Source organism: Vibrio sp. 1401 (genome assembly GCF_033340295.1).
Genome location: NZ_JAWOWF010000013.1, coordinates 57,672 through 103,529, shown reverse-complemented (window position 1 = coordinate 103,529; position 45,858 = coordinate 57,672). Strand labels below are relative to the sequence as shown.

Genomic DNA, 45,858 nt, shown 5'->3' with positions numbered 1-45,858 from the left:
GCCTGATATCGACTCACTTCTTCCCTGGAACTTCTCCCACACATAAAAAAGCGCCCGTGTGTTCATGGGGCGCTTACCCTCAAAGCCAGACTCTCTGGCTAGCGCCAGTCTACTGCTCGAGATAGCTGTCCACAACTCTCTTTACCAGATCGGCATTTATTAATTATTTAATAAATAACAAGAAAGACACTAGCACACTTGCTGAAAAGTAAGTGTCAGTTTGGATTGAAACTCATCAGGAATCGAAAATGGTCCGCAGTCGACTTGTTGATCTAGTGAAAGCCGAATTACCTAGCGCCAAATCGTTCGCTAGTATAAAAATGTAGCCTATCGCACTTCTGGTCGAGTGCTAACGAACTTATGATGCATATGTCATTAGCAGTGCAATTTTAAGTTTATCAATTAGCTAAAGTTTCCCACCTTAACTGTCAGTAAGCTTGCTGTGTTTGAGACGATCTCGACATGACTAGTGTATAAATAGTATGGAGGTTCAAAGTGAAGGCAAGGCAAATTTCCTTACTAAAAATATTGTTTCTGTAATTTTATTTCAGGATTATCGAAACCATCATAAGGATAATTCGAACTAATCTTAATCCATGCTCCTTCAGTTACATTTGCTTTCTTTTACTCACTTCTCGCGACTATTAGTGGCATTTTGAGACAATTTCCTACACTCCTTTCTTTGTCTTAGTTGATATAAATCATTGTTAGAAGAAAACAGAATCACCTGTATTTCTCGATACATGAATCCAAACTGCCCGACTTTTCGTAACTAAATTACAGATAGACACGATTTTTAGTATGGCACGTTTTTGAGGAACCAAGATGTTAGATACCCTCATGCTGTCGCGGATCCAGTTCGCGGCCAATATCAGCTTTCACATTCTCTTCCCGACCATCACCATCGCGTTGGCATGGATGTTGGTGTTTTTCAAGTGGCGATATAACCGCACACAAGCCCCCGTATGGCTCGATGTTTATTACTTCTGGGTCAAGATATTCGCTCTCACTTTCGCCTTGGGTGTGGTATCCGGCATTACGATGAGTTTCCAGTTTGGTACCAACTGGCCAGGCTTTATGGAACGAGTCGGAAACGTAGCTGGACCATTGCTCGGATACGAAGTGATGACCGCCTTCTTTATGGAAGCCACCTTCCTGGGTGTAATGCTTTTTGGGCGAGGACGAGTACCGGAATGGGTTCATACTCTCGCCACCGTTCTGGTTGCTGTTGGGACAAGTATGTCCGCATTTTGGATTCTGGTGCTTAACAGCTGGATGCACACACCAAGTGGCTATGAAGTGATTGACGGCATTGTTCATGTGACCAGTTGGAAAGAAGTCATTTTCAATCCTTCTTTACCGTACCGTCTTCTACACACGCTATTAGCATCGGCGCTGACTGCCAGCTTCTTGATTGCAGGTATCTCGGCTTATCAAATAATGAAAAAGTCAGATCACCGCTCAGCCAAACTTGGCCTAAAAGTCGCGCTGTTCGCGGCGGCTGGGTTCATCCCGGTACAAATCTTTGTCGGTGACCTTCACGGGTTAAACACGCTTGAACATCAACCTGCAAAAATTGCAGCAATGGAAGGCGTGTGGGAGACCGAGCAAGGCGCGCCCCTTCTTCTGTTTGCGATGCCAAATGAAGAAACTCGCAGCAATGATTTTGAAGTTGGCATCCCGAAGTTAGCGAGTTTGATTCTTACTCATGACTTAGACGGAGAAATCCGAGGACTTAACGAGTTTGCACCTGATCACCCGCCAGTGAAGCCCTTGTTCTTTGGTTTCCGCGTGATGGTTGGTGTAGGTGTTCTTATGCTGCTGGTTAGCTGGTATGGCGCGGTGAAGCTAGCACGCAAAAAAGCGCTACCTAAACCTTACCTGTACACAGTGTTAGCTATGACGTTCTCTGGTTGGATAGCCACACTGGCGGGTTGGTATGTTACTGAGATTGGTCGACAGCCTTGGTTGGTCAGCGGTGTATTGCGCACATCAGAAGCTGTCACCACGGTTGCGAGCAGCAGTGTGATGACTTCGCTCATTATGTACTTGGCCATTTACGCAGCATTGCTGGTTGCGTACATCCATACCCTGTTCTATTTGGCGCGCAAAGACGTTGCAGCCCATGAAGTCCCACTGACACAACAAGAGGCCTAATCATGCTCGACTATCTACCAGAAATATACCTTCTGCTGCTTGGTTTCTCGGTCTTTATGTATGCCGTGCTCGACGGCTACGACCTTGGCGTCGGCATCCTATTGCCAAGTGATAATGAAGCGCAACGTGACCGAATGATAGCGTCTATCGGCCCTTTCTGGGACGCAAATGAAACGTGGTTGGTGTTAGCCGTCGGTATTCTGCTGATTGCCTTTCCTACTGCCCATAGCTTGATTTTGACGGAGCTTTATATGCCGACCGCTATCATGCTTATCGCACTGATCATGCGTGGCGTAGCGTTCGACTTCCGCGCCAAAGCGAACTCGGATCATAAACCTCATTGGGATTGGTGCTTCAGAATTGGCTCGTTAGTCACCGCGCTAACCCAAGGTTACATGGTTGGTCGTTACATCATGGGATTTGAGCAATCAACAGAAGCATTTGGCTTTGCATGGTTAAGCGCACTTTGTGTAACGGCGGCGTATGTTTACATCGGTGGCGCATGGTTGGTACTGAAAACGGAAGGTGATTTGCAAATACGCTCGGCGCGTTGGTCTCGCCGTGCTGGTTGGTTAGCAGCCTTAGGAATCTTGGTGGTTAGCGTTGTAAACCCAATTGTAAATCAACAAGTTGCCTTGCGTTGGTTCAGCTTCCCAGAAATCTTGTTGCTTGCCCCAGTTCCGCTAATTGTATTGGCAACCATCTTCCTAGTTGATCGCTATTTGCGTCAGGTTCCAATGGTGAATGATCTGGGTGTGCGTTGGCCTTTCTTTGGTGTCACCGTCATTTTCGCGTTGAGCTTTCTCGGTCTTGCGTATAGCTTCTTCCCAGAAGTTGTGCCGGGGTTGATGACCGCACAACAAGCGGCCTCCTCACCTGCGACATTAATAATCGTGGGCTACGGTGTGATGATTGTTATGCCGGTGATATTGCTTTACACCTTTGTGGTATACCGGATCTTCAAAGGCAAAGCGACAGAACTTAGCTACAAGTAGGAAAGGGAATTCCTCAACAAAGCGCCGCTGCTCATGCGGCGTTTTTTTTGCAGTACTCAACGACTAAAGTATCTACCCAAGGCGACTGAGTGGGAACGCTGAGAGAATGTAGCGGCAGCCAGTAGTTTGTTCCTAACTAGAACGAGATAACCGTTTCTCAACTATAGCGATACAGGCACAAAAACAGAAAGAATATTTGATGTTACAAAAGGTAGACCGCCACTTTAAAACGCTTTGAGTATTTTTTGCGCTCAATGAGGTGCAAGTATACTTATGCTTTTTATGACTTGTGAACACTCAATTGCATGTTATGTTGCTGTTGAAATAGTACATGAAATAAGGACAAGAACATGAAGATAAGATGCAAAACGACGCAAAGCATTGAAAAATTTAACCCTGATGACCTCAATCTAAACACAGATCTCTTTGGTATGATTGCTGTTGTATTCGTGTTCATGGCTGTTTTGCTTAGCATCTAGTAGCACTACGTTCATTCTTGTGGCCGTATTCATACCTCATGTGATATGGGTGCTAAATTCTAGATTAAAGCGGATGTGCTAACCCGCACCAATCAGATTATGGCTGCCTCTGTATAGCATCTTCAATTTTGGCGTTGTATAGAGGTGAGATGTGAATAGTTGGCTTGTAGATAGAATGGCGCTTGCACCTTGAGCACTCTTGTGTACTTTCAATGACGCATTACTTTAGTGTAGATACGAAAAAAGGCCTGATAAATCAGACCTTTTAGAATGTGGCGGTGAGTGAGAGATTCGAACTCTCGATTGCAAGCTACCATGTTTAAAACATTAAAAATCAACAAGTTAAATATAAGCTAGTTTCCTATTTTGTACCAGATTTTTGTACTACGCTTCTTTCATGCCTTCCTTAAGACTTATGTTTCATATAGATTAAAACTATGCACCTCACCATGCAGGCAAAACATTAAGCTTAACCTGGTCAATATGAAGGATTCTTTAACATGATTACATTTATTTTTGGGGCGGGAGCAAGCTACGGCTCTGGACGCTGTACCCCCAACAACCCACCTCTTGGAAACTACCTGTTTAATGACCTAGTAAAATTAGACGGAGCTTTCTCTAGATTAGATAAAACAACACAGAAAGTCTTTATAGACGAAGGGTTTGAAGCGGGAATGGCAAAAGTGCCTGACGACAACCGAATAATAAATCCAATTCAAAAAGAGCTAGCTTGCTATCTATCTTCATTTTCAATAACAGATGAAAATGCCTATGTGAGATTATTTAATAAGCTAAAAAGCAACATCAATGATATCAACATAGTAACCCTCAACTATGACTTATTGATTGAACAAGCTCTTTGGTCTAGAGGATTTCAAGTTGACTATAATTGTGAAGGAAATGGGGTAAATCTACTCAAACCACATGGCTCTTCAAACTTCTTACCCCAACTAGATGGATTGCAGATGAGTGGTAATATTATGACAGGAGTAGGGGCATACGTTGAAGGGCTAAAGACTGAGGCAGTTCAAACGCACAATGAAATAAAAAACTGGTGCAACAATCCAAAGCATGGAGACGTTAGTCCTGTACTCTCGATGTACAACAAAGACAAAAGAATTGTGGTCAATCAAGGACTAATCAAGAGTATCCAAAACAAGTACGCTGATTTGGTAGACTCATCCAGACTTATAGTTCTTGTTGGAATCAAATATATCCCTCATGACGAGCATATCTGAGGTTCACTAACTAAAAGTAACTCCCCTATTTTAGTCGTTGATCCGTATCCTGAAGATACAATTAAATGGGCTGAGACCAATAGTAAAGATCAGGTATCAATTCTACAGAAAGGCTTTGATGCTTCGGTATGGGATATTACAAAAGTTGTTCGTTCTCATCTACAAAATGGTTCGTAGACTCAAATAGATGACTTGCTCTCAACGATGTAGGTTATATCTCTTTGACCCAAAATCATGAAATATGTACCCATTAGGTATACCCAAACGACTACGGTCAAACCTTGATCAAACAGTACCCAATAGGGTTGAATTTGAATTGTGACCACAATAAAATTTCTAACATCTTAGAGTTAAACGGGTACACCTAATGGCACACATAGCTTATCTACGTGTTTCGACCACAAACCAAAATACAGACCGTCAACTTACAGATTCTGGTATCACCTTTGATAAGAGCTTTACAGATAAATGCAGTGGTGGCTCAACTAAACGACCAGCATTAGAAGCTCTTAAAGACTACGTTCGAGAAGGAGATACAATCCACGTTCATAGCATCGACCGCCTAGCGCGTAATTTGGTTGATTTAAAGCAGCTAATAAACGACTGGACTAACCAAGGTGTTAGCGTGAGATTCCACAAGGAAAACCTAAGCTTTAATGCTGGTGGAAGCGATCATATGTCTGAGCTCATGCTGAACATGCTAGGAGCTGTAGCTCAATTCGAGTTAGCAATGATTCAGGAAAGACGTCAGGAAGGCATTGAGAAAGCTAAAGCAGCAGGGAAATATAAAGGTAGACCAACTAACACAACTAACCACCAGCGTATCGCTGAGCTACGTTCACAAGGAATGTCTTTAAGGAAAATAGCAGCTCAAGTAGGAGTCTCTCTTTCAACAGTACAAAGAGCTCTATCAACAAACCTCAAGTAAGTAAAAATCAAAAAACCAAGCGCACATATTGTGTAAAAATAGCTGGGCAGTGCAATCGTGATGGATTCGCATTACCCCGAACCCTCCCCCCTCCTAGGGTTCCAATCAAACCAAAAAGAGAAACATTAATAATCAGTCATAGACCTACAGGTACATAACACACTATGAATCAATTCATGGCAGATAGCAGATTTGCGTATTTAGACCCTCGAACTCTCATACTCGATCCCGCGATGCAAGCCCGTGACGTTGAACTCATAAAAGACAAACGAGTACGTTCAGCGCAAGAGATTAAGCAAGAGAGTCAAAGCAAGGAGATTCTTGAAGACCTTCGTAATGGACAGCCTATAAGGCAGCCTATCACTGTTTTTGTGGTTGATGATAAGTATTACGTAGTGGATGGTTTCCACCGCACTGGAGCTTGTTTGAAGTACCTTGAAGAAAACCCCGATGCTGAATTGATGATTAACTCGTTGATCATAGAAAACCGTACTTACGCTGAGGCATTCTCAGCAGCCCAAGATGTCAATCAAGCGCATGGGGTTGGAGTTACTAAAGATGAAGTAATGCAAGCTCAGTTTCGCAAGCTAATTGTTAACCGAGAGTTTGACCTAAGCGTCTCTCAAGTATGTGAGCTTGTTGGATGTAGTCGTGGTCAGGCTGCACACATTGCTAACGGCTTAAAAGCTTGTAAAGAAGCATTAGGGACTGACATCGAGATGAACGACTTAGAGAGCTTTGTTGAAGGCCTCCAGTTTGGCTTGGAGTCACGTTATTACCTACCCCAAAGCTGCTGGGACTCTAAGGGGTTTCCGAAGATTAGACGCCTCTCAGATGCTTTTAAGGGCAAAGATAATATATCTGACAAAGATGATGAGCAGTGGGAGCAAAAGCAAATTAAAGACGTCTCAAATAGCATCAGCCGCCTCATTGAGTTCTTTGGAGAGGATATCTTCAGGGAAGGTTTAAGAAAGGTCACTAGGGGATCTCAATTAGGTATCTCGATATCTCAACGGAGTAAGTGGCTGGAACAAGCTGGGACTATCGAAGGGAGTATTCAAGATAAAAATAGTGGAAATAAAGCCCCTAACGTAACCGAAAACTACGACTTTTAGAAATAACATTGCGAGCTCGTAAGCCTTATACCACAAGGCCTACGGGCTATTTAAGACCAAAGTGTACACGTGTGAACAGTGGTGAGACTTTAGGTGTACACAACAGTGTAAATACATTAACTAAAAGCTACCAAAGACGTGGGACAGCCAACCTAGGCAAACAGTCTATTGCTTTCTTCTTAGCCTTCATATCAACCGTACCGTATGCTGCACCGATATTAGCCGGAGCGTGACCAGTGATAGCATCACTAACAGAATCAACCACTCCTAGACCACGCAAAACTGTTCTCAAAGAGTGCCTAAACGAGTGTGATGGCTGCTTGGTTATGCCTACCGTCTTGACCTGTTTACTCCACCACTTACCAATAGCACCAGACCTTTTACCGTGTTTGTTTGGCTTGTGCTCAGGGAATAGAAACTCTCCACAGGACGCCACATAATCCAAAAAGCCTAAATCAATGAGGTGCTCATGAATCGGTACTTGTCGAACAGACTTAACGTTTTTTACGTTCTGCTCTTCACCCTCACGAACATAAATAAAGTGAATATCTTCGTCTGATCGTTGTATATCTGAACTTCTGAGTTGAACCATTTCTTCAATCCGAGAACCCGTATACCTGCATAGAAGAGGCACCCAATAACAAGCCATGCCATAAGGCTTACTAGCAGTGACATCAGTGAATATATCTAGCTTAAATAACTGATTGATCTCACTAGGAGTAAAACCTTTAGCTTCCGCTACCGCAGACTTATTCTGTACTTTAGGAAGTGTTACGCCTTTGTACGGGTTGACGTCTATCAGACCAAGCTCAACAGCATAGCCAAATACAGGAGAAGTCTTTCTGAGAATAGTCTTAACGGTTGAAGGAGATATTGTCTCAAGCCCTTTTGTTTTAACAAGCTCAAGCTGCTCAGGTACTGATTTGTTTCTAATCTCTTTAGCTTTAGACTTAGGCAATTGTAACAGGGTATCTTTGTATTTTGAGATATGACCTCTCGTTACATCAGCAACATCTAGATCCCCTATTATCTCTATAAGACGCTCTATCTGAGACTCAACCTCTGCCAAGGATTGAGAAGCTTTGCCATTAATAGATGCAGACTCAAGGTAACGCTTCAATAGGCTCGAAATGGAGTTCTGAGATGGTTTCAAAGCCCTAGACGGTATCTTATCAGGCTTAGACACTGAAAGGGACTCACTAGCGATTGGAGTGGTCACTGGCTCATACCCAAAGTCTCGCTTGTGACGAGCCAAACAGAGAGACTCAACTCGACGGGCGTAATCGTAAAAAGCGTAAACCAAACGTCTATATGAAGCGCTTGTCTCACATACAACTAAACCTTCTATGTTTAGCTGTTCTTCAATGAAATCTTTCAAGCCTTCCAAAAGCTCTTGATATTCCTCTTCAGTAGCTTTTGACGCATCTAGACCACTAAACTCAAATGTGTCAGATAAGCCGAATACGTGGAGACGCTTATCGCCCTCAACGCCATACCATTCATATCGAAGATAGCAATCATAGTTACCATTACCATCAACCTCATCTTTGACACGCAGATACCAACGCTCGGCAATGATCGCGCAATCACGGACATTAAGCTCAATATCAGATGAATTAGATAGCTTTAAATTAGCGAAGTCGATTTGCTTGAGCGCATCATCAAGATGCTGAGGAAATCGCTGCTTTGCTTCAGAAAGGTTTTTCGTTTGAAGAGATTTCTTGAAGACTGTCTTACCGATTATAGGAACCAGCTTTTTTGGGACAGCCATTCTAAAGTAGTAAACACCAGTCTGAGGATGCTTATAAGGACTTGCCATGATGTTCGACATTGTACCTACTCTTTGTACCAGTAGGCAGCTTACATTAAAACACCAAACCCCTGTATTATAAGAAGTTCTTACACTACAAGGGCTTATAGAATGTGGCGGTGAGTGAGAGATTCGAACTCTCGATACGTTGCCGTATACACACTTTCCAGGCGTGCTCCTTCAGCCACTCGGACAACTCACCGAATCAAATTTTGGTTAGCATCATTGGCTAACGAGGCGCTAATTTAATGATTATGTGCCTGATGGTCAAGGCTAAACATAAAAAAAAGCGCCCTTTTCGAATCGATTGCTCACTAAGTAACTAAATTGAGCAAAACTGGGGCATTTAGATGCTTTGAGAATAACCGGGAACACGGAACCAACGGCGGCACATGTCCAAGAAGTACCCATACAACACACCCATGCCACAAGAAATAACAGCGTTACTTGCTACTGCGGTCACAATTTGATCTGTAGACGCGCCAACTGCGAATAAGATACCCGCATAAACTGGAGATTGAAATAGTACATAAGCGACCAGATCAGAGATGTTTTTTATAAAGGAAGACGGTGACACCTTACTACCTTGATGCAGCACCCAATCACGAAAAACCCCATACGGCCAAGCAATGGCGATATTCACTGGAATCGATAGCGTACGCGATGCTAGAGATTGCTCAAATGTCATCCCTGAAATCAAAATCTCGACAATCATCCCTGTGATAAAGCAAAAAACAACCATAGCAAAGGTATCCGCTGCGGCGTGACGAATACAAAATGGTCCACGAGACTTCATTTACAAAACCCTTAAAATCAAACACTGCAATTAATAAAAATAATAAAACTATTAACCACTAAAAAGACACCAAGCCAGTTAATGATGCAATTAGAACACACAAAAACTAGCTTATGGCTCTGTATTTAAAATTAAGTTGTAAATTTATAACCAACTTTTAAAGTAAAAGTAGTTTTTTTCACCAATGACGAGTAAAAACGCCTAAAATCACGTAAAAATGGTACAAAAACACGAATTTCACTTACATAAAAAGGGGCTACGATAATTATTTTGACGTAAAGTTAGAACAAAACTCGGACTGTAAACAGTCACTCCTATAGCTTATGCTACCAAGCTGCGAAAATTCAGAGTATTACCGATATAATCACAGTAGAAGGTCTTGCTGCTTTACTCGTAAAAGTAAAACTGCAAGCCTGTTCATTGCGGGTTAGAAGAGTTTGTCACGAAGCTGGATGACGTATGAATAGTAAGAACAATTCACAGTTGCGCCATATTGATTAAATTATGGTGAGGCCAGCAAAATCGTTAATGTATCGATATCATCTTGGTCTGGGGATTGCTGACGCTTTAAGTTACTTCTTATCCGTTCGGCGACTGAAGAAACGTCGTCACTGAGTTCAAGGGGAGCCTCCGCAATGATCGCTGAAATAGCCTCAAGTGCTTCATTAAGATGTCCATTATCTAGAGCGACATAGAAGTTGAGTAACCACTTTTCAGCATTAAAGCTATCTGCTGCATTTCCATCAAAGTCCGATTGGTACTGATATAACTGTGTCGCATGAAGATACAGTGCATCATTTAATTCAGACTCCACTATTGGTTTCGCTATTATGTGGTCTGCTCCTACATTAATCATACGCTCTTGTGTTTCTTTGAACACATCCGCTGTACAGCCAAAAATCAGTACCGACTTAGCAGGTGAACTCATTGCTCGAATGGCTGATATGGCCCCAACGCCATCTAGAACAGGCATATGATTATCCATCAGTATCAAATCAAATGGTTTGCTCGCAACCTCATCGACTGCAAGCTGACCATTTTCGACACTTGTGCACTCAAAGCCCTTGGCTCGGAGGAAAGTTTCCATAATGATCGCATTTGTTCGGTTGTCTTCAACAATGAGTGCTTTCAACCCTTTACAGTTCAATTTATGTGTATTGATTGACTCTACTTTACCTGGCTTGCAAGGTGTAAGGGCAATTTCGACAGTAAAAGTCGTTCCAGCGTCCTCCTGACTCTCTACAACCACTTGCCCCCCCATATGTTCCGCGATTTCTTTGACTATTGCTAAACCAAGCCCTGTACCACCAAACCGTCTAGTCGTTGATGACTCTGCTTGCTCAAAAGGACGAAAAATGCGTTTTTGTGCCTCTTTTGAAATACCAATTCCTGTATCTTTTACCTTTAGTATCAGCTTGGTGCCTGCCTTACTCGATTTCTCGGCTAGCTCTACCTCTACGATGCCACGATCGGTGAACTTAACAGCGTTATTGAGTAGATTGAACAATACTTGACGCAAACGGGCTTTGTCATTGTTGTACCAACGACCCGTTGGTAAATGCGAGACGACTCTAAAGCGAAGACCTTTTTCTGCACATAGCGTTTGATAAACACTCTTGATACTGCCGATAATCGACTCAATTGGGAAAGGCTTATTTTCAAACTCAACATGCCCTTGTTCAATTTTTGAGTAATCTAAAATCTCATTGAGTAATGTCATCATGTGATCACCTGAATCATAAAGTGTTCTCAGGTGCTTACGCTGCTCATCGGTAAGTGGTGTTTTTAACAGTATCTGGGCAGTTCCTAGTACACCGTTCATTGGTGTGCGAATCTCGTGGGATAATGTGGCTAAGAATGCCGTTTTAGCGTTTGTCGAAGCCTGAGCTTTTATTCTCTCCTGCTCTAAATAGATCGTCTTTTCATTGAACTTCTCGATAAGCTGTCCGATTTCGTCATCGCTATCGTAGTCAATATCTATGATCCCACCAGTTTTCGAGTCATCAATCTTAGCGGCAATGCGAACAATTGGTTCAACAATATAGCGATTCAGTAAGTAGTAACCGACCAAGACACACAAAAGCAAAAATGGAATGATCCTCCCCTCAACGCTCATCACTTGTTCAAACACTTGATCGGCGACTTTAGCTTTTGCGTTGACAACTTCCATGCGCCAATCGAACTCTCCGAAATCAAGCTCGCTGACATAAATTTCGTCCGTCAGTTGAAAGTTGTGTTCAATAATCACGTTTGAGTCAGCATCGCGAACCACTACCCCCAAAGAATGCTGGTTCGTGTGCTCTCGAATAAACTGAAAAAGTGCATCAAGTGATAGGTCTACCGTTACAACTCCAGCGAATCGACCGTTTTGGTAGTACGGAGAAGACGCGGTAATCATCTGGACCTGAGTAAAGGTATCGATGTAAACCGTAGACCAACTAACAGAACCTACCGGAGCATCGGCGGCAGCGACATACCAGGGTTCATTATCATAACCGCCAGATTCGGGGTTATTGTAGGAGTGAATTTGGTCAATACCACTATCACTGTTTTTATTGAAGAATAGACTTTTATATCTCCATTGTTCTGCTTTGAGTTCGGGTTTAGGCCATACGCCACCACTAACAAGCATCTTGTCACTCAATTGAAGTATATGTGGAATTATTGTGTTGAGAGATTGAATATTTTCATTCCCTTGGGCTAGCCCTACTAAGCTGCTCAATACACCTGTAGAACTGAGGAGGGGCTCTTTGATCTCAAGAGCCAGGAGTTGGGTACGTAACTCTAGGTTTTGCTCTAGCTTTTGTCTAACCGGTGGCTCAACAACCAAATAGGCGACAGAACCGATAGTGGCGATAAAGAAGCACAGGTAAAGTGTTAGGGCGAGAATGCTTTTTTTTCTAAGTGATGAGCGAATTTCCATAGATGTGTGAATCATTCCCTAATATCGATTTATCACTAATTGATTGGTAAGATGAGCGCAATCAACCAGCCCATTAACAAATGGTATTCTATTTTGAAACTACAAGACATCCTTTCTCTCCCAGAACTTGACGGTAAACTACTAAACCTAGCAAAAACTCAAGGCTTTGTAACAGCGATGGCTGCAGCGCCAAACGTATTAATGCCTCAAGAGTGGTTGCCATTCTTATGGGGTGGAGAAGAAACAGCGCCATTTACTGACGGTGAACAACTAGAGCAGTACATTGACGAGATTGTACAAATGTGGAACCAAACTCGTCCCGCTCTCCTAGAAGGCACTTGGCAGTGGCCTGCAGGGTGCGCGCTAGATGAGCAAGACATTGTAACAAGTCAGGCTCGCGATTTCAGTGAAGGTGTATTACAAGGCTGGCAACTTGCGCGTGATGACTGGGAAACGTTGATGCCTGAGGATAGCGAAGATAATGCCCTACTCGGTGGTGTTTTACTTTCTCTTACTATGCTTTACGACCCAGAAACAACCATTGAAACATTGGCCGAACAAGGTATGGAAGGCTTAGAGCAGTTTGAGGAAATCTTCAACGCAATGCCAGTGATGTTATGTGGTCTTACTCAGCGCGGTGTTGCATTAGCTGAAGAACAATAAGACACAACGCTGTCGACCATCAAGATTGAACGACTGAATAGACAAAAAGCTCTCCGAATGGAGAGCTTTTTTGATCATGTTAAAATTACATGTGGAATATACCGCGCCATATCTTGAGTCACTAAGCTACTGTCTTCCCTAATCGAAATACCGGCAGCTCTATCATTGACCAACCAACTGCCAATTAACGTATGGTTTTGCCCAAACTTAGGTAGTGGATGGTATTGCTGGACGATATTAAATTTAGATTCATAAGGCCCTGACGTTTTAACAAAACGTTTTCCATCGATGACGATCTCGATGTTCGCGCCCTCTCGAGAAAATAGTGGCTTGATGACATAATCTCTCATAGTGTTCGCTTTTGAATCGTTAGCAAAATAAGCGGGCAAAAGGTTCGGGTGGTTAGGAAAGCGCTCCCACAATAACGGTAAAAGTGCTTTATTGGATAGAATCGACTTCCACATCGGTTCTAACCAGTTTACGTTCGCAGTCGCTAAGTACTTCGCATATTCCTCTTCAAACATAAACTCCCAAGGGTAAAGCTTAAACATCCAACGAATCGCTCTGTCATCAGCATCCACAAACAGACCATCTTCCGTCACTCCAATATCTTCGACATGCACGAATGCCGTTGCTAACCCTGCCTCTCGCGCGCAATCCTCTAAATACTGGACAGTCCCTTTATCTTCTTCAGTGTACTTGCAGCAGCTAAAGTGAAGTGTTTGTCCTGGTTGGTATTTTGCTATTTCGGCGAAGCGCTCGATCAAAAAGTCTTGAAGAATATTGAATTGATCCGCGCTCTGGTGAACTCGACCTTTATTTACAACATCTTCTAGCCACACCCACTGCCAAAAGCCAGTTTCAAACAAGCTGGTTGGCGTATCCGCATTGTTTTCCAGTAATTTTGCTGGAGAGGTCCCGTTGTACGCGAAATCCAGCCGCGAATAAAGCGAAGGTTCGCTTCGTCTCCACGAAGAAGCGACCTGCTCCCACATAGATTCAGGGATCGCACATTGCGTCAGCAACCGCTCACTCCGAACGACTTCATCCACAATAGCCAGGCACATCTGATGCAGCTCTTCAGTGGGCGCTTCTATATCGCGCTCAATTTGCTCCAGCGTGAATTGATAGTAAGCACTCTCATCCCAATACGGTTGGTCATACATGGTATGGAAACCAAAACCAAACTGGCGTGCTAATTCACGCCAGTTTTCGCGCTCTTGTATTTCTCGTCGAAACATAGTGCTTTTTAACCGCCTCGACTGACCGACACCGCTTTACCAAACCCGCCTCGAGACATCGCCCTGCCAATGGTGCCGCCACCACGTTTATTAAGGCTATTAGTCGCAACTTTGGTCGGCTGATTTCGGTAGGAGCCAAAGAATTGTCCTGCTCCATTATAGAATTTGGATTTATAACGGTACATCGGCTCTGAGTAATAGCTCTTGTTATAACCTTTCAACCCGCTTAATGAGCGACTGTAAAAAAAACCGCCAAAGTTAGGTACATAAGCTCGAGAACTGGAACTGTAGTAACAATCATCCTCGTAGAAATCATTCTCGCATTCGAACTCGCTGCGGTAGCGAGGGGCATTTTGTTCGGCACGAGCTAAAGCTTCTTGGTATGCAGTGTCACACTGTTCACTAAACTCAGGCGAGTTAGATTTACACTCATCAGCATCAGAAAAAATGTACCCTTCTGTTTTTGACTCGTACGTAGCAAAGAAGAAAATACCACCAAAGGCAGCAAAGGGAAGAATTTTCCCAAGCTTTAAGCTTTTGTCCATGGAAGAACGTTTAACGTTAGAACTCCGCTTCATCGTTCCTCCTAGTAGGTCATGCACGCGGCATTCAATACGCCGACCGAAACAGAAACTGCTGCTAATACAATACCGGCTGGCAGTTCATCTTTTTCGATACGCTCTGCCACTTTCGGAAGTAAAATAAAGCGTACAATTGCAAATGCGATAATTTGAGCAAGCATTGCGACAACGCCCCATACCATAAAATCGACGATATTGACTGAGTTTTTTGCCGCCCCCGAAATCGCGAGACAGTAACCAAGGAAAGCCCCACTTAGCGCAATCGCTGCTGCTGTATTTTGCTTTTCTTTAATCAGATGCCACTCATCGTATGGCGTCAACTTGACGTAGATGAACTTAAACGCCAATACAAAAATAATAGAAACAGAGAAATAGAGTAAAAAGTTTGGGAAGCCTGCTAACAGGCCGGCAATCATGTGCATTATTGTTCCTTGTTCATTTCTTTCCAGGCAAAATCTTCAATACGTTCATCTGCAATGTAAAACAGCTTGGTACTCGCGGGTACTTCAGCATCTAAATCTGGGTTGAGTTGAATACCATCGCCAATATCAAAAGCAATCAGCGTGGCATGATGGCGTCTTTTGATAAAAACGAAGAGATTCTCAATAGTGGTGGCAGACTGACCCTCAGGATAAATAACTGAGTATTGAGTCATACCTCGTGTTGAAGCCAAAAGCTCCTGATGAAGCGCACTTGAGCCTGGGTCAACCGCCGCTTTTGCCAACATTTCTGCGCCAACAGCAGGTATGCATTCCGCTTTCGGGCAATGCTGACTTAGAAGTCGGCCGAGCGCTTCATCTTTAAAGTAAGCGACCAAATGAGCGGAAGGGTTTACAGATGCGCAGTACAGAGCGGCTGACAAGGTAATGTCGTCCGAGAGATTATCCACAATAATGCAAGCGGCTTCGGCAATATTGGCGTTTTTCATCTCTTGCGAATCGGTATAACTGGTCACTTTGATAAAACTGATTTCGCCAGGTAACGGGTTCTCTATTTCTGAACGGCTGCATAAAACAATCGGGCGCTTTCCCTCTTCTTCATGTTGTAACATGCGAATAAGGTGCATCGTTCTCGATCCATTCCAGCCCAACAATACAATATGGTTTTCCACTCTTACTCTCCGTTTTCCTAAAATACCCGCTCGCCAATAGTCCATCGCTACTCCAGCGACACGCCCCAATAATGCGGCGAATAAGCTCAAACCGCCGGGGATTACAAATAGTACGACAACCCATTTACCCAAATCTGTTACAGGAGAATGGTCGCCATAACCCACCGTACTCGCCGTAACCATGAGGTAATAGATAAAGTTAGCGAAACTGTCTGTTAATGCGGTTTCACCAGCGAGAACCAGCAGCCACCATGAAAGGCTCACATATAAGCCACTAAAGATGAGAAGGCTTCGGTTGCTCAATTTAAAAAGGTGGGAACTAAGCCACTTTTTAACTACTAACCACACCGCCATAAATTTATGACCTCGATATTCATTGATTGCATCAATAGTAACTCATTGATAGTAAGACACAAAAAAACCAGCCATATTCGGCTGGTTTTTGAGATTTACTTTCAGTTACGCCTACTTTTTAAGCATTACCTTTCACTTGCATATTTAGCTGCTCAGCAAAATCTAGCATGCGGTTAAGCGGTATAAGGGATTTAACACGCAGTTCTTCGTCAACAAAAATCTCGTGCTCTTCACCACCTTCACTAAGCGCTTTCTCAATTGCTTTCAAACCGTTCATTGCCATCCAAGGACAGTGTGCACAGCTGCGACATGTTGCGCCTGCACCTGCGGTTGGCGCTTCGATAAGTTCTTTCTCTGGCACAAGTTGCTGCATTTTAAAGAAAATGCCTTTGTCTGTCGCAACGATCATTTGTTTGTGAGGAAGCTCTTTCGCTGCTTTGATCAGCTGACTCGTTGATCCAACGGCATCGGCAAGTTCTACGACGCTTGCTGGTGACTCAGGGTGAACCAAAATAGCCGCATCTGGATACACGCTCTTCATTTTTCGTAGCGCATCAGCAGAGAACTCATCATGAACCACACACTCACCCTGCCAAAGCAGCATATCTGCGCCAGTTTTGTTAGCGATGTACGATCCTAGGTGACGGTCTGGTCCCCAAATAATTGGCTTATCTTCAGCGTCTAAGTGTTCCACGATTTCAAGCGCAATGCTCGATGTAACGACCCAGTCGGCACGGGCTTTAACCGCTGCTGAAGTATTTGCGTAAACTACAACCGTATGATCAGGGTGAGCATCACAAAACTCGCTGAACTTATCCGCAGGACAGCCAAGGTCGAGCGAACATTCCGCTTCCAACGTTGGCATTAGAATGCGCTTTTCTGGTGTCAGAATTTTGGCCGACTCGCCCATAAAGCGAACACCACCAATAATCAATGTACTTGCAGGGTGACGATTACCAAACTTCGCCATTTCCAACGAGTCACCAACAAACCCGCCAGTGTCTTCAGCTAGGGCTTGAATCTCAGGGTCGGTATAATAGTGCGCGATAAGTACCGCATCTTTTTCTTTGAGTAACTTTTTAATACGCTCAATGTAAGATGCTTTTTCTTCTTCGCTTAATGGAACTGGTTTCGGTGGGAATGGGTAAACAGTGTCGATTTTATCTAATATATGGCTCATTGCTCTTGCTCTACGCAACTTCCTTTAATCCGAGTATTGTAACCTCGTTAATTTTCAAAAACCAACTTGTCGCGGGGATTTCTAGCGGTCTAGCCGTATATCTTTGTTACAGGTAGCATTTCCGAGTAGCGAAATTCGGTGCAACATAAGGTCAGAGGCTCTGCATCATTGCTATCGACTTAGCCGTTCTGCACCAACAGAAAATGGAAAAGAAAAAGGAAGCCGAAGCTTCCTTTTTAAAACATAACGTCTTACAGCGTAGAGCTGGCAAGTTTTGCAGATGCACTACCTGGGTATTCATCAACCACTTGTTGGTAGTACTTTTTCGCTTGAGCTGCATTGTTATTACGCTCAGCGATTTCGCCTAACTTAAGCAACGCATCGGCTCGCTTATTGGAGTCTTTATAAGACACCACAGCGGCAAAACTTTTCACTGCATCCTCATCCTGCTTTTTAGCGAAGTACAACTGACCTAACCAGTAGTGAGAATTCGCTGAATATGTAGAATCAGGATAATCTTTCTGGAACTGCTGGAACGCTGCAATTGCACCAGTGTAATCACGCTTTTTGAGAATGAGGTCAACTGCATTCTGATATGCCGTTTGCTCATCAACATTTGGAGTGTACTGGCCACCTGTTTTCACAGGTTGTGCTTCTTGTGCAGGTGTGGATTTTATCTCTCCACGAACACGATCCAGCTCGACAAACAACTCACGTTGACGTTGCAACATTTGTTTCATTTCGTAGCTATTTCGCTCTAATTGACCACGCAATTCACTGATCTCTTGCGACATTTGGTCAATTTGCTGTTGCATTTGGAGCTGAACGCGATTGCGGTTTTGGAGCAAACGTTCTAGACGCTCTACTTCCGTTTCAGATGAACGGCTCTTAGAGACGGATGATGTGCTGTTGAGATCGGATACTGGAGCTGGTGCAGCGAACGCAAAGTTCGCTGCACTTGCCAGTAACGTAAGCGCAACAGCGCGCTTAGTGTTACTGAACATGAGGATTACCTCGAATTAGTATACTAGAACCGCGCGACGGTTCTTAGCGTAAACTTCATCTGATTGACCTAGAAGAAGTGGCTTCTCTTCACCGTAGCTAACGATTGAGATTTGGTCAGCTTGAACACCTAGTGCTTGTAGGTAGTTCGCTACTGCTTGTGCACGACGCTCACCTAGAGCAATGTTGTACTCAGGTGTACCGCGCTCATCAGCGTGACCTTCGATAGTTACGTTAAGTGCTGGGTTCTTGCTTAGGTAAGAAGCGTGAGCCGCTAGCATCTCTTCGTAATCTGCTGCAATTGTTGAGTTGTCAAAAGCAAAGTAGATTGTTTGAGTTTCACGTAGCGCTTGCTCTTTTAGCTCTTGCTCTGTCAACTGACCGCTTTGATCAATTGGCGTAGCTACTGTTGTTTCCACTGCGCCATTGTTGTTTGTTGCTGCACCAGTGTTAGAAGCAGCGTCGTCGCTTGAACTACACGCTGTAACAGCCATTACAGGAAGCGCGATTAGTAGCCCTTTTAGAACCTTGTTCAGTTGCATCTTATTTTCCTTTATTAATCAAACTTATTACTACAAAAACGGTGACCATGCAGGCGCTCGAACACGCCCATTTGTTGCCGGTAATCTAGCTTTGAATCGACCATCAATTGACACCATCGATAGTACGTTTTTCTTGTTGTAAATCGAGCTATACACAACCATGCCACCGTTTGGGGCAATACTAGGAGACTCATCAAGCAAGGTCTTAGTTAAGACTTGAAGAGCACCAGTTTCCAAATCTTGTTTCGCCAAATTAAATCCTGCGTTGCTGCGGTTCACCATAACTAGGAATCGCCCATCAGGAGTAATCTGACCACCCAAATTTTGGCTGCCTTGCCAAGTCAAACGGTCAATAGAACCGCTGCCCAAATTTACTTGATAAATCTGTGGTTTACCACCCCTATCCGATGTGAAAATCAACGATTTTCCATCCGGATGCCAGAACGGTTCCGTATTATTTGATCTGCCACGCGTAATTTGCGTCAGCTTACGAGTGTTAAGGTCAAACGTATAAACATGAAGCGAGCCTGTTTTAGAAAGAACAATCGCTAACTTATTGCCATCTGGCGAAAATCTTGGCGCACCATTGTGACGTGGGTATGAAGTAATTTTCTCACGTTCACCGGTGTAGATGTTCATGATGAAGATTTCTGCTTGGCCATTTTGGAAGCTAACATACGCAAGCTTTTTACCATCTGGTGACCACGCTGGTGACATTAATGGTTGCTTAGAACGTAAAACCAGACGCTCATTGTAGCCATCGTAATCAGCGACTCGAAGTTGGTAAGGGAAACGGTCTTTATCGTTCACTACCACATATGCAATACGAGTCATGAAAGCGCCACGGTCGCCAGTTAACTGTTCATACACCAAATCAGAGATACGGTGAGCGTACTCACGCATACGAGGCCCTTGAACAGTGGCTACTTTATTGAACAGCACATGATCTTTTGACAGAACCAATTCACCGTCACTACCAAGCGCCTTACTCTTCCCACCTGTTAACTGACCACGCACAATATCAACAAGTTGATAGTTGATAACGTAGTCACCTTGGTCGTTTTGCTTGATTGAACCAGTCAATAGCGCATCCACACCTAAATTGGTCCAAGCATCAAAATTAACTTCTGATTCACTGAACGGTGTTTGTGGCATTTTGCTCGTTGGAACTGGGCTGAATTTACCACTACGTTGTAAATCCGAGGCGATAACAGCAGAAACATCCGTTGGAAGCGCTTGTGTGCCCTCCCACTTAAACGGAACAACAGCAATTGGTCGTGCTGAATCAATACCATCGGTAATGACCAACTCTAATGCGGCATTCGCCACATTTGTCATACTGCTAAACAGTACAAACATTCCTAGTAAAAGGCGTCTAATCACGTCTTATTCCTTTTAGTCCAAAGCAACAGTTATGTTGATGTCTTTTAGTCTTTCATTGACCGCTGATTCTGAAGATTTAGGGAACGTCCCTACCTGAGCTATTGCTCGCTTCGCCGCAGCACATACTCGAGTATCGCCACTCAAAACGGTAACACCAGAGACCATCATATCAGTTCCTGTCGGAATCAATTTGATGTTTACCCTACACTCCTTTCCCAGCAAGTAGTCATCCTTAATCAGCTTTTGCTGAATATTTTGAGTATAGATGGATGACATACGAGAAAGTTCGTCGTCAATAAATTGATTGCGCGCAGCACTGTTTTTACTGACCTCATCCTCGAGACCCGCAAAAATATCATCTAACGCGGCTTCTTGAGCTTTACGCTCACGCTCGGCACGCTCAGCTGCTTCTCTCGCTTTACGCTCTCGCTCAGCTGCCTCTTTTGCCGCTTTCTCTTTTGCAATGCGCTCTTGTTCAGCTTTTTCAGCAGCTTCACGCTCACGACGTGCTTTTTCTTCCGCTTCTTTTGCTGCTTTTTCACGAGCCAAACGTTCTTGCTCAGCTTTTGCTATAGCCGCTTCTTTTGCTAAACGCTCCTGCTCAGCTTTACGCACGGCTTCTTCTTTTTCCTTGCGCTCTTTTTCTAGCTTAGCAGCTCGCTCTTTTTCTTTGCGAACACGTTCTTCTTCCTGCTTGCGCTCTTGCTCTTTTTTCTTACGTGCAGCTTCTGCTTCTCGCGCCGCTTGAGCATCTTTCGCTTGCTGCTCTTTCAACTTGCGAATTTGCTCTTCTTCAGCTTTGCGGTTTTTTTCTAGCTGCTCTGCTTCGCGTCTCAGTTTATCAAGACGCTCTTGTTCTTTTTTCGCTGCCTTTTCGCGTTGCTGGCGAATTTCTTTCGCTTGTTGCTGCACAAGTTTTGGATCGATGACAACAGCTTGAACCATTTGCCCTGTAGGCTCTGGTTTAGACATGTTGAAGTCCGTCCCCCAAAGCAGGGCTGCAACTAGAATTGCATGCAAACCAACCGATATTGCTATCGGTTTGGCGTATTGGTTGGGTTTCTTCTTGTGATCTTTCATAGATAATTGATGTCTATTCCCTGATATCGGTCATTAGACCTACCTTAGGGATACCAGCTCGACTTAGTTCATCTAGCAATAGAACAACATCGGCATATGGTGTTGCCGCGTCGCCACCTACCGCAACTGGTGAATCCGGCTTAACCTCTCGCTCCGCTTTCACTCGCACAATAACATCTTGCAACGACAAACCTCGCTGAACTTCTTCATCATTTACGCTTAGGCCTAAATTACCCTCGCTATCAATTTCGATGATAATAAAGCTACTGTCAGTCTCGCCAGCAAGGTCTTGCATAGATTCTGCGGTCGATGTTTTCGGAAGATCAACGTCGACGCCTTGAGTCACAAATGGAGCGGTCGCCATAAAAATGATCAACAGTACGAGCATTACGTCGATATACGGAACAACGTTGATCTCCGCTGTCATTTTTCGCTTTTTAGGTTGATAACCCGCCATGCTTTATTCCTTATCCGCGCTGTCTCGGCCAGCCATCGCTTGACGATGAAGGATGCTGTGGAATTCTTCAGAAAATGTTGCGTAAGTGTGCTCTAGTTTACTCACTTTATTGCTTAGGCGGTTGTACGCCATTACTGCCGGAATAGCCGCAAATAGCCCCATCGCTGTCGCGATAAGTGCCTCGGCGATACCCGGTGCAACCATAGACAACGTAGCTTGCTTTACTTCACCCAGCGCAATAAAGGCGTGCATGATGCCCCAAACGGTACCAAATAGGCCGATATAAGGGCTTATAGAACCGACTGTTGCCAAAAACGGTAAGCTTGTTTCTAGCTCATCTACTTCACGAGAAACAGCAACGCGCATTGCGCGGCCAGTGCCTTCCATGATGTAAGCTGGTGAATTTGCGTTGCTCTTACGTAGGCGAGCAAACTCTGTAAAACCTGCGTAGAAGATTTCTTCTGTGCCTTCAATTTCGTCTTTACGCGCTTTTACTTTTTGGTAAAGCTGAGAAAGATCAGTACCCGACCAAAATTTGTCTTCAAACTGCTCTGCATTTTTTGACGCTTGAGAAAGCACTTTGCTGCGCTTGATGATCATTGCCCATGACACAATTGACATGCCAAGCAACGTCAGCATCACAAGCTTTACCAACAGACTGGCCTGAAGAAAGAGATCTAAAATGGAAATATCAGCAGTCACTATTTGTTAGCTCCGAATTTATAAAGGTTGGAATAGCTATTGGTTTCATTTTCTTATTATCGATACATGCTACCTTAACCGAGGCCTTGCACAATATCTTGCCTTGATCATTGACCAACTCTTGACAGAATTGCAGAGAAGCACGTTTTATTTCTGACACTCGGGTTACGACTGTCAGATGCTCGTCCAGCTTAGCGCCTTGGTTGAAATCGATATCCATGTGTCGGACAACAAAGCCGATATTTTGTTCCAGTAACACATGTTGAGAAATGCCTTTAGCACGTAACATCTCTGTCCGTGCGCGCTCAAAGAATTTTAGATAATTAGAATGATATACAACACCGCCCGCATCAGTGTCTTCATAGTAAACAGTGATCGGCCAGTGAAAGAGATTTGATGTGCCTTGCAAGGGAGTACCAATATATTCAATTCTTTAAAGTAATTACTATAACTGAAGCGACAGCAATTGGTACCGAGCTAAGGAAATATTTTTGAAATTTGTAGAAAAAATAAAAGCTAGGCGAGATACCTAGCTTTTATTCGATGATTTAGTAACCGACTTTATTACAGCATATTTCAGCCTAAATGAAATAAAGTGCCGTTAGATAAATTAAGATAGCTAACGAGAAATAAGGACTAAACAAAACTTGCCAGTACCAGTTTCTTGGCTTGAAGCCCACCCCATACACCATGCTTGAACATACAGACCAAATCAGTGCTGGTGCGATGATTGAGTTAAAACCACCAATTGCTTGATGGTAAGCTTCAGGGTCCCACATCACCAATCCTACGTGCATAAAGCCAAGGATGAGAGATAAGACTCGTAGCAGAGTCTTATCCATTGGTGCGTGAAGTTTCGCTACCTTATCAGCGAGGTTACTCACTGTCTTTATCCATCATTTCTGAGTGCTCTAGCCAAAGAGCGTTGATGATACCGAATGCACAAGCAAGTAGTACACCTAGAATCCATGCGAAATACCACATAGTAAATGCTCCTTAGTAAAGTGAGTTTTTGTTGTCTTCAATGTACTGGTCATCAAGGCGACCAAACATCTTGTAGTAAGTCCAAGATGTGTAGCCAAGGATGATTGGCACCATAACAAACGCAACGCCTGTCATTAGGTTCAGAGTCAGCTCAGATGACGTTGCATCCCACATTGTTAAGCTGTGGCTTGGCATTAAGTCTGAAGGCATGATGAATGGGAACATCGCAAAACCTGCAGTAAAGATAACACCAGCAACACCCAAGCTTGAAGTAATGAACGAAATCGCACATTTTTCAAGACGAGATGCCAATACAGCGAGAAGCGGCATTGCAACACCTAATACAGGAGCAGCCCATAGTAGTGGGTAGTTTTCAAAGTTCTTCATCCACGCACCAGCTTCACGGATAACCTCTTTGTTTAGAGGGTTAGAAGCAGCGTTAGTGTCGATACCGCCAACAATGACGTAACCATCGATATTTTGGATCCAGAAACCAGCCGCTACAAACGCAGCAACCGTCAGTAAACCAGCCAACTGAGCAACGTTGCGCGCACGCACATGCACTTCGCCTGTTGTTTTCATTTGTAGCCAAGTAGAACCTTGCATCAAAATCATGAACAAGCTTACTAGACCACACAACAGTGCAAATGGGTTTAGTAGACCAAAGAATGAGCCATGGTATGTTGGCATCAAGAACTCACTCAATTGGAATGGTACACCTTGTAGAAGGTTGCCAAACGCTACACCAAAGATGATTGGCGGAACAAAACCACTGATTGAGATACAGATATCCCAGGTATTGCGCCATTTTGGATCTTCGATTTTAGAACGGTAGTCTAGGCCCAGAGGACGAAGCCATAGCGCTGCTAGTGTCAAAATCATCGCTAAGTAGAAGCCTGAAAATGACGTTGCGTAAACCAAAGGCCAAGCTGCGAACAGTGCACCACCAGCAGTGATAAGCCAAACTTGGTTACCATCCCAGTGAGGAGCAATTGAGTTAATCATGACACGGCGTTGCGTGTCGTTTTTACCGATGATAGGTACAAGCGCGCCTACACCCATATCGAAGCCGTCTGTTACTGCAAAACCAACTAGTAGAACACCGATTAGTACCCACCAGATGAGTCGCAAGATTTCGTAATCAAACATCTTGTTATCTCCTTACCTTACGCTTCTACTTGGCGACTAACTTTGTCTTCAACAGAGTCAGCATTTTGCTCGAAGTGGTAGCGACCCGTTTTCAGGCTACTTGGACCTTTACGAGCGAATTTCAACATTAGGTAAACTTCTGCAATCAGGAATACCGTGTATAGCGCCAGAATTGCGAAGAGTGAAGTCCAGATTTCACCTGCAGTTAGTGCAGAAGCTGCAACATGCACTGGTAAAATTTCACCTACAGCCCAAGGTTGACGGCCGTACTCAGCGACGAACCAACCCGCTTCAATTGCAATCCAAGGTAGTGGAATGCTAAATAGTGCAGCTTTTAGAATCCATTGTTTCTGCTCAATCTTCTGACGACACGTTTGGATAAACGCCGCACCAAAGACAAACAACATGATGAAGCCACAAGCAACCATGATACGGAATGACCAGAATAGCGGCCATACTGTTGGGATTGAGTCGTCCGCAGCAGCTTGGATTTGCTCTTCTGTTGCATCAACAACATTGTCTGTGTAGCGTTTTAGAAGTAGACCGTAACCTAGGTCACCTTTCACTTCATCAAACGCAGTCATGTTTTCTTCTGACTTATCGCCCGCACGAAGCTTCTCTAGAAGTTCATAAGCGTACATGCCGTCACGAATACGATCGACGTGTTCATCACGTAAATCACGAAGACCTGTTACTTGCTCATCAAAAGAACGTGTCGCGATAATACCCATTACGTAAGGGATCTTAATTGCGTAATCGGTATGCATCGTTTCCTGGTTAGGAACACCAAATAACGTAAATGCGGCAGGTGCAGGTTCAGTGTGCCACTCTGCTTCAATTGCAGCGAGTTTCACTTTTTGAACTTCACCAAGCTCGTAGCCAGATTCGTCACCAAGAACGATGGTAGATAAGATAGCTGCAATACCGAAAGAAGCAGCAATAGCAAACGAACGACGAGCAAACGCAATGTCACGACCTTTTAATAGGTAGTATGAACTGATGCCTAGAATAAACATTGCGCCACAAGTGTAACCAGAAGCAACCGTATGCACGAACTTAACCTGAGCAACTGGGTTTAGTACAACCTCAGAGAAGCTCACCATTTCCATTCGCATGGTTTCGAAGTTGAAATCTGCGCCTACTGGGTTTTGCATCCAGCCGTTTGCGATAAGAATCCAAAGAGCAGAGAAGTTAGAGCCTAGTGCCACAAGCCAGGTAACCGCTAAGTGTTGGCGTTTAGATAGACGATCCCACCCGAAGAAGAATAGACCAACAAAAGTTGACTCCAGGAAGAATGCGACAAGTGCTTCGATCGCTAGCGGTGCACCGAAGATATCACCTACATAGTGGGAGTAGTAAGACCAGTTCGTACCAAACTGGAACTCCATGGTAAGGCCTGTCGCCACACCAAGTGCAAAGTTAATACCGAATAGCTTACCCCAGAACTTGGTCATGTCCTTATAGATTTGCTTGTTCGTCATTACGTACATCGATTCCATAATGGCCAGAAGGAAGGCCATACCAAGGGTCAATGGTACGAATAGGAAGTGATACATCGCTGTCAGTGCAAACTGCAACCGCGATAGATCAACTACGTCAATCATGGTAACTCCTATGTGTCGGCTGAATGACACTCTCTACATATTGCAATCCATATTCAGGTGTTATTTACACTTGAAAAATGTTGAATTATCACAACTCATTGTTGCAAAAATGTGCTTCATTGGTTAGTTAATTGTTAAGCATCAGCTAATATAGCTGGGGCTAATATTACTTGTAAAAACAGATTGTTTCAAAAGGTTTATAGCCGTAACGCGCTTTGATATACATCAATGTTTATGCGCGGAATTTGCACAAAAATCCATCACATTGATCTAGATCAACCAGTATTGGATACGGATGTTAAGAGAGAGTAATCAGGAGAGAAATTAACCAGTTGCAAGCAAACATCGAGTTAACAATCAATGCTTTTTACTTACTAAACCAGTATGAGAAAAAATTCAAAAAATGTGAGTTTGGTCAACTTTAATGAAGCGCTGGGCAACAACGGCCCAGCGAGGGAATCTTATTTTTCAATTCCGAAATGCAAATACGCACGATCTGTCGCGATTCTTCCACGCGGAGTGCGTTGTAAATAACCTTGCTGAATAAGATAAGGTTCAAGAACGTCTTCAATAGTGTCCTTTTCTTCACCTATCGCCGCTGCCATGTTGTCGAGCCCGACCGGACCACCACCAAATTTTTCCATAATCGCGAGTAGTAGCTTACGGTCCATGTAATCGAAGCCTTCGGCGTCCACATCAAGCATATTCAACGCCTTATCGGCAACATCGGCACAAATGTGACCATTGCCTTTTACTTCCGCATAATCACGAACACGACGTAGCAAACGGTTAGCAATACGTGGTGTGCCACGCGCACGTCTTGCCACTTCCAATGCACCTTCAGGTTCCATTGATAAACCTAAACAATCCGCGCTTCGCTGCACGATATCTTGGAGGTCTTTTATCTTATAAAACTCAAGGCGCTGAGTAATACCAAAGCGGTCGCGCAATGGTGACGTTAAAGAGCCCGCTCGGGTCGTCGCACCAATTAACGTAAATGGTGGTAAATCGATCTTAATAGAACGAGCGGCCGGACCTTCACCGATCATAATATCCAGTTGATAATCTTCCATCGCCGGATACAGCACCTCTTCAACCATCGGGCTCAAGCGGTGAATCTCATCGATGAACAACACATCGTTTTCTTCGAGGTTGGTTAACAGCGCGGCCAAATCGCCTGCTTTCTCAAGTACAGGGCCTGAAGTAGTGCGAATGTTCACTTCCATTTCATTGGCAACGATGTTCGCAAGTGTGGTTTTACCCAAACCTGGGGGACCAAAAATCAAAAGGTGATCAAGTGCTTCGCTACGTAACTGAGCAGCTTTAATGAAGATCTCCATTTGGTCACGGACATGGTCCTGACCTTGGTAATCCGCTAATTTTTTTGGCCGAATAGCACGATCAATGACATCTTCATCACGAAAGGCAGGGTTTTCTGGCGCGATTAAACGATCGGCTTCAATCATCTTTTTACCTTGAAAAATGGTTACCTGAAAGAATAATGCCGCTCGTTTAACAGCAAGTGGCATATTTCTATATCTCGTCATCCTGTACAGCGACGAAGGAGCGTGATACAGGATCTTCTATCCGAGCGATTTATGGTCAAATTGTTTCATTAACCGCTCAGCGTGCTGCTATTAGATTCCCAGTCTCGCCAGGCTCGCTGGAATGACACAAAAAACATCGTTAAGCGATTGGCATTAACCTTAGAGAATGAGTTATCTTGAACAAATGTTCACTGTGCAACCAGCGTTACACCATTGATTTTAGAGCTTCACGGATCATTTGCTCACTGCTCATGTCCGGTTTAGCGATCTGAGATACCACTTTCGACGCTTGAGTCGGCTTGTAACCTAGAGCTAGAAGCGCACTGATTGCTTCTTCTTCCGCGTTGTTGGATGTCGCACTAGAATCCGCAGGAGCAGCATCCGTAAATGGTGTAAATAGATCGCCAGCGCCCCACCCTTTCAAGCGGTCTTTCATTTCAACAACCAATCTCTCTGCGGTTTTCTTGCCAACGCCTGGAAGCTTAACCAGCGTAGAAACGTCTTCATGTTCCACACAAGTAACAAATTGCGTTGCTGTCATACCAGAGAGAATACCAAGACCGAGTTTAGGACCAACGCCATTGGCTTTGATCACTTCACGGAAAAGTGCTCGTTCTTTTACTGTGTTGAAACCGTATAGCAATTGCGCATCTTCACGGACAACAAAGTGAGTATAAATAATGGCTTCTTCGCCAACATTTGGCAGTTCGTAAAAACAGCTCATTGGCATCTGGACTTCATAGCCAATGCCATTAACTTCAATTAATACTTCAGGTGGTTGTTTTTCAATCAGTATGCCACGAAGACGTCCAATCACTATAAATACTCTTTGGAAATGAATTTGCGACAGGATAATAAAGAACTGGATAGACATCCAGTTAATTTTAACGGTAGCGCCCTTTTCTGGCACTGGTTGCTTTGCCCGCTAACGCAACGAGAGTCTTGTTAGTATTGGCATGACAAATCGCCACACCTAAAGCATCGGCTGCATCCGCTTGAGGCTTGGCGGGCAATTTAAGCATCTGCTGAACCATATGCTGAACTTGCGCTTTGTCCGCGCCACCAGTGCCGACGACAGCTTGCTTAATAAGACGAGCCGCGTATTCAAATACCGGCAACTCCGCATTCACCGCAGCAACAATTGCACTGCCACGAGCTTGGCCAAGTTTTAGCGCTGAATCCGCGTTTTTGGCCATAAACACTTGCTCGATCGCGAAAACGTCCGGTTGAAACTGGGTAATGATTTCCGTGACGCCTGCATAAATCTGTTTAAGCCGACCCGGAAGTTCTTTTTCTGAAGTACGAATGCAGCCACTACCAAGGTATTGCAAGTGGCGTCCATTTTGACGAATGACCCCATAGCCGGTAATGCGCGAACCTGGGTCAATGCCCAAAATAATTGACATGAATGTTCCTAAAAATGAGGCCTAATTCGGCCTCAGTCTTTTTATTATTACTTGCTAACTTCGGAGCAAATACCGCTCCCGACACCTTGAGTTTAATCTAGCGTAGCCGCAACGTCGTCAGAGATATCACCATTGTGATAAACCTCTTGAACGTCGTCCAGATCTTCCAAAGCGTCAATCAAACGAAGTAGTTTTGGCGCAGTATCCGCGTCCAAATCTGCTTTCGTAGATGGGATCAGCGACACCTCCGCGTTCTCTGCCTCAAAACCTGCGGCATCAAGGGCATCTTTTACGAGTCCAAAGTCGCCTGGGGCCGTGTAGACATCAATCGAGCCATCTTCTGCCGTTTCAATGTCATCAGCACCACTTTCTAATGCCACTTCCATTACCGCATCCTCATCTAAACCTGGGCCATATGAAATCACGCCTTTCTTGTCGAAAAGATAGTTGACGCTACCATCCGTCCCCAGATTACCGCCTGACTTTGAGAATGCATGGCGTACGCCAGATACCGTACGATTTCGGTTATCCGTCATACATTCAACCATGACCGCCGTACCACCTGGACCATAACCTTCATAGATCACGGTTTCCATGTTGTCGTCGCCTTCACCACCAGCACCTCGGCTGACAGCGCGGTTGACAGTGTCACGTGTCATGTTGTTAGACAGTGCTTTATCAATTGCTGCTCGCAAACGTGGGTTATTTTCTGGCTCACCGCCCCCCTCTTTTGCCGCAACAACGATTTCACGGATTAATTTAGTAAAAATTTTGCCGCGCTTCGCATCTTGCGCTGCTTTACGGTGACGAATATTCGCCCATTTACTATGACCAGCCATAATTCACCTTTTAATGTATTTTGACGCTTAATAACAAAACATGTTCTAAAAGCGTTGCTTGGGAAATTGCTTTGGAAGTTTCTTGGGTTTATTTAAACAAAAACTCCCGCAGTTGCGGGAGTTTTCTTCAAATGTTGTGCGCTTATTCTGCGTCTTTTTCTTTCGCTGCAGTTACTGCGATTGCTAGCTCTTCTAGCGCTGCTGGGTTCGCAATACTTGGTGCGTCTGTTAGTAGACACGCCGCTGCTGTTGTTTTAGGGAACGCGATAACATCACGGATGTTCTCTGTACCACATAGCAGCATTACTAGACGGTCTAGACCAAATGCAAGACCAGCATGTGGAGGCGTACCGAATTTCAGCGCATCAAGCAGGAAGCCGAACTTAAGCTGTTGCTCTTCAGGTGTGATGCCTAGAATATCAAATACGGCTTCTTGCATATCTGCGTTGTGGATACGAACAGAGCCGCCGCCCACTTCGTAGCCATTTAGAACCATATCGTAAGCGTTAGAATTTGCCGCAGCTGGGTTTGCTTTTAGCTCTTCTGCAGTCACACCTAGAGGCGATGTGAATGGGTGGTGCATCGCGTGTAGGTTGCCTTCGTCATCTTCTTCGAACATTGGGAAGTCAACAACCCATAGTGGAGCCCATGCAGACTCATCCGTTAGCTCTAGGTCTTTACCTAGTTTCAAACGTAGCGCACCCATTGCTTCTGCAACGATGCCCGCTTTATCAGCGCCAAATAGGATAATGTCACCAGATTCCGCTTGAGTACGATCTAGAATGCCGTTGATCACGTCTTCATTTAGGAACTTAGCGACTGGAGATTGGATACCTTCCATGCCCGCTGCACGGTCGTTAACCTTCATCCAAGCTAGACCTTTCGCACCGTAGATGCCAACGAATTCACCGTAGCCATCAATTTGCTTACGAGTCAGAGAAGCACCACCTGGAACGCGAATAACGGCAACGCGGCCTTTTTCGTCGTTTGCTGGACCTGAGAATACTTTGAACTCAACGTCTTTCACTAGGTCAGCAACGTCTACTAGTTCCAGTGGGTTACGTAGGTCTGGCTTGTCAGAACCGAAACGACGAATCGCTTCGCTGAACGGCATTACTGGGAATTCACCTAGGTCAACGTTTAGTAGCTCTTGCCACATTTCACGAACCATTTTCTCAGTCGTTGCACGAACTTGGTCAGCCGTCATGAATGACGTTTCGATATCGATCTGAGTGAATTCTGGTTGACGGTCAGCACGCAAGTCTTCATCACGGAAACACTTAACGATTTGGTAGTAACGGTCAAAACCAGACATCATTAGAAGTTGTTTGAATAGCTGTGGAGACTGAGGAAGCGCGTAGAAGCTGCCTTTGTGAACACGGCTAGGTACTAGGTAGTCACGAGCGCCTTCTGGAGTCGCTTTTGTTAGGACTGGTGTTTCGATGTCTAGGAAACCGTTGTCATCTAGGAAACGACGAACAAAGCTAGACGCTTTAGCTCGTAGCTTGATGCGGTCGCTCATTTCTGGACGACGTAGATCTAGGTAACGGTACTTCAGGCGCTGCTCTTCAGAGTTCTTTTGGTTGAAGTCTAGAGGCAGAACATCAGAACGGTTGATGATTTCAAGACCTTTCGCAAGGATCTCAACTTCACCTGTTGCCATGTCTTTGTTTGCTTGGCTCTCTGGGCGAACGCGCACTTCACCCGTTAGTTTGATACAGAATTCATTACGAAGTGTGTTCGCCACTTCATACGCATCCGCCATATCTGGATCAACAACTACCTGAACGATACCTTCGCGATCTCGCATATCAATAAAAATAAGACCGCCTAAATCACGACGACGGTTAACCCAGCCGCAAAGTTCTACAGTTTGTCCTGCAAGGGACTTGTTCAGGTGACCACAGTAATGGGTACGCATAATGAAATTCCCAATCTCTCAAATGTTGTTAACTACGCTCTGTCAGCCTCATTGCTAAGCAGAGTAAAGATTCAGTTATACGCTGAATGTCCACGAAAATCGACTACTCAACATACAATTACGTGTGTTTTATCATTCACTGGTGCTTTTTAGTACAACAAATGTTCAAAAGCGCACCAAAGCGAAAAAATTGGGGAGGATTATAGCGTGAAATTACCTATTTCAGCAAAACTCTCGTAAAGTATTCACACGAGTAGCAAGCAGTAAAGAATAATGGATAACTTACCTCTTCGACTTGGATTGACGATGTGGTCGCACAATCAATGGCAACAAAGTTTTTACGGCAGCGGGACAAAGCCCGCTGAACGTTTAGAAAGGTATGCGCAAGTGTTTCATACCGTGGAAGGCAACACGACATTTTATGCCACACCGACGCTCAATACAGTGCAAAACTGGAGAGCCGCAACCCACGATGATTTTCGCTTTACTTTCAAACTTCCTAAAGCCATTACTCATGAGCAAATGCTAAGAGGTTGCAGCGAACAACTGAGAGACTTCATGAAAGTCATGGAGCCTTTGCATGACCGTGTAGGCCAATGGACAATTCAATTACCAGCCGCATTTGGTCCTGAGCACCTTGATCGACTGAAAAAGTTCTGCGCGAGCTTTCCACCTAACTTCCCTCTCGGTGTTGAGGTTCGCCATATGGCATTTTTCTCCAAAGGCGAAGAAGAGCGAGCACTTAACCAATGGTTAGTAGAGAATAATATTGACCGCATTATTATGGATAGCCGCCCAGTCTTTGCCGCTAAGCCCGACAATGAGGCGATTATTGATGCACAAATGAAAAAACCACGAGTCCCTGTTCACGCCATTGCTACCGCTTCACATCCTTTGATTCGCTTTATTGGTCATCCAGAAGAACAACAAAATTACGAGTTTTTTAAACCATGGCTCAACAAGTTGCCACAATGGATTGCCGAAGGTAAACAGCCATATGTCATGATCCATACCGCAGACAATATAATTGCGCCAGAGTTGGCCGCAAACCTATATAAAGACATACAAAAGCGTATCACACTCCCTGAGTTATCACCTTTCCCAGCTGACGATGGCAACTCGCAGTTACAGATGTTCTAACGCAACACATGACAGAGGCGCGAAATTCCCATAAAATACGCGCCTTTTTTGGTGCCTGACATTTTCAGGCGGCTTGTATGCAGAGACTTAGTTATGAACCCTAAGAGCAATCCAGATACTATTTTTTCGGCTCCAATCGATAAAATTGGGGATTTCACGTTCGATGAACGCGTAGCGGAAGTATTTCCTGACATGATTCAACGATCGGTACCGGGTTACAGCAATATCATTTCTGCAATCGGTATGCTGGCAGAGCGTTTTGTAAAACCTCACTCAAACATCTATGACCTTGGCTGTTCTTTGGGTGCTGCAACATTGTCTATGCGTCGCCATATCAAACAAGAAGGTTGCCAAATCATCGCAGTGGACAACTCTCCTGCGATGGTTGAGCGTTGTAAACTTCACGTCAACGCTTACCGCAGTGACACTCCTGTGGATGTAGTAGAAGCAGACATTCGCAATATCGAAATTGAAAACGCGTCAGTGGTGGTGTTGAACTTCACTTTGCAATTCCTCTCTCCAGAAGATCGTTACTCCTTGCTCGAGAAAATTTACGCAGGCCTGCGTCCAGGCGGCATTTTGATTCTATCGGAGAAATTCGTCTTCGAAGATGAAGTTTCGAACGAACTGTTAATTGACCTTCACCACGACTTTAAACGTGCGAATGGTTATAGCGAACTAGAAATCAGCCAAAAGCGCAGCGCGATAGAAAACGTAATGCGCCCAGATTCAAAGAAAGAACATAAAGAGCGTTTCGCTAAAATTGGCTTTTCTAGCTACGATGTTTGGTTCCAATGCTTTAACTTCGGCTCCATGTTCGCGATTAAATAGACCATGCATACAAAGCCTGAACCATACCGATTTCGGCTTTTGTTAATAATTTATACCCATCAACTCAGCGATTAACTAACTATGTTTAACTTTGCAAATTTCTACCAATTGATTGCCCAAGACACCCGTCTTCAACCTTGGCTTAATGTGCTTCCACAACAGCTAACGGATTGGCAAAATGCAGAGCACGGTGACTTTGGTCGCTGGTTGAAAGCCCTGAACAAAATCCCAGCGGGTAGACCGGACAACATCAACATTGTTGATTCTGTCACGATTTCAAACAATGAGCCCATGCCTCAAGGGGAACTTAAAAAGCTAGAAAGCTTACTTCGTACATTCCATCCTTGGCGCAAAGGCCCATACAACGTACACGGCATCCATATTGATACTGAGTGGCGCAGTGATTGGAAATGGGACCGCGTGCTTCCGCATATTTCACCATTAAAAAATCGCAGCGTACTCGATGTAGGTTGTGGTAACGGCTACCACATGTGGCGCATGCTAGGCGAAGGTGCACGCTTAACTGTCGGTATCGATCCATCTCACCTGTTTCTAATTCAGTTCGAAGCAATTCGTAAACTAATGGGCGATGACCAACGTGCACACCTATTGCCATTGGGTATTGAACAACTACCTAAGTTAGAAGCGTTCGATACGGTATTCAGCATGGGCGTGCTTTACCATCGCCGCTCGCCTCTCGATCATTTAGTGCAACTAAAAGATCAATTGGTATCTGGTGGTGAACTCGTATTGGAAACACTCGTGATTGAAGGTGATGAGAATGCAGTACTGGTCCCGACTTCTCGTTACGCGCAAATGCGTAATGTCTATTTCTTCCCTTCAGCAAAAGCCCTAAAAGTGTGGTTAGAATTGGTCGGTTTTGAAGATGTTCGTATCGTTGATGAAAACATCACATCCGTAGATGAACAACGTACCACAGATTGGATGACGCATAACTCTCTACCTGACTACTTAGATCCGAACGACCCAAGCAAGACTGTAGAAGGCTACCCTGCCCCTCGCCGCGCGGTTCTTGTCGCTCGCAAATCATAATTCGCTGAGATTCCTGACATTGTCTTAACTCATTTTACGAGTTAAGACATTACCCTCTTTCCTCGTAATGAGCGAGTTTGATTTTTGAATCCATTTTTCACGTCAAAATATAAGCACGCTCTAAATAAGGATGCGCTTTTATGTCCTTGATTTTTGGCTTTTCATCACTATTCCTCAAACAATAAGTAATAGAGAAACATTCTTACTTGTGAGGCTTTATCGATATAAGCTAAACTCCTAAAAAATAAACAACTTAATCCAATCCCAAGGTTTTCAATGTTATTACGATTGACCCCGATTGTTGCCATCGCCTTACTATCTGGATGCTCACTAACCAAAGGCGAACAGTACCACCAAGAAACGTTAGCGGCGATTCAAAATTCAGAAGCGAATGTCAATAATCGCATTACCAACCTAGAGCTACAGCTCAGCAACCAATCGGACTATATCGACAGCCTTGAAGAACAAGTCGATAAACTACAGGTTGAACTTCTTACATTTCGCGATGAAGCAATGGCAGAAGTAAAAAAACCGAAAGAGCCGATTATTGTCCAATCTCCCGCTCCTGTGGAACCAACCCCAACTCACGATATTGTCCTTGGCTCTATCGAAAAGGTCACTGTAGAGTCGATTAAGCAAACTTTTGATGCACGTATCGACACTGGTGCCGCGACGTCGTCTTTAAATGCCGTTGATATTGAAGAGTTCGAAAGAAATGGCAAAAAATGGGTCCGATTCCACTTAGCAGACACCAGTAAATCCGAAGAAGAGAAAAGTACTTGGATCGAAGCTCCTGTCATTCGCTACGTCAAAATCCGCCAGGTTACCAGTGAAGAGTTAGAACGCCGCGCTGTGGTAGAACTTTGGGTGCGCGTTGGAAAAATTCATGAAAAAGCGCAATTTACGTTGGCAGATCGCTCACATATGAACCATCCTATTTTACTGGGTAGAGAATTTATGCGCGACATAGCACTTGTCGATGTAAGTCGTACCTATATCCAAACGGACGAAGATAAAAAATAATAAGGTAGATTATGACGTCAAAAATACCGTTTTACCTTTCTATCATCTTATTGGTGATTGCGGGCATTGCTCTGAGTGTTTTCAGACATGAAAACTACGGCGTGCCTTGGACGCCAGGCGAAACTCGCCAGGTATGGGATGTAGAAGCTCGTATTGAGTTCAATGCTAACGGCAACGAAGTAAAAGCGTCACTTGCAGCACCTCATACACAAAGTGGTTACACACTTATCGGTGAATCTGCTTCCTCATCAGGTTATGGCGTTTCCTACATCAATGACGATTCAGGCCGTCGTGCAGAATGGTCAATTCGCCAAGCTCAAGGGCCACAAACCATATACTACAAAGCCCAGTTCTTAGTAGACCCTCAGGCTAAAGTCACTCCTTTACCGCCAACGGAAGACATTACGCCACCAACGCTATCAGCACCACAAGCAGCAGCGGCAAATGCCCTTATCGAACGTGCGATGAGTCGCTCAGCCGATAATGTGACGTTTACTCGTGAGCTTATCAAAGCGCTTAATGACCCAGATAGCCAAAACTCGTCGCTACTACTGAACGATTTCAGCCGTACTGATGCACTGCATAATATTTTGCTTACCGCAGGTATACAAAGCAAAACCGTCGGTGTTATCGAACTAGAAGATGGTCGTCGACGCCAAACAATTCAACCAATGGTTCAGGTTTGGTCAGGTAAAGATTGGGTACTGTTTTCGCCAAAATCCGAACAAAAAGCAGTGAAACCCAACTTGTTAGTGTGGGATGAATCAAACGTATCCTTACTTGACCTTGTTGGTGGTAAAAATAGCCAAGTGCATTTCTCGATGATTAAGCAAGAAATGACACCACAACAAGCTACAAACAACAAAATAGAAGCAGATGGATTACTGAATATTTCAATTCATAGCTTACCTTTGGAAGAGCAAGCGATGTTCAAAACCATCATGCTCATCCCTATTGGTGCTCTGATCGTTGTGTTCTTGCGTGTGATTATCGGCCTGAAAACATCCGGTACCTTCATGCCTGTGTTGATTGCCGTTGCTTTTGTTCAAACTCAACTATTAACGGGTATTGTCGGTTTCTTGCTAATTGTAGGTACAGGCCTGATTATTCGAAGCTATTTGTCTAGGTTGAACTTATTGCTGGTAGCAAGGATATCTGCGGTCATTATTACCGTTATCATGATCATCTCGGTGTTCACCGTTGTTGCGTTTAAGATGGGCTTAACGGAAGGCCTAACAATTACCTTCTTCCCTATGATAATCTTGTCTTGGACGATTGAACGTATGTCAATCCTATGGGAAGAAGAAGGTGCGAAGGAAGTTGCTCTGCAAGGTGGTGGTTCATTGCTGACAGCGGTATTAGTTTACCTTGCAATGACGAACTCATACATTCAACACTTAACCTTTAACTTCATTGGTCTACAGTTGATTGTTCTGGCCGGTATTCTATTACTAGGTACTTACACAGGTTACCGCCTCACTGAGCTACGACGCTTCAAACCACTAGCGGAGGACTAAACGATGTTCGAAAGTTTTACTTCGCCGTCTAAGCTTCGCCATAAAGGCATTATGGGGATGAACAAGCGTAACCACAGCTATATTGGCCGTTACAATGATCGTTCTAAATACCCACTTGTCGATGACAAGCTAAAGACCAAAATTATTGCACAGGCAGCAGGAGCAACAGTTCCTGCCCTGATCGGTGTCATTCATAACCAAGCTGAAGTTAAGACTATCCACAAAATGGTTGAAAACTGGCCTGGTTTTGTAATCAAACCTGCACAAGGTAGTGGCGGTAAAGGCATTCTGGTTGTTACGTCTCACAAAAACGGGGTATATACCAAACCCTCCGGCTCTACAATTGGTAGGGATGAGGTCGAGCGTCACATTAGTAATGCGCTTGCTGGCCTTTTCTCTCTTGGTGGTAAAAATGACGTTGCTGTGGTTGAAAACTTAATCAAGTTTGATGACTGTTTTGATGGCTTCAGTTATGAAGGCGTACCAGATGTTCGGATCATCGTATTTAAAGGTTATCCAGTTATGGCGATGATGCGCTGTTCTACAGCGGCTTCCGACGGCAAAGCAAACCTTCACCAAGGTGCGGTAGGAGTAGGCATTGACATCGCGACAGGTAAAGCCGTCAGAGCGGTGCAGTTCGATCATCCAGTGACTCATCACCCTGATACAGGTAAAGACCTTTCGACCCTTCAAGTACCGCATTGGGAGCGCTTGCTGGAGCTTGCGTCAAGTGCCTGGGAAATGACAGGTTTGGGATACATGGGTACGGATATGGTGCTGGATAAAGATGAAGGGCCTATGGTTTTAGAGCTTAACGCTCGCCCTGGTCTGGCAATCCAAATCGCTAATGGTGCAGGCTTGCTTCCTCGTTTGAAACACATAGAGAGCCTTGGCACACCTGCTGAGTATCCAAAACCGATTGAACGCGTCGCTTACGCGGCAGAGCAGTTCGGTGTGAAGCCGTTGTTCTAACCCTTCGACATAATGTTCGTTATTACTCGCCAGTAATTGTCATGATTACTGGCGTTTTTGTTCCCGCATCCAAAAACCTTGCACTTGCTCTCCTTATTAAACACATCCTTCTCATATATAAGTTGAATCAATGATCGAGCTAACAAAATCAACATAGATCGTTTCTTTTCTACTTTGCCTTTTGAGTATGATGAGAGCTCCCCTTACTCAACTTGAGAGGTTGGGAAATGCTAATAAAAGAAACAAATAATGATGAACCAGAGCTTGAAGAACAAGAGAGCTTAGACCAACACCTACAACGCTTGTCTGAGCTTTCTGTCCAAGCACTTGAAGAGCTTGCTGAAATGATCGAAGTCAGGGACGATATTCCAGAGGAATAAACGTCGCTTCCTCATTAAGTTCCGCTAATAAGCCGAGACTGCCGTCCTACAGTCTCGGCTTGTCTTATGTTGTTCGAAGCCTGCCTCGCAAACAGATACAAAAACGCCCGCGTTCATTGCGGGCGTTTTGTTAGATTCGAAGTTTACGATTCAAACTCTTCAATCATCTCTTGTGCTTCAGTCTTAGGCTTATCCGTTTGACCAAAACCACGCAGACCAACCACGTGTACGTGTTCGTGATCTTTAAACACCTTACGCACCAGTTTGTAGGTCGTACCTTTCTCTGGGCTGATGTTTTCAGGTGCCGCGATAAGAAGCTGCATATCCAGACGGTCACACAATTCGAACAATGTCGCGATCGATTTCGCATCCAGACGCGCTGCTTCATCCAAGAAAAGCAAACGACAAGGCACAATGTCTTTGCTGCGTAGACGACGAGACTCTTCTTCCCAGCTTTGAACAACCATCAGAAGGATTGACTGACCGGTACCGATCGCTTCACCTGTTGATAGCGCGCCAGACTCTGCTTGTAGCCAACCGTCTGTACCACGGTTCACTTCTACACTTAGCTCTAGGTAGTTACGGTAATCCAGTAGCTCTTCACCCAGAACCTGAGGAGAACGTTGACCCATATCGATATGTGGGTTCACGCGTTGGAACAGTTTCGCCATTGCTTCAGAGAAGGTAAAGCGAGTCGATTCAAACAGATCTTTATGCTGCTCCTGCTGTGTCGCTAGTCCGTTCAGTAGCACTTCGTGACTTTCACGAATCTTCACGTTTAGACGTACGCCCTTCACCTGACCAAACGAGATGTTCGACAAACCTTGGTTCAGCATACGAATACGGTTTTGCTCACGCTGAATCGTCTTCTTGATGATGCTCGCTACTGACTCAGAGCTGATCGCTAGACGGTTTTCACGTTGCGTTAGCTCTTCCGTTAGACGCGCCAGCTCGACTTCCATCTCTTCGATTGCTTCAACTGGGTCATCAGTACGGATGATATCCTGACGAATACGCTCACGAAGGTGTTGGTATACAGCAATATAGAACAGAACTTTACGCTCTGGACGTGCGTTATCTTCTGATAGACGCAGCGCATCACGCAGGTCGTCATTGTTCGCAACCGCTAGACGCAGCGCCCCCAATGATTTATCAGACATAGAACGCAGCTCATCCGCAGACATGTAAGCCAGTTCACGCTTGTGTAGACGACGCTCAACATCGTTCTCACGCGCTAAACGAAGTACTGAACACCAGCCAGCTTTCGCTGCAACCACGAAGGTACGCAACTCAACATATTCTTTCTGAACTTTCTTCAGGCGTTTCGCCAAGCCTTTCATCTCTAGTTCAGTAGAGGTGATCGTGCGCTCGTATTCGCTCTTACGACTGCGAGACGTGTGTAGACGCTCGTGCAGTTCGTCACGACGACGCATTGCACGTTCTTCTGCACCTTCGTCCGCGTTCACGCCAAACTCTTGAAGTTCTTGTTTGAACTCTTGAACCGTTTCCAGTTTCGCTTGGTGTGAACTCTTCAATGATGCCAATACTTGGTTGTATTGGTTCATTTGACCTTGCGATTGTTTCAACTCTTCACGAGAGCGTGTACGCATTTGTTCAGCTTGAACCAGTTTAGCTTTTAGCTGCTCACTCAGTTCGCTACTCTTGTTCAGTAGGTCTACTGAATCTGAGTAAGCGAAGTAGTGACGACGTTCAACGAGATCCGAGAGTGCAAAGATTTGCTTCTTAAGATCTTGTAGCCGCTCGTCTGCCGCTTTGTATTCTGCTTCTAGTGCATCGAATTGCTCTGGGTCAGCATCAAGCGCAGACGCAATATTCTCTAATTGCGCGACGGCTTTTGCATGGTTGCTTAAGAAGTTCTTCGCCTCTGCAAGCTGAGCGATTTTCTCTTCTAGCTCATCAAAACGCGCTTGCAATGACTCATCTTCAACAAGCACCATGTGTGACGCTAGCTTGTCCAGAGAAGACAACGCTTGCTTGCTGGTTTGAAGCTGAGAACGTTGTTGTTGCTCTTTCGCATCCAGATCCGCCAGCACGCGAGCAATTTGGTTACGCTTATCACGAATAGTTGCCAGTGCTTGTTCTGGATCGGCGTCAAAAGCAACCTGAATGTGGTTAGACACAAATAAGTTAAACGCTTGGTACAAGCGCTGCATTTTCTGAGAATCAAACGCCGCTTTTGCGTGTTTCTCTACCACTTCTTCTCGTTCGTTACGCAGCAACTCTAGACGCTGCTCACGTGCCGCGCGGCCAAACAATGGGATCTCAGGCAAGCGAGAGTAACGCATTTGGCGATCGTTCATACGAACGCAAACCGCGCCCTCTAACTCTTCTGCATCGAACGAGCTGTCATCAAAGGCATCGATGTCACCTTCAATGATGTACAAGTCTTCTGGACAGTCGTCTAGCTCTACCAGTTTTTCTTCGATGCCTGACAAGTCAGAAACAACGATAGCGTGACGAGCCGGACCGTACATCGCACTGAAGTAAGGCGCGTCATCAATCGTGATGTCATCGTAGATCTCAGACAGCAATACACCGCCCAGCGTATCTGCCAAACCTTTCAGGCGAGGGTCATTTGAACCACCAGGAGAAGCAAGACGCTCAATCTCAGCGTCTAGCTGGCTACGGCGCTCAGCAAGCTTATCTTTAGCTAAAGACAACTCCCTTTCTTGTTCAAGGACAACTTGCATGTGGTTCATTACCGCATGGCGATCCTCAAGTTCTTCACCGCTCTGCTCTCTCAGTTTCTCTAGCGCATCGTTCGCCGCAATCCAAGCTGGTGCTATTGCTTCAAGCTTACTGATTTCTGCCACCGCGTTTTGCTCTAGACGGCGCTGTTCACCACGCTGATCACGAACTTCTTCTTGAGCTATCTCTAGTGATTCGATTTGCGTCGCATGACGTTCACGTTCTTGTTCAAACGTAACCTCATCGGTTAGTTCAACGTGATATTGCTTTTTGTATTCAGCAACCAGTTCACGTGCTTGACGCTGCTGGTTAAGGCTGCGTTCGAGATCACGGTGTTGTGCTCGCCATTGTTGTTCGTTTTGTGCAATTTGTTGTGACTCACGCGCTTTCGCAATTGCAGTTTTCGCATGCTCAGACGCGTCTTTGCGCTCAACTTGACCAACGATGCTTTGTACCAGTTTAAGCGCGGTTTCAAACTGCTCTGCCGCTGCAGAAGACATGTCCAGTTTGTGCTTAACCGATAGCAACGAATTGGTGCTTTCTGATTCTTTGTTCTTAAGCTCAGAGACAAGCGCTTGAGCCGATTCCGCCGTTAGGCTGTCATCGCCAAGTAGTTGCTTCGCTTTCTCCAGCGCTTGAACTGCTTGTTGATATTGAAGGGCGCGAGTTTGCTGAACGTCAAGAGCTTGCTGGTAATCAGCAAGTTGCGTCTTAAGGCTATCCACCTCTTCTTCTGCAACGGTAGCTTGCTCTTCAGCCATCATCACGCGTTCTTGCGCTTCTTCCACTACCATCATTTGTTCTTCAAGACGCTCGCTCAGCTCTTCAAGATCTTCTTGGTAGCGTTCGATCTTCTCTTGCTGACGCAGCGCGTTTTGCACCAGTTGCAAGTGATCAGAAGCCGCTTGGTAGTCTTGCTCTAAAGAAGATTCTGACTCGATCAGCAGTTCCAGCTCTTCTTGAACGCGGTTAAGCAGATTGTTTTGCTCAATCAAGGTTTCGCGAGAACCAAATAACTCTGAACGCAAAGACAATGTCTGTTCTAGTTTTTTACGGCGCTCGTTGGCATGGCGCATATAGTCCGCTGCCACGTAGTTGGTCGACTCTGTAATCAAGTGTTTGAACAAGTCACGATCTGCTTGCGTGGTTTTGATCGCTTCTAGCGTCATGCGGTTTTCACGCAGTGCCGATTCCATATCTTGGAACGCTTTTTTCACGCCGCCGTTTTGTGGCAAAAGGTAGTCACGTAGCGAGCGCGTAATCGCACTTGAGATACCACCGTAAAGCGATGCTTCGATCAGGCGGTAGAATTTAGAACGGTCACCAGAGTTACGCAGTTTCTTCGGAATCACACCGAATTCAAACATTTGTGCGTGGTAATCCACGATAGAAGAGAACGCTTTGAACTGAACGCCTTCAAATTCCGCGATCGATTCTTTTACTTCGTTGATTTGACGTACACGAGCTTGAGTCGCAGATACGCTTTCAACCAAAATATCCGTTGGTTTCACATGGCTTGGAAGACCTTGGATCACAAACGGTTTGATGTCTACTTTCTTATCACGACCCGCAACTTGCTGTAGTTTTACTGCAAACAATAGGCGTTGGTTACGTGAGTTCACCACGTCTAGCGCCGCATAACATGCGCCCGGCTGTAGCTTACCGTACAAACCTTTGTCGCGAGACGATTGGCTGCTGCCTGCTTCTGTCGTATTACGGAAGTGCAGTAGCGTTTGGTCAGGAATCAATGCGGTGATGAACGCCGCCATTGTGGTTGATTTACCTGCACCGTTACCACCTGATAGCGTGGTGACCAGACCATCGATGTCAAACGTACGGGCAAAGAAGCCGTTCCAGTTGACCATGGTCAGCGATTGGTATTTACCGCGTTCAATCATGCTCATGCTTCACCCTCTTCTGTTGTTTCTTCTTGGGCTTGGTCGTCTTGATCTTCTTCAGACAATAAGCTGCCTTGGCTTGGCTCTTTGGTGTGCACTACTGCTTCACCATCACGGATCAGACGCAGCTGCGCTTCACGCATGTCATCGCCAATACGTACATCGGCACCAAAGCGGAATACCGCTTCACTGATGCTGAATTTACCGGTTTCACCGATGTTGATGATCATGCCTAGGCGACGCAGACGACGAAGTGACGTACGTACTTTTTCAAACAGCTTTTCTTTATCGAGGTCAGAACCAGTCGCACGGTTCGTCACTAGCTTCATCAGCTTGTTTTCATCTGCTAGAGCAAGCAGTTCGTCGTACAGCTCTTGGTTAGTGAAGATGCCTTCGTGCGCAAGACGCTCTGGGCTTAGATAAAGGAAACACAGTACCTTACCCACCAGCATATCCAGTTCAGAAAGAACACTACGGCCAATCAGAGACGTTGAACGAGGACGAAGATAGAAGAAACCTTCTGGCGCTTTCACCAATTCGGTGTTGTAGCGTTGGTAGAAAGAAGAAAGCTCAAGTTCGAAATCCGACAGCAACGCGTGGTTGTCTAGATCTTCACTTGAGATATGACGCCCTGCTCGAAGCATGCTGTCTAGCGCTGGGAACAGAGGGTTAGAAATTGCTTTTGCCAGATTCTCTGACATGTATTCATTAGTATCGGTCGATGACATTCGCTTGTACCTTTGCCCCAAATTCGTTGATTGCTTTCCAGTCTGGTTGAATCGCTTGGTAATCCGATTCTGAATACCCTAGACGTACAGCTTGATCGACGATAATGCGAGCTAAATCAAAATGATGAGTGTAAGGGTGCTGTGCAAGGTAATCTCGCAGTACCACACTCAAATCGATTGGTGTGCCTTGATCTTTATGCGCTTTTAGCATGTCACCAATTCGTTCAGACAGCTCATCATTGACTTGTTGAAACTCTTCGTATTCTACTTCCATCGGAACTTGACCCGTTACCTCGTCATCACGCAGTACTAGGGCCTCATCACGAAGGTCAGAAAGCCTCTCCGCATCTGCATAAGTCAGATACCAAGGCGCATCGAAGTAATCTTTGACAGATTGACGCAGACGCGAGCTAAACGCACGGTTCTTATCCATATCGATTGCAGTACGAATAAACTTGTGCACGTGTCGGTCGTAACCAATCCAAAGGTCGATCGCTTGCTGGCCCCAGCTTGTGATTCGGTCCAGCTTCATTTGCAGACCAAACAAGGCTTCTTCGATAAACTCCAGCTCAGGGTCACCGTAAACAATTTCTTGAATATCGAGGATCTGAGTTTGCAGTTCATCACTGGCGGCTTGCAGCGTATCTTGAAGTTCACGCAACGTGCTTGATGTTTCTGACAGAAGTGCTTCACAGTTGTTGATCGCTTCGCGCCAGTCTTTGTTAAGCAGGTCAGCAATCTGTTGTTTCACTGACTGTTGCTGCTCATCCATAACACGTTGGTTGAGGTCAATTTGATCGAAGATTTCGCCTACAGAATATTTTAAAACACCGTATACGTTTTTCTTCCAGTGACCCGGTGTGCCACCTTTTTGTGCTGCCTCAATCGCTTTCGCCATTTCATCCGCTACCATGGATAGCTGGATAGATAGACGCAGTTTTGAGAACTCACGATGACGCACGTAGTAGTCGGTTATTCCTATCGCTAATGGCGACAAGCGGTAAATGCTCGCTCCGTCAGTAATCTCACTGACAAAACGGCTCATAAGACGCTGCTTAACCATCTCGTTGATCGCATTGTTCGCACGAAAAGCGGAGGCTTCGCCGGTCTCATCAAATAGTCGAGTGACGATGGCAAATGCATCATGCAGTTCACCTTCACCCAGTTCTTCATCGAACCTTTCATTACTCAGTACGGCAATGGCTATCAAAAATGCCAATCGCTCTGTGGTCAGGTTCAACGAGAAATCGTGCTGCTTAACCCAGCCAACCAGCTCATCGATTGGTTGCTCTGCAGCATTGAGAGTCATCTCACTCATTGTTATTCCTGTTTATCGTTCTTTTTAGCCCACACATGAATGTAGCGGCCTAATGAGAGGTATGGCTCTTGTCGACAAAGTTGTTTTTCTAGCGCCAACACA

At 44.8% G+C, this 45,858-nt stretch carries 42 protein-coding genes and 1 tRNA gene (1 of these 43 cut by a window edge); 14 read left to right on the top strand and 29 right to left on the bottom strand.

Translation table 11 applies throughout. The annotated features are described in order from the left end of the window. Positions 1-825: 825 nt before the first annotated feature. The 6 genes from R7Z77_RS09370 (at position 826) to R7Z77_RS09345 (ending at position 6,912) form a co-directional block, all read left to right on the top strand. On the top strand, positions 826-2,157 hold the full coding sequence (locus tag R7Z77_RS09370) for a cytochrome ubiquinol oxidase subunit I (RefSeq protein WP_005378273.1): 1,332 nt from the start codon (positions 826-828) through the stop codon (positions 2,155-2,157). Positions 2,158-2,159: 2 nt separating this feature from the next. Continuing rightward, complete coding sequence (locus R7Z77_RS09365; RefSeq protein ID WP_005378274.1) at positions 2,160-3,152, top strand: cytochrome d ubiquinol oxidase subunit II; 993 nt, start codon at positions 2,160-2,162, stop codon at positions 3,150-3,152. Between the two features lie 350 nt (positions 3,153-3,502). Then, entirely contained in the window at positions 3,503-3,631 is a 129-nt protein-coding gene (locus R7Z77_RS09360) for a hypothetical protein (RefSeq protein WP_005378275.1), read from the top strand. Between the two features lie 500 nt (positions 3,632-4,131). Continuing rightward, the gene (locus tag R7Z77_RS09355) at positions 4,132-4,869 is read left to right on the top strand and encodes an SIR2 family protein (RefSeq protein ID WP_250155560.1); all 738 of its coding nucleotides are present in this window, start codon (positions 4,132-4,134) and stop codon (positions 4,867-4,869) included. A 367-nt stretch (positions 4,870-5,236) separates the two neighbouring features. Continuing rightward, complete coding sequence (locus tag R7Z77_RS09350) at positions 5,237-5,797, top strand: recombinase family protein (RefSeq protein WP_025789109.1); 561 nt, start codon at positions 5,237-5,239, stop codon at positions 5,795-5,797. 176 nt (positions 5,798-5,973) lie between these two features. Beyond that, on the top strand, positions 5,974-6,912 hold the full coding sequence (locus tag R7Z77_RS09345) for a hypothetical protein (RefSeq protein WP_224723833.1): 939 nt from the start codon (positions 5,974-5,976) through the stop codon (positions 6,910-6,912). A 127-nt stretch (positions 6,913-7,039) separates the two neighbouring features. On the opposite strand, the gene R7Z77_RS09340 is transcribed toward R7Z77_RS09345, so the two are convergent. The 4 genes from R7Z77_RS09340 to R7Z77_RS09325 all read right to left on the bottom strand — a co-directional run bounded on the left by R7Z77_RS09340 (position 7,040) and on the right by R7Z77_RS09325 (position 12,441). Beyond that, positions 7,040-8,743 (bottom strand): site-specific integrase, encoded by a 1,704-nt coding sequence (locus R7Z77_RS09340; protein WP_025789108.1) that lies wholly within the window; start codon positions 8,741-8,743, stop codon positions 7,040-7,042. Between the two features lie 93 nt (positions 8,744-8,836). After that, positions 8,837-8,924, bottom strand: a tRNA-Ser gene (locus R7Z77_RS09335). Positions 8,925-9,068: 144 nt separating this feature from the next. Continuing rightward, positions 9,069-9,518, bottom strand: coding sequence for an L-alanine exporter AlaE (locus R7Z77_RS09330; RefSeq protein ID WP_213965353.1), 450 nt, complete (start codon positions 9,516-9,518; stop codon positions 9,069-9,071). Positions 9,519-10,020: 502 nt separating this feature from the next. Beyond that, positions 10,021-12,441, bottom strand: coding sequence for a hybrid sensor histidine kinase/response regulator (locus R7Z77_RS09325; protein ID WP_213967404.1), 2,421 nt, complete (start codon positions 12,439-12,441; stop codon positions 10,021-10,023). Positions 12,442-12,492: 51 nt separating this feature from the next. Here R7Z77_RS09325 and R7Z77_RS09320 point away from each other — a divergent pair, with 51 nt between their 5' ends. Next, positions 12,493-13,104 (top strand): YecA family protein, encoded by a 612-nt coding sequence (locus R7Z77_RS09320; protein ID WP_213967360.1) that lies wholly within the window; start codon positions 12,493-12,495, stop codon positions 13,102-13,104. A 74-nt stretch (positions 13,105-13,178) separates the two neighbouring features. Here R7Z77_RS09320 and R7Z77_RS09315 read toward each other — a convergent pair whose 3' ends face one another. The 21 genes from R7Z77_RS09315 to aspS all read right to left on the bottom strand — a co-directional run bounded on the left by R7Z77_RS09315 (position 13,179) and on the right by aspS (position 32,187). Next, positions 13,179-14,345 (bottom strand): glutathionylspermidine synthase family protein, encoded by a 1,167-nt coding sequence (locus R7Z77_RS09315; RefSeq protein ID WP_005378279.1) that lies wholly within the window; start codon positions 14,343-14,345, stop codon positions 13,179-13,181. An 8-nt stretch (positions 14,346-14,353) separates the two neighbouring features. Beyond that, positions 14,354-14,923, bottom strand: coding sequence for a DUF1190 domain-containing protein (locus R7Z77_RS09310; RefSeq protein ID WP_031781195.1), 570 nt, complete (start codon positions 14,921-14,923; stop codon positions 14,354-14,356). An 8-nt stretch (positions 14,924-14,931) separates the two neighbouring features. Then, positions 14,932-15,348, bottom strand: a complete 417-nt coding sequence (locus tag R7Z77_RS09305; RefSeq protein ID WP_005378281.1) for a DUF350 domain-containing protein — start codon at positions 15,346-15,348, stop codon at positions 14,932-14,934. Next, positions 15,348-16,391: a potassium channel protein gene (locus tag R7Z77_RS09300; protein WP_213967359.1), complete on the bottom strand. Its 1,044-nt coding sequence runs from the start codon at positions 16,389-16,391 to the stop codon at positions 15,348-15,350. The genes R7Z77_RS09305 and R7Z77_RS09300 overlap by 1 nt, the downstream gene beginning before the upstream one ends. 118 nt (positions 16,392-16,509) lie before the next feature. Continuing rightward, entirely contained in the window at positions 16,510-17,571 is a 1,062-nt protein-coding gene (gene nadA / locus R7Z77_RS09295) for a quinolinate synthase NadA (protein WP_064367997.1), read from the bottom strand. 251 nt (positions 17,572-17,822) lie between these two features. Beyond that, positions 17,823-18,575: a tol-pal system protein YbgF gene (gene ybgF, locus R7Z77_RS09290; RefSeq protein ID WP_213967358.1), complete on the bottom strand. Its 753-nt coding sequence runs from the start codon at positions 18,573-18,575 to the stop codon at positions 17,823-17,825. Positions 18,576-18,590: 15 nt separating this feature from the next. Beyond that, positions 18,591-19,115, bottom strand: a complete 525-nt coding sequence (gene pal, locus R7Z77_RS09285) for a peptidoglycan-associated lipoprotein Pal (protein WP_005378293.1) — start codon at positions 19,113-19,115, stop codon at positions 18,591-18,593. Positions 19,116-19,145: 30 nt separating this feature from the next. Next, the gene (gene tolB, locus R7Z77_RS09280; protein WP_005387925.1) at positions 19,146-20,498 is read right to left on the bottom strand and encodes a Tol-Pal system beta propeller repeat protein TolB; all 1,353 of its coding nucleotides are present in this window, start codon (positions 20,496-20,498) and stop codon (positions 19,146-19,148) included. A 12-nt stretch (positions 20,499-20,510) separates the two neighbouring features. Then, positions 20,511-21,578, bottom strand: a complete 1,068-nt coding sequence (gene tolA, locus R7Z77_RS09275; protein WP_042522108.1) for a cell envelope integrity protein TolA — start codon at positions 21,576-21,578, stop codon at positions 20,511-20,513. Positions 21,579-21,591: 13 nt separating this feature from the next. Continuing rightward, positions 21,592-22,035: an ExbD/TolR family protein gene (locus R7Z77_RS09270; RefSeq protein WP_005378298.1), complete on the bottom strand. Its 444-nt coding sequence runs from the start codon at positions 22,033-22,035 to the stop codon at positions 21,592-21,594. A 3-nt stretch (positions 22,036-22,038) separates the two neighbouring features. Beyond that, positions 22,039-22,737 carry a protein TolQ gene (gene tolQ, locus R7Z77_RS09265; RefSeq protein WP_005378301.1) on the bottom strand — a complete coding sequence of 233 codons (699 nt, stop codon included), beginning with the start codon at positions 22,735-22,737 and terminating at the stop codon, positions 22,039-22,041. After that, entirely contained in the window at positions 22,727-23,146 is a 420-nt protein-coding gene (gene ybgC, locus R7Z77_RS09260) for a tol-pal system-associated acyl-CoA thioesterase (RefSeq protein ID WP_213967357.1), read from the bottom strand. Before ybgC ends, tolQ begins: the two co-directional genes overlap by 11 nt. Positions 23,147-23,318: 172 nt before the next feature. Continuing rightward, on the bottom strand, positions 23,319-23,621 hold the full coding sequence (gene ybgE, locus R7Z77_RS09255; protein ID WP_005378304.1) for a cyd operon protein YbgE: 303 nt from the start codon (positions 23,619-23,621) through the stop codon (positions 23,319-23,321). After that, positions 23,614-23,721, bottom strand: coding sequence for a cytochrome bd-I oxidase subunit CydX (gene cydX / locus R7Z77_RS09250; protein ID WP_000270284.1), 108 nt, complete (start codon positions 23,719-23,721; stop codon positions 23,614-23,616). The genes ybgE and cydX overlap by 8 nt, the downstream gene beginning before the upstream one ends. Positions 23,722-23,733: 12 nt before the next feature. Continuing rightward, positions 23,734-24,870 (bottom strand): cytochrome d ubiquinol oxidase subunit II, encoded by a 1,137-nt coding sequence (gene cydB, locus R7Z77_RS09245; RefSeq protein ID WP_006742909.1) that lies wholly within the window; start codon positions 24,868-24,870, stop codon positions 23,734-23,736. Between the two features lie 17 nt (positions 24,871-24,887). Beyond that, positions 24,888-26,474, bottom strand: coding sequence for a cytochrome ubiquinol oxidase subunit I (cydA, locus tag R7Z77_RS09240; RefSeq protein WP_005378311.1), 1,587 nt, complete (start codon positions 26,472-26,474; stop codon positions 24,888-24,890). A 461-nt stretch (positions 26,475-26,935) separates the two neighbouring features. Next, positions 26,936-27,940, bottom strand: a complete 1,005-nt coding sequence (gene ruvB / locus R7Z77_RS09235; RefSeq protein WP_005378312.1) for a Holliday junction branch migration DNA helicase RuvB — start codon at positions 27,938-27,940, stop codon at positions 26,936-26,938. A gap of 286 nt (positions 27,941-28,226) precedes the next feature. Next, positions 28,227-28,838, bottom strand: a complete 612-nt coding sequence (ruvA, locus tag R7Z77_RS09230; protein WP_017820041.1) for a Holliday junction branch migration protein RuvA — start codon at positions 28,836-28,838, stop codon at positions 28,227-28,229. Positions 28,839-28,905: 67 nt separating this feature from the next. Continuing rightward, positions 28,906-29,427: a crossover junction endodeoxyribonuclease RuvC gene (gene ruvC / locus R7Z77_RS09225; RefSeq protein ID WP_005387909.1), complete on the bottom strand. Its 522-nt coding sequence runs from the start codon at positions 29,425-29,427 to the stop codon at positions 28,906-28,908. Between the two features lie 92 nt (positions 29,428-29,519). Next, positions 29,520-30,266 carry a YebC/PmpR family DNA-binding transcriptional regulator gene (locus tag R7Z77_RS09220; RefSeq protein ID WP_005378402.1) on the bottom strand — a complete coding sequence of 249 codons (747 nt, stop codon included), beginning with the start codon at positions 30,264-30,266 and terminating at the stop codon, positions 29,520-29,522. Positions 30,267-30,408: 142 nt separating this feature from the next. Next, positions 30,409-32,187, bottom strand: coding sequence for an aspartate--tRNA ligase (gene aspS, locus R7Z77_RS09215; protein WP_005378401.1), 1,779 nt, complete (start codon positions 32,185-32,187; stop codon positions 30,409-30,411). 273 nt (positions 32,188-32,460) lie between these two features. On the opposite strand from aspS, the gene R7Z77_RS09210 reads away from it, so the two are divergent. The 7 genes from R7Z77_RS09210 to R7Z77_RS09180 all read left to right on the top strand — a co-directional run bounded on the left by R7Z77_RS09210 (position 32,461) and on the right by R7Z77_RS09180 (position 39,103). Further along, on the top strand, positions 32,461-33,327 hold the full coding sequence (locus tag R7Z77_RS09210) for a DUF72 domain-containing protein (RefSeq protein WP_064367988.1): 867 nt from the start codon (positions 32,461-32,463) through the stop codon (positions 33,325-33,327). A gap of 93 nt (positions 33,328-33,420) precedes the next feature. Continuing rightward, the gene (gene cmoA / locus R7Z77_RS09205) at positions 33,421-34,158 is read left to right on the top strand and encodes a carboxy-S-adenosyl-L-methionine synthase CmoA (RefSeq protein ID WP_017635063.1); all 738 of its coding nucleotides are present in this window, start codon (positions 33,421-33,423) and stop codon (positions 34,156-34,158) included. An 81-nt stretch (positions 34,159-34,239) separates the two neighbouring features. Beyond that, on the top strand, positions 34,240-35,211 hold the full coding sequence (gene cmoB / locus R7Z77_RS09200) for a tRNA 5-methoxyuridine(34)/uridine 5-oxyacetic acid(34) synthase CmoB (protein ID WP_053307473.1): 972 nt from the start codon (positions 34,240-34,242) through the stop codon (positions 35,209-35,211). Between the two features lie 276 nt (positions 35,212-35,487). After that, complete coding sequence (locus R7Z77_RS09195; protein WP_005378391.1) at positions 35,488-36,234, top strand: ATP-dependent zinc protease; 747 nt, start codon at positions 35,488-35,490, stop codon at positions 36,232-36,234. 11 nt (positions 36,235-36,245) lie between these two features. After that, entirely contained in the window at positions 36,246-37,751 is a 1,506-nt protein-coding gene (locus tag R7Z77_RS09190; protein WP_005378389.1) for an inactive transglutaminase family protein, read from the top strand. Between the two features lie 3 nt (positions 37,752-37,754). Next, a complete protein-coding gene (locus R7Z77_RS09185; protein WP_005378387.1) occupies positions 37,755-38,723 on the top strand; it encodes an alpha-L-glutamate ligase-like protein in 969 nt (322 codons plus the stop codon). A gap of 227 nt (positions 38,724-38,950) precedes the next feature. Further along, positions 38,951-39,103 carry a hypothetical protein gene (locus R7Z77_RS09180; RefSeq protein WP_005378381.1) on the top strand — a complete coding sequence of 51 codons (153 nt, stop codon included), beginning with the start codon at positions 38,951-38,953 and terminating at the stop codon, positions 39,101-39,103. Between the two features lie 143 nt (positions 39,104-39,246). Here R7Z77_RS09180 and mukB read toward each other — a convergent pair whose 3' ends face one another. The 4 genes in view from mukB to cmoM are tightly spaced (at most 2 nt apart) and all read right to left on the bottom strand, a layout consistent with a single transcriptional unit that may run on beyond the window. Further along, positions 39,247-43,710, bottom strand: a complete 4,464-nt coding sequence (gene mukB, locus R7Z77_RS09175) for a chromosome partition protein MukB (protein ID WP_213967403.1) — start codon at positions 43,708-43,710, stop codon at positions 39,247-39,249. A 2-nt stretch (positions 43,711-43,712) separates the two neighbouring features. Beyond that, positions 43,713-44,438 (bottom strand): chromosome partition protein MukE, encoded by a 726-nt coding sequence (gene mukE, locus R7Z77_RS09170; protein ID WP_005378379.1) that lies wholly within the window; start codon positions 44,436-44,438, stop codon positions 43,713-43,715. Further along, complete coding sequence (gene mukF, locus R7Z77_RS09165; protein ID WP_017634722.1) at positions 44,419-45,756, bottom strand: chromosome partition protein MukF; 1,338 nt, start codon at positions 45,754-45,756, stop codon at positions 44,419-44,421. Before mukF ends, mukE begins: the two co-directional genes overlap by 20 nt. A 2-nt stretch (positions 45,757-45,758) precedes the next feature. Further along, a protein-coding gene (gene cmoM, locus R7Z77_RS09160; protein WP_025766915.1) for a tRNA uridine 5-oxyacetic acid(34) methyltransferase CmoM crosses the window boundary here: on the bottom strand, positions 45,759-45,858 show its 3' portion. It continues 692 nt past the right edge of the window; only the last 100 of its 792 coding nucleotides appear in the window; its start codon lies beyond the right edge, outside the window; it ends in the stop codon at positions 45,759-45,761.

What these genes read in the sequence shown, in the direction of transcription:
- R7Z77_RS09370 (WP_005378273.1), top strand. Translation starts at nt 826, where the DNA reads ATGTTAGATACCCTCATGCTGTCGCGGATCCAGTTCGCGGCCAATATC.
- R7Z77_RS09365 (WP_005378274.1), top strand. Translation starts at nt 2,160, where the DNA reads ATGCTCGACTATCTACCAGAAATATACCTTCTGCTGCTTGGTTTCTCG.
- R7Z77_RS09360 (WP_005378275.1), top strand. Translation starts at nt 3,503, where the DNA reads ATGAAGATAAGATGCAAAACGACGCAAAGCATTGAAAAATTTAACCCT.
- R7Z77_RS09355 (WP_250155560.1), top strand. Translation starts at nt 4,132, where the DNA reads ATGATTACATTTATTTTTGGGGCGGGAGCAAGCTACGGCTCTGGACGC.
- R7Z77_RS09350 (WP_025789109.1), top strand. Translation starts at nt 5,237, where the DNA reads ATGGCACACATAGCTTATCTACGTGTTTCGACCACAAACCAAAATACA.
- R7Z77_RS09345 (WP_224723833.1), top strand. Translation starts at nt 5,974, where the DNA reads ATGGCAGATAGCAGATTTGCGTATTTAGACCCTCGAACTCTCATACTC.
- R7Z77_RS09340 (WP_025789108.1), bottom strand. Translation starts at nt 8,743, where the DNA reads ATGTCGAACATCATGGCAAGTCCTTATAAGCATCCTCAGACTGGTGTT.
- R7Z77_RS09330 (WP_213965353.1), bottom strand. Translation starts at nt 9,518, where the DNA reads ATGAAGTCTCGTGGACCATTTTGTATTCGTCACGCCGCAGCGGATACC.
- R7Z77_RS09325 (WP_213967404.1), bottom strand. Translation starts at nt 12,441, where the DNA reads ATGGAAATTCGCTCATCACTTAGAAAAAAAAGCATTCTCGCCCTAACA.
- R7Z77_RS09320 (WP_213967360.1), top strand. Translation starts at nt 12,493, where the DNA reads ATGAGCGCAATCAACCAGCCCATTAACAAATGGTATTCTATTTTGAAA.
- R7Z77_RS09315 (WP_005378279.1), bottom strand. Translation starts at nt 14,345, where the DNA reads ATGTTTCGACGAGAAATACAAGAGCGCGAAAACTGGCGTGAATTAGCA.
- R7Z77_RS09310 (WP_031781195.1), bottom strand. Translation starts at nt 14,923, where the DNA reads ATGAAGCGGAGTTCTAACGTTAAACGTTCTTCCATGGACAAAAGCTTA.
- R7Z77_RS09305 (WP_005378281.1), bottom strand. Translation starts at nt 15,348, where the DNA reads ATGCACATGATTGCCGGCCTGTTAGCAGGCTTCCCAAACTTTTTACTC.
- R7Z77_RS09300 (WP_213967359.1), bottom strand. Translation starts at nt 16,391, where the DNA reads ATGGCGGTGTGGTTAGTAGTTAAAAAGTGGCTTAGTTCCCACCTTTTT.
- nadA (WP_064367997.1), bottom strand. Translation starts at nt 17,571, where the DNA reads ATGAGCCATATATTAGATAAAATCGACACTGTTTACCCATTCCCACCG.
- ybgF (WP_213967358.1), bottom strand. Translation starts at nt 18,575, where the DNA reads ATGTTCAGTAACACTAAGCGCGCTGTTGCGCTTACGTTACTGGCAAGT.
- pal (WP_005378293.1), bottom strand. Translation starts at nt 19,115, where the DNA reads ATGCAACTGAACAAGGTTCTAAAAGGGCTACTAATCGCGCTTCCTGTA.
- tolA (WP_042522108.1), bottom strand. Translation starts at nt 21,578, where the DNA reads ATGAAAGATCACAAGAAGAAACCCAACCAATACGCCAAACCGATAGCA.
- R7Z77_RS09270 (WP_005378298.1), bottom strand. Translation starts at nt 22,035, where the DNA reads ATGGCGGGTTATCAACCTAAAAAGCGAAAAATGACAGCGGAGATCAAC.
- cydX (WP_000270284.1), bottom strand. Translation starts at nt 23,721, where the DNA reads ATGTGGTATTTCGCATGGATTCTAGGTGTACTACTTGCTTGTGCATTC.
- cydB (WP_006742909.1), bottom strand. Translation starts at nt 24,870, where the DNA reads ATGTTTGATTACGAAATCTTGCGACTCATCTGGTGGGTACTAATCGGT.
- cydA (WP_005378311.1), bottom strand. Translation starts at nt 26,474, where the DNA reads ATGATTGACGTAGTTGATCTATCGCGGTTGCAGTTTGCACTGACAGCG.
- ruvB (WP_005378312.1), bottom strand. Translation starts at nt 27,940, where the DNA reads ATGATTGAAGCCGATCGTTTAATCGCGCCAGAAAACCCTGCCTTTCGT.
- ruvC (WP_005387909.1), bottom strand. Translation starts at nt 29,427, where the DNA reads ATGTCAATTATTTTGGGCATTGACCCAGGTTCGCGCATTACCGGCTAT.
- R7Z77_RS09220 (WP_005378402.1), bottom strand. Translation starts at nt 30,266, where the DNA reads ATGGCTGGTCATAGTAAATGGGCGAATATTCGTCACCGTAAAGCAGCG.
- aspS (WP_005378401.1), bottom strand. Translation starts at nt 32,187, where the DNA reads ATGCGTACCCATTACTGTGGTCACCTGAACAAGTCCCTTGCAGGACAA.
- R7Z77_RS09210 (WP_064367988.1), top strand. Translation starts at nt 32,461, where the DNA reads ATGGATAACTTACCTCTTCGACTTGGATTGACGATGTGGTCGCACAAT.
- cmoA (WP_017635063.1), top strand. Translation starts at nt 33,421, where the DNA reads ATGAACCCTAAGAGCAATCCAGATACTATTTTTTCGGCTCCAATCGAT.
- cmoB (WP_053307473.1), top strand. Translation starts at nt 34,240, where the DNA reads ATGTTTAACTTTGCAAATTTCTACCAATTGATTGCCCAAGACACCCGT.
- R7Z77_RS09195 (WP_005378391.1), top strand. Translation starts at nt 35,488, where the DNA reads ATGTTATTACGATTGACCCCGATTGTTGCCATCGCCTTACTATCTGGA.
- R7Z77_RS09190 (WP_005378389.1), top strand. Translation starts at nt 36,246, where the DNA reads ATGACGTCAAAAATACCGTTTTACCTTTCTATCATCTTATTGGTGATT.
- R7Z77_RS09185 (WP_005378387.1), top strand. Translation starts at nt 37,755, where the DNA reads ATGTTCGAAAGTTTTACTTCGCCGTCTAAGCTTCGCCATAAAGGCATT.
- R7Z77_RS09180 (WP_005378381.1), top strand. Translation starts at nt 38,951, where the DNA reads ATGCTAATAAAAGAAACAAATAATGATGAACCAGAGCTTGAAGAACAA.
- mukB (WP_213967403.1), bottom strand. Translation starts at nt 43,710, where the DNA reads ATGATTGAACGCGGTAAATACCAATCGCTGACCATGGTCAACTGGAAC.
- mukE (WP_005378379.1), bottom strand. Translation starts at nt 44,438, where the DNA reads ATGTCATCGACCGATACTAATGAATACATGTCAGAGAATCTGGCAAAA.
- mukF (WP_017634722.1), bottom strand. Translation starts at nt 45,756, where the DNA reads ATGAGTGAGATGACTCTCAATGCTGCAGAGCAACCAATCGATGAGCTG.